Below are 51677 nucleotides of genomic sequence, written 5' to 3' on the forward strand. Positions count from 1 at the left end.
CCAGCATCTCCCCCTCCACCCCCACAACCCCCGCGCCGGGATTTGCCGCGAACGCATCCACCACCGCCTGGGCGCGGGCAAGCGCCTCGGGGGAGGGCGTGAAGGCTTGGTTGATGATGGGCACTTGTGCCGGATGGATCGCCATCTTGGCGACGAAGCCGTCGCGGCGGGCCTCCTGGCACTCGGTGCGCAGGCCGTCATGGTCGCGAAAGTTCGTGTAGACGGAATCGATCGCATCGACGCTCGCTGCCGCCGCGCCCATGAGCGTCAGCGCGCGGGCGAGCCGGTATGGCTCCGCATAGGCGCCGTCCCCGCGGCGGTTGGTTTCCGCGCCGAGATCGGCGGACAGGTCCTCGCCGCCCCAGGCGAGGCCCATCAGCCGGTGGCTTGCGCCCGCGAACGTACCGAGGGCAAACACGCCGGCTGCGTTTTCCGTCGCGATAGCGAGGATGCGCGTGCCGCCATCGGGCAGGCCGAACTCCGCCTCGCGCACGGCAAGCTTCGCGCCCAGATGCGACACGTCCATGCCGCCGACGGTCTTCGGCAGCACCACGCCCTCGGGGCCGGCCGGCATGACGGCGTCGAGGTCGTCCTCGATGAGGCCGGTCGTCAGGCCGTTGACGCGGACATAGAGGCGCGGGCGATCCGATTGCTTCTTCGCGTGGGCAAGAAACGCCGCGGTCACGCGCCGGGCATTGGCCTTGGCGTCGAGCGCGACGGAATCCTCGAGATCAATGAGGAGCGCGTCGGCTCCTGACGTCATCGCCTTCTCGAGCTTGCGCTGGCTGTCGCCGGGAACGAACAGAAGCGACCGCATCACGCAGCACCTTCAGCGGCGGGACGCTTGCGCATGAAGGCCTGCCTCCGGCATTGCGCCACCAGCGTGCCGTCCTGCTTGTAGGCGCGATGGATGAAATCGACGATGCCCGCCTCGGGGCGCGATTTCGACTCGCGCTTGGCGGCGATCTCCGTCGTGACGTTCACGGTGTCGCCTTCGAACAGCGGATTGGGAAACGTCACATCGGTCATGCCGAGATTGGCGATGGTGGTGCCGACCGTGGTGTCGTTGACCGAGATGCCGATCATCAGGCCGAGCGTGAAGAGCGAGTTCATGAGGGGCTTTCCCCACTCGGTCTCGGTCGCGCAGAAATGCGCATCGATATGCAGCGGCTGCGGGTTGAGCGTCATGTTGGAAAACAGCATGTTGTCCATCTGCGTCACGGTCCGCGTCAGCCGGTGCGGCATCGTGGCGCCGACGGTGAAATCCTCGAAATACAAACCGCCGCGGGGATGCCTCCTGGTGTCTTCGATCATCGCTGTTCTCCCCGAAATCAGTGGCCGAACTGCTCGCGCAGGATGCGCTCGTCAAGGCCGTGTCCAGGATCGTGCAGCAACACCAGATCGACGCTGCGATCCATCGCCACGTGAACGCTCGACACATCGCGAAATTCCGTGTGATCGGCCACCGCGCTGACCGGCCGCTCCTTGGGCTCGAGAACCTCGATCTCGATGCGAGCATAATCCGGCAGGAGCGCGCCGCGCCAGTGACGGGGCCGGAAGGCCGAGATCGGCGTCAGCGCCAGCAGCGGCGCGTTCAACGGCAGGATGGGGCCGTTGACCGACAGGTTATAGGCCGTCGATCCCGCGGGCGTGGCGACGAGGATGCCGTCGGCGCTGAGCTCCTTCAGGCGCACCTGCGAGTCGATGCTGATGCGCAGCTTCGCCGCCTGGTAGGTCTGGCGCAGCATCGACACTTCGTTGATGGCCCGCGCGGTGTGCGATTGTCCGCTGAGGTCTCGCGCCACCATCAGGAGCGGGTGCACGACGCTGCGGAGGGAATTCTCGAGCCGCTCAAAAAGATCGTCCTCGCGAAACTCGTTCATGAGGAAGCCGACGGTGCCCTTGTTCATCCCGTAGATCGGCTTTGCGGTGCCCATGAACCGATGCAGGCTCCGCAGCATCAGGCCATCGCCGCCCAAGGCCACGATGACGTCCGCCTCGGTCGGGTCGACGGTCGGGTAGCGCGCCTGCAGCGCCTGCAGGGCGTTTTGCGCCTCTGGGGCGGGACTTGCGACGAACGCCACATGATTGAACCGACGGGCCATGCTTAAGATACCCTCACTCTGGTGATCGAGAGGCATAGCATGAAGAAGGCCCTTCTCGTCTATACGACCTTTCCGGATGCGGACATCGCGCTCTCGGTCGGCGAAAGCCTGGTGCGCGACAGGCTGATCGCCTGCATCAATGTGGTGCCGGGCATGCGCTCGGTCTACGCGTGGAAAGGCGCGGTCGAACGAGGCGAGGAGGCGGTCGCCATCCTCAAGACCCGCACGGACCTGCAAGATGAGGTCCAGGCGGCCCTGAAGTCCCGCCACCCTTATGAGACGCCGATCATCCTCTTCATCACCCCGAGCGAGGCGGATGCGGAGACGCTGGCGTGGATCGTGGCCGAGACGGGTGGGACCGCCTGAGGATGACCGCTGGACTGTTATCCAGCGGTCATGGGGCCGGGACTGCTTCCCGTCAGAGGGCCGGGGTCCACTGGATCGGCACCAGCGCAAATCCGGTGCCGTCCCTGGCGATGAAGCCGGTGGCGGGGAAGGGTGCGTGGTAGAACGCGACCTGCGCCCGTTCGGTGGCCGCCATGTCGAGCATCCGGCGGCGGGTTGCCCGCGCTTGATCGGCATCCATGTCGAAGATGGCCGACCAATCCGGGTTGCGCACGAACAAGGCCGGGTGGTTGGTGAGATCCGACATGATCATCAGCTTGCCGTTGCCGGAAGACAGCATGTAGGCGGTGTGGCCGGGCGTGTGGCCGGGGGCCGCGACCGCTGTCAGCCCGGGCACGATCTCCTTGCCGGCCTCATAGCGCTTCACATCCTTGGCGATCGGCGCGAAGACGCGGCGGACGCCCTGGAAGGCGCCTTTCATGCCCTCGGGGGCCTGCGCCATCTTGCCGTCGTCCATCCAGAAATCCCATTCTGTGGCCGGCACCAGAGCTTCGGCCTTGAGAAAAACGGCAGTGCCGTCCTTGAGGCGGAACCCGTTGATATGGTCGCCGTGAAAATGGCTGAACACCACCGTATCGACTTGCGCCGGGTCGAAGCCCGCGGCCCTGAAATTCGCCATCCAGGTGCCGGCGGTCGGCGCGCCTGAATCGCCATTGCCGGTGTCGATGAGGGTCAGCCGGCCGTTCTGGTTCAGCACCAGCGTGTTGAAGGTGATCGGCAGGGCATCGGACGGCAGAAACGCATCCTTCATCGCCTGTTGCACCAGGGACAATTCGGCGTTCTTGACGAAACCCTCAAGCGGACGCTTGGCAAAGCCGTCATTGATAGCCGTGACTTCGATATCGCCGACCTTGTAGCGGTAGAAGCCCGGCGCCTGTTTCGCGCCGGCGGCGGCGGTGCCCGGGGTCGCGGGCGCTTGGGCGAACGATGGGCCTGCGATCGGTGTCACCGCCAGGGCGGTGCCGGCAAGAATGGCGCGGCGCGTCAGTGTCATGAATGTCTCCCGTCATTGACCGTCAGAACGCTAGTTCGGCGCGGGCCGGAGGCAAGAGCTTGGCCTTTCACGAAAGCGTGGGTGTTTCAGCCCTGCGAGAGGTGATGAAGCGCGATGCCGCTCGTCGTTGCCACGTTGAGGCTGTCAAAGCCGCTTTTCATGGGGATCGAGATGGTCCGCGTGCGGGCAAGCAGCGCCGCCGGCAATCCCGGACCCTCGGCGCCGAGCAAAAGCGCGGTGCGGGGTGCGGGCCTCACCGCGCCGAGCGTTTCCCGACCCGACGGCGAAAGCGACAGCACGTCGAAGCCGGCGGTCTGCAGATCCGCCACCATCTCGCTGGCGGAGGGACTGCGCGTGAATGGCACCATCAGCACGCCGCCGACGGAGACGCGGATCGCCTTGCGATAAAGTGGATCGCAGGAGGTGGCGTCGAGCAGCACGGCGTCGACGCCGAACGCGGCGGCGTTGCGAAAGATGCCGCCCACATTGTCGTGGTTCGCGAGGCCGACAAGACCCAGCACCAACGCGCGCGCGGGCAGGGCGGCGAGAAGCTCCGTGGCCGGCGGCAGGGCCAGGCGCTTGGCGACAGCCAGGATGCCCCGGTGAATCGGGAAGCCGACAATCGCGTCCATGACCGCGCGATTGGCTGAATAAACCGGCACCGCATTAGGCAGACCGTCGACGATATCGCGAAGAGATTCGATGCGGTTCTCGGCAAGCAGAACGGACTCGACCGGAAAGCGTGCCTGCCGCACCAGAACCCGCAGCACGACTTCGCCCTCCACGATGAAACGGCTCTCCCGCCCCAGCAGGTCGCGCTCGCGAACGGCGCGGTACGCGTCGATCCGGGGATCGTCTGGATCGCTGATCGCAATGGGCATGGAAATCTCCGGAGGCAGTTGCAACCCTATGACGGAGGCTGGTCGCGCGGACAACCGTGATTTTGACGGCGTACGCTTGAGCCCGTAGTGTGAAGCTCGATCGGAGATGCCTCATGTTCTCATGCACGTCGGACGATGATGTCGTTTCACCAGGACATGCGGGCTGCCTTTGCCACAGGCCGGAAATCCAGTTTCTGACAAATCGAATCAACGTTGATCTGTCACGACGCGGCTTTGTTGCCGGCATGGCCGCCTCCGTCGCATCGCTCGGCCTCGTGCCTGGACGGGCCAGCGCACAACCGGCCCCCGTCGGGCCCTCCCGCGCCATTCTGTTTACGAATTTTCGGCTGTTCGACGGAAAATCCGTCGCGTTGCGCGACGGGCTCCGCCTGCTGGTCGAGGGCAATCGGATCACCGCCGTGGCGGAGGGAAACCCGGCCGCTCCGGCGGGCGCGCAGGTCATCGATTGCGGCGGGCGGGTCATCATGCCGGGCCTGATCGACGCGCATTGGCACACGATGTTTGCCGCCATCTCGCTCCCGAATCTCCTGAGCGGGGCGATCGGCCCGATCTATCTTGCCGCCGCCGCTGAAGCCGAGCGCACCCTGATGCGGGGCTTCACCACCGTCCGCGACCTTGGCGGACCGGTTTTCGCGTTCAAGCAGGCAATCGACGAAGGGCTCGTGTCCGGTCCGCGCATCTATCCGTCCGGTGCGATGATAACGACCACCGGCGGTCATGCGGACATGCGTCCGTTCTCGGATCTGCCGAGAAGTCCCGGCGGCCCGCTGAGCGCCTTGGAGCAAACCGGCGGCGGCGCCATCGCCGACAGCGCCGACGAGGTCCGGCTGCGCGTGCGCGAGCAGCTGATGCAGGGTGCCTCGCAGATCAAGCTCGTGGGCGGCGGCGGCGTCTCGTCTCCACGTAGCCCGCTCGACATGTCGACTTTCAGCGAAGCGCAGTTGCGCGCCGGAGTCGAAACCGCCGCGGACTGGAACACGTTCGTGACGGTCCACGCCTATGCGCCGACGACGATCCAGCGGGCGATCGCCGCAGGAGCCAAATGCATCGAACACGCGCACCTGATGGATGATGCGACCGCCGGGTTGATGGCAGACAAGGGCGTGTGGCTGAGCATTCAACCCTTCCTCACGGAGGACGACCAACTTCCCCTGAGCGGCCCTAGCCGCGTTTCGCTACTTCAGGTTCTCGCCGGGACCGACAACGCATACAAGCTGGCGCGAAAGCACAAGATCAAAACGGCCTTCGGTTCAGACTTGCTGTTCTCCGCCGCATTGGCGCCGCGTCAGGGCACCATGCTGACCCATCTGACCCGCTGGTATTCCAACGCCGAAATCCTCACGATGGCGACGGCGACCAACGGTGAGCTCCTAAGCCTGTCCGGTCCGCGCAATCCCTATCCGGGAAAACTGGGCGTCATTGAGGACGGCGCGCTCGCCGATCTGCTGCTCGTCGACGGCAATCCGGTCGAAGACATCAGCCTCATTGCCAAGCCCGACAAGAGCCTTCTCATCATCATGAAAGACGGAAAAATCTACAAGGACACACGCATCAGGCCATGAGATCGAAATAATTCTCGTGAAACAGAAGCGGAGGAAGTCATGTCGTTATCCTGCCGATCGGAGCGAAATCTCCTGAACCACGAGGAATTCGAAACCGTTCGTGTGACGCATCATCCGGCCATCTACGACCTTGATGTTGATGCGTTGCAGGACGTGAAAACCCGCCTGCGGCTGATGCGCGATAAGGAGCGCACACTCGGATTCCAGAAAAGGCGCGAAATGCGCGGGAAGGTTGAGCCGCGAGGCAGCAACTTTCCAGGCACGGCCGAAAAGCCGCTGCAAAAGAAGCAGGTGTTTGCGAGCGCGTTGAAGCGGCTGAACAAGGAAGTGGCTCGGATCAAAAACTTCGAGGCCCGGCAGTCGCTGTTGCAATCTGCCCACAAGGCTTTGGCGCTAAAGCAGGCAACCGGACGCGCCGAACACCCATCCGCTGCGGCGACGCCGGGTCAGGGCATGCGTCTGGCGGCGAGCAACAAGAGACGCTCGACGATTCCGGGAAGCCAAATCGGGAGTGTATCGCAAGCGACCAAACAAGCGCAGGCGGTTCGCGACTCGCGAGACTAGGGAGTTCGGCCACCGACTTTCAAGTGTGATGGCCGGTAGAACGAAGCTTTTAACACCGCGATCTCGTTGACGACTTCAGCCTTTTCGCCAGAGTTTTTCTCATCAGCGTGAAAACGGAAAGACCGACGGGGACGCACGGGCTCCGTGGACCCCGGTGATCTTTCCGGCCTCATGACGACAGGTCCTAGTACCAGGGACCCCACGCGCCCCAGTAATTCCACTGGGTGTCCTGCATCATCGTCGCGGTCATCAGCTTCTGATCCGCCAGGCGCTGCTGGAATGCCATCTGCTGATAGGATTGATAGGCCGCCTGATCGCCATAGTAGAGACATTTGCAGATCGTCGGATCCGCATAGAGGTAAACCACCTGTCCGCCCTGGTTCTTCATCTGGAATTTATGGGGCGGAAGCGCGGTCAGTGCGGTGATCTTGTCTTGGGTATCGGCCACTTTGACCTGAAAGCCGGCCGCGGTCAGCATGTTCTCTTTTTCTTCGATTGTGCTGACGCACGCCGAAGTCAGTAAAGCGGTGGCAACCAGCGCCGCCGATGCTAGGTATTTCGACATTTTGCTCAAAACCCTTCCATGGATAGGGCCGGAGCTTCGCGCACTTCTTTCCCTATGGTCAAGCTTCTTTCCCCAAGGTCGGGTTTCGCCTGGGGGCAGGTGAGGGATGTGGGGCGGATGAGGAATAAAAGCTGCGGACGTCGCAAGCCATAAAAAAGGCCCGGGTTTCCCCGGGCCTTTCTGTCTCGGGCGAGACAGGTCTTAGTAGGTGCTGAACTTGTAGTTCAGTTTGGCGCGAGCGACGAAGAATTCGTTGTCGCTGTCCCTATTGTCGGGAACGGTCACAGCTAACACCGCGCCGAAGGGGGTGGTTTCCGTGCCGATGAAGGCGCCGTTATTCTCTCCATTGAGGCTGACCCAGAGGCCTTCGATGCCAGCCGTCAGGTTGTTGGTGAAGGCGTATTCGAAGCCGCCACCGAGGGTCCAGCCGGTGCGTGTGTCTTCGTTGTTATTGACGAAGCCGTTGAACCCGTTGCCCTCGTCGGCTCCCCCGTAGGCGAAACCGCCGGTGGCGTAGATGAGCGCCCGGTCGAAGGCAAAACCGAGACGGGCGCGAACGGTACCGAACCACTCGATGCCGCCGGCAGCGCCGGCCGGTACGAAGCTCGGCGGGAAGCCCAACGGAACGAAGGCCGTGCCGGCTCCGCCACCGAGATCCGCCCATTGGATGTCCGCCTCGGCGCCGACCACGAACGAGCCGATCTGGTAGTTGTAGCCGATCTGACCACCGCCGACGAAACCGTCGCCACTGTCCTGGCCGAAGGTCAACACGCCCGAGGCGAGGGGCGCGGTGACGAACGTGCCCGCAGGCACGAAAATCGAGTTGTCGTTATTCTCATGCCAGCCGTAGCCGGCGTTGACGCCCACATAGAACCCCGTCCAGGTGAAGATCGGCACGGGGGCGATGATGGGCGGCGGAGCCGGGGCCGGAAGGTCAGCGGCATTCACAGCGGAAGCGGTAAGAGCTATCGCCGCAGTACCGGCAAGCATACTCAAAACATACCTTTTCATGGGCGGCATCCTTCATGTGTTAGTCCACGAAGGAAGACTACGAGGATTCCTTTAGGGAATGCTATGGCAGCGATGCAACACAGAGGGAAATTTATACTAAGAAAATTAGCCTACGAGGACCAATGCGGAAGAATAAAAACGGCTTGCCGTAATGGTCGTAAACCCGCCCTCGTAGCGGAGATTGACAGCCTGAAAGAGTCATGCGGTACTGTTTCCCATCGGACGGGTGTCCGAGCGAGAGAAGCACCTGTACCCCCGCCTGCGTGGCGGGGTTTTTTTGAATAGCCCTCTTCGATTACTTTCCGGCCGTCCTTTATTGCTACGCTTGAACCAGCAACGTCGTTTCGGCGGCGAATCGTCAATCCGGCTTCGCGCTTCGCCGGCGTGGCAGCGGAACCACCTCGGCGGATTCCGCGCGCCCATCCTTCAACAGGCGCTCGACGACGACGAGCAGTTGCTCTCTGTTGTAGGGCTTCACGAGGACCTCGTTGTCCCGAAACCCGGGCGGAAGCGCCCGCCGGCCGTAGCCTGTCGCGAAGGCGAATGGAATTCCCTTCTGCCTCAACGCGGCGGCAATTTCGTCGACCGGGTCTCCGGCGAGATTCGCGTCCACGAGCGCCGCGTCAATTTCCATCTCGTGAATCAACCGCTTGGCGCTCTTGATGCTCCCGGCGGGGCCGATGACCTCGCAGCCCTCGGCGGCGAGTTGGGAACTGATCTCCATCGCGACGAGTGGTTCGTCCTCGACGAGCAATATCCGCTTGCCGCTTAGTTGGGCTCCGGTCGGCGGTGGCGCCACGACAATCTGCGGCGGCGCATGCGAGGTTGCGACGCCGCCCGCGAACTGGTGGTCGATATCCGCGAGGGGAAATCTGATCTCGCAGGTGATGCCCTCGGCGTCGTACCGGATGGCCGCATCACCGCCATTGGCTTCGAGCGTCCGTTCGATAAGGGTCGAGCCGAACCCTTGCGTGGTCGGGACGCTCAGGTTCGGGACGCCGCTCTCCTTCCATTCCAGAAAGAGCTCGCGGCCGCCATTTGTTTGCAGATTCCAGCTGATCGACAAGCGACCGTCAGGGACCGACAATCCGCCATATTTCCGGGCGTTCGTGGCCAGTTCATGCACCACCAGCGCGAGCTGCACGGCGGCCCGGGCGTCGAGCATGAGGAACGGTCCCGAGCTCGAGATGCGCAGATCGGTCGAGCCATCGAGCAGAACCTGCTCTCGCAGGATCTCCGATATGGGCGCTCCCTTCATCTTGCCCTGGACGAGAAGATCGTGCGCACGCGCCAACGCCTGGACGCGGCCATTGAAGCTCGAAACGAAGTCGCGCGGACTTGCGGCGCGACGGAGGGACTGGCTGGCGATCGCCTGGATGGTCGCCAGCGTGTTCTTCACGCGATGATTGAGTTCCTCGAAGAGGAGGGTCTGCAATTGCTCGGCCTGCTTCCTGTCGGTGACATCGCGGGCGACCTTTGAGGCGCCGACGATGTTGCCCGCGCCATCGCGCAAGGGCGAAACGGTGAGGGAAATGTTGATGCGCCGGCCGTCCTTCGTCACACGCACCGTGTCGAAATGTTCGATGCGTTCGCCGCGCCTCAACCGGGCGATCAGTTCGCGTTCCTCGTCCTCGAGTTCCGCCGGAATGATGCGCAAGATCGACTGCCCGATCATCTCTTCCGGCTGGTATCCGAAGATTCGAGATGCGCCGCCATTCCAGGAGGTGATTCGACCATCCAGCGTCTTGCTGATGATCGCATCGTCCGAGCCCTCGACGATCGCCGCTAGCTGTGCCGAGTCGATGTGGCGCTTTTTGCGCTCGGCAATGTCAACCAGCAGGTTGATCGCGCCGATCACACGGCCGGATTCGTCCTTCAATGGTGTCGGATAAGGAATGAATGGCACAAAGCTGCCATCGGGCCGTTCGGCGGTGGCCTCGGCCCCACGGATCGGGCGCCCTTCGGTAATCGCGACTGCCATCGGGCATTCGTCGTGGGCCATCGGGCGGCCATCGGGCCAGAAGAGGCGCCAGGAACCACACCACCGGCTGCTTCCCAGCTCCGGCCGATGTCCCCACAGTTCAGCGGCAGCATCGTTGTAAAAGGTGATACGTCCCTCGGCATCCGTCATGTAAACCGCGACAGGCAATGCCTCAAGCACGACGTTACTGCCGATCATGAAATCTTCCTGGGAGTTGTACTGGGCCTGAACCGCACAACGCAGGAATTGCCCGTTGGGTTCCGTTGGGAAATCAAAGAGGCCGGATATCCTGTTGACAAGTCACTGAAATCCCTTTGTGCGGGAGCAGCATACTCGTCGTCGGCGGCAGAGAATTCTCTCAGTATTCAGAAATTGTTCACGCAACGGAAGGCAGCATTTCCTCCAAACGAGAGGAGTGAACATGTTGAAACGATTGCTCTTGGCAGTTTCTCTTTTGGCCGGCGGAGCGGCGATTCACGCATCCACCGCGTCCGCAACCCCGGTGCGCGCGCCGCTAGCTCTTGCGGAAGCGCTCGATACGTCCGTGCAATATGCCCAATACTATTACGGGCCCCGCCGCCGATACGTCCCCCGCCGCTATTACGGGCCACGTTATTACGGCCGCCGTTACGGGCGGCGCTATCCGGTCCGCCCCTACTACGCGCCGCGCCGCTACTATCCCGCCCGGCCGTATTACGGCGTGCGGCCCTATTACCGGCGTCCGGTCTATTACTACTACTAGGACCCCGTGACACGATTGCGCCGCGCCCGACCGAGGCGCGGCGCAATCGCGTCCGGATGACCGACGACAAGGGTGTTGGCGGCGCTGACGCGATCGCCTAAAACCCAGCTCCACGGAGCAGCTACGTGTCTCAGGAAATCTACCGAATCGAAACCGTCGCTCCCGAGGCGGAAGGCGGCGGCCTCATCCGTCGGCGGATGGTCAGGGCGGATTCCTTCGACGCCGCAAAATCCGTGGCGCAGCGGATTTTTGCCCTCGCAAGGAGGCCTCACGCGGCCGGCCCCGAGGTCGCGATGGTGCGGGTCCTGAACGGAGCAGGCTACGAGCTGTTTTCGATTTCGATCGACGACTAGCGTCACAACCGGACAGCTAAGGCCTAGATCCGCCGATCGGGCACGACGACCGGCGCGTCCGCGCCGGCCTCCATCCTCGCCTCTCTCGGTTGCCGCGGCGCGAGCGTCACCGGCACGTTGGTGTTCGCGGGCGTCAGGCGTTTCTCCAGGGCGGCGATCTGACGCGTCAGGGCGTCGATGCTCGCCTTGAGCGCAAGCACATCCGCCGCATCCGGGATGGTCGAGGACGCGGCGACCGCGTGGGTCGACGGGCCCAGAACAGGCTCCCGGCGTGCGCCATCGGGTTCGCGATGAACCGGAATGTCGTCGCGGGCGCGGGCGGGTGACCGGAACAGGCTGCGGATCGCGCGCCAAACGAGCCAGAGAACGCAGGCCGCCACGAACATCATGGCGGCTATCGGCGCAAAATCGGTCATCAGGTCAGTCATGAACATCTCCTTGTGCGCCTGGGCTAGACAGGGAGTGTGGTGACTTTGCGGTAGACCGATCGCGGTTTCACGCGGAGGCGATGCCGAGCGCGCGTTGAAACGGCCGACCTTGGCGGTTGGCCTCGTGCTATCTCCAACGACCTTGCGTTCAAATCCCCACCCGACCACTTCAGGAGAAGGAAGCGAGCGGTTTCACGGACCGCCCGTTATGATCTTGGCCTCAAATGGAACGTGTCGGAGACGGAATGTCGGCTCGGGATCACCATCACCTGGAACGCTTCGTTGCCGCGCAGGAGCCCATCTTCGATGCTGCGATGGCCGAACTGAAGGCCGGCCGCAAACGAACGCACTGGATGTGGTTCGTTTTCCCGCAAATGCGCGGCCTCGGGTCTTCACCCACTTCTCAGTTTTACGGGATTGCCTCCCTCGACGAGGCGCGCGCGTTTTTGAGCCACCCGGTGCTTGGACCCAGGCTCACACTGTGCACCGAGGCGGTGCTGGACCACCGTGAGCGCTCTCTGCGCGAGATCTTCGGTTCACCCGACGACGTGAAATTCGTATCGTCGATGACGTTGTTCGCGCTCGCCGAGCCCGACAAGGCAAGTCCGTTCCGGCTGGCGCTCGAGCACTGGTCGGAAGGTCTCATGGACCCGCGAACGCTGGCGCTTGTGGGAGAGCCTCCATAGACGACGAAAGTCGCTCGTGGGCCTGGACGATGATGCGCCGGGGCTTCCCGCCGGCACCGACCGGCTGATTAAAAGTCAGCTGCTCTTATTCGCCGGGGGAGGAGCCTCAAGGAACTGAGGGGCGGGTCCGCCAATGTGATCCCATGGTGCTTTGGAGCCAACGAAGAGATGCATCTCGATTGCGACGCCCGGATCACCATCGACGCTGCCGAGCGTCACTCCATGCACCGCGTCGCCGGCGACACCACACAATGTGGTCCCACAGGTCTTGCAGAAGCACAAACCCCAACCCGGCATCGTCTCATAAAAGGTGAGATTGTCTTCGCCCCGGAGCCAGGAGAACGAACCTGGCACAACTTCAGCGTAGGCAGAGCCCGCTCCGCTAAAGGTCTTTCTGCAGCGAGAGCAATGGCAACTGCGCCCTGGCCCGAGCGGTGAGGCGATCTGGTACTGCACTGCTCCGCATCCGCAGCCGCCTGTCAAAGTCATGATCGGTCCTGCTCAGTCTCGGCGCCGCGCCTGCATCAGAAAGCTTTCCTGACCCCTCGCAAGCTTGGCCTAATTCGTCAATGCCGTCTCGGGAGAGGCGGGCGGAAAGCTTAGGCCAGCGCCTCCCGTCCTCAATCGCTCCTTGTGCCGAAAAGCGATGCCCGCCGCGGCAGGGACAGGGAACATTCCGCTCAGTCATCGACGGAGAGGATGAACAATGGTGCCGGTTGCGGGACTCGAACTCGCGACCTACCGCTTACAAGGCGGTTGCTCTACCAACTGAGCTAAACCGGCATCCCTCGTCATCAGCCGCTCAGGTAGCAGCGGGCAGAGGCCGGCGCAAGTTCCCCTGCGTCGTAAAAAACATAGTGCGACAACGCACCGAAACGATCTGACCTCCATGGGATTGTCGTTCGAACGACATCCCGGAGTTTGATCATGACAAGGCATGCCCGCGACGTCCCACTCACCTTGGCCGCCATGGCCGTGGCGCTGACGCTCGGAGCCACGCCGAGCTCCGCTGCTGCGGCCGGCAGAACGGGTCAGGAGGAGCGCTCCCGACCGTTTATCCCGTCGACCGCCATGGCGGCTCAGGATGTGGAGACCCATCCGGCGATGGAAATCGACGATGGGAAGAATTGCGGCCAGTCGCGCAAGCGTCTTTTCGTCGAAGGCGAGGGCTGGATCGTCCGGCGCGTCACGACCTGCTATTGAGCCGCGCGCGAACAAGAAAAAGCCCCGCCTTGCCGGCGGGGCTTTTCAGTTTCAGGACGCGACCGCGAAGGCCGCGCCCGGAGGTCTAAAACCTATTCGTCGTAAGTGAAGATATCGCGGTTCCTGGTCTCCGGCAGGAAAAGCAGACCGATCACGAAGGTCATCAACGCGACGATGATCGGGTACCAGAGGCCCGCGAAGATGTTGCCGCTTGCCGCCACGATCGCGAAGGCCGTCGGAGGCAGGAAGCCGCCGAACCAACCGTTGCCGATGTGATAGGGCAGCGACATGCCGGTGTAGCGGATGCGGGTCGGGAACAACTCGACCAGCAGTGCGGCGATCGGCCCGTACACCATCGTCACGAAGAGGACGAGGATGAACAGGAGGCCGATGAGCTTCAGCGTCCGTGCGTCGGTCAACACGCCGCCGACCGTCGGTTGCTTCACGATCGAAGCGTCGCCGGCCTTCGGGTAGCCCGCCGCCTGCGCCGCCGCGACGATCGCCGCACCGGTATTGTCGGTCGTCGGCACATCGACGCCGTTGACCTTGGCGACGAACGGTGAGCCTGCCGGTCCCGCCATGAGCTCGTAGTGGATCGAGCTGTTGGCGAGGGTACGGCGAGCCACGTCGCAAGGCCGTGTGAAGGTTCGCACGCCGACAGGATCGAAGAGTGCGCCGCAATTGGCAGGATCGGACGTGAGTTCGACCTTCACCTGTTCGGTTGCGGCGATGAGCTTCGGATTGGCTTCCTGCGCGATCATCTTGAACAGCGGGAAGTAGGTGATGGCCGCGATCAGGCAGCCGGCAAGGAGAATGCTCTTGCGGCCGATTTTGTCCGAGAGCCAGCCGAACAGGATGAAGAACGGCGTACCGATCAGAAGCCCGAACGCGATTAGCAGGTTGGCGGTCGTCCCGTCCACCTTGAGCGTCTGCGTCAGGAAGAACAGCGCGTAGAACTGCCCCGTATACCAGACCACCGCCTGGCCGGCCGTGCCGCCGAAGAGGGCGATGAGGGCGATCTTGGCGTTGTCCCAGCGACCGAATGCTTCCGTGAGCGGAGCCTTCGAACGGGTTCCCTCTTCCTTCATCTTTACGAAGGCCGGGGATTCGTTGAGCTGCAGACGGATCCAGATCGAGAAGCCCAGGAGGATGATCGACAGCAGGAACGGAATACGCCAGCCCCATTCAGCAAAGGCTTCCGGGGACATGCTGAGGCGCAGGCCCAGGATGACGATCAGCGACAGGAACAGGCCGACCGTCGCGGTGGTCTGGATCCACGAGGTGTAGAACCCACGCCGGCCCTGCGGCGAATGCTCCGCCACGTAGGTCGCGGCACCACCATATTCGCCGCCGAGCGCCAGCCCCTGGAGGAGGCGGCAGATGATGAAGATGGTCGGCGCGGCATAGCCGATCGTGGCATATCCGGGCAGGAGGCCGACCACGAAGGTGGCAAGACCCATGATCGTCATGGTGACGAGAAAGGTGTATTTGCGCCCGATGAGATCGCCCAGGCGTCCGAAGAAGAGCGCGCCGAACGGCCGCACCGCGAAGCCCGCCGCGAAGCCGAACAGGACGAAGATGAACTTGGCGGTCTCGTTGGTGCCGGGAACGAAGTTCTGGCTGATGTTCACCGCGAGCGAGCCCGCGAGATAGAAATCGTACCATTCGAAGACGGTGCCGGCGGAGGAGGCGATAATGACCTTCCTCTCCTCCTTCGTCATCGGACGGGCTTTTTCACCCGATCGAGGTGATGCGGTAGCTGTTGCCATAGCGTTTCCTTCCAATATCCGGTGATGCCCGTATGCCGGGTTCTTGCCGTTGGGCGATTGACCGCCCGGGCTGAAAGTCTTCCCGTTGCCTTGCGACAACTAAAGAATCCCTTGCTGGAAACGCTAACGAGGACTGGCTTTCCTTCAATTCTCAATTGGTAGTTTCGACTTCCGTCTAACAGAGGCCGACCGGACCGATATTTGCTTTCGAAATCAGCTATTTACGTCTCTCGCAATGGCGACGCTCTATTTGCCCGAGACGGCTTTAGTCACAGCAAAAAGCGAAATCGCTGCGGCATTCGACACGTTGAGGCTTTTGATGGCGCCCGGCATGTCGAGGCGGCCGATGGCATCGCAGCAATCGCGGGTGCGCTGGCGCAAGCCCTTGCCCTCGGAGCCGAGAACAAGGACGACGGGCTGGCGCAGGGGGATTTCGTCGAGGGGCAGGTCGCCTGACGAATCGAGCCCGATGCGCTGGAACCCTTCCTTGCCGAGCGCCACCAGGGTGTCGGAGAGATTGCGCACGACCATGAAGGGCACGTGTTCGAGCCCGCCGGATGCCGATTTGGCGAGCACGCCCGTGGCGGCCGGGGAATGGCGCGCGGTCGTGATGATGGCTTCCACCCCGAAGGCTGCGGCGGTGCGCACGATGGCGCCCACATTGTGAGGGTCGGTGATCTGGTCGAGCGCCAGAACGACGCGCGTTCCGCTCAGCGTCTCGGGCGTCGGCGAGGGCAGGGGATCGGCTTCGAGATAGAGGCCCTGGTGGACGGCATCGGGCTCGACCAGGCGGTTGATCTCGTCGGGCCGCACGATCTCGGGCTCGATCGGCAACGGCGCGTCGAGTTCCTCGGCGAGGCGGCGGGCCGAATTCTCCGTCGCGAGCAGGCGCCTGAAGCCGCGCTTGCCGTTTCGCAGGGCCTCCGCCACCGGATGCCAGCCGTAGAGGACGATCACGTCGGGATCGCCGAACTGCCGCCGGGGCTGGTTCTCACGGCGTCCCGGCCGCCCCGTCGAACGCTGGAATCGGGGTTTGCGGGGGGTGGAGGGACGATCGCTCATGGTGGGGTTCTCGTGGTGATGCCGCGGTGCACATAGCACAGGACTCAGGCGTTCACGACCAGAGTGTTTTCATCACGCTTTGGTGTTGACACGGGCGGGCGTGCCAACCATAAGAGCGCCCACTGAAACGGCCTGAAGCGCATAGCCGATGGTTGGGTTCATGGGGGAATGTCCCGAGCGGCAAAGGGGGCGGACTGTAAATCCGCTGGCTACGCCTTCGTAGGTTCGAGTCCTACTTCCCCCACCACCCGAACTCGAAGACTTCCGCGGGTGTAGCTCAATGGTAGAGCAGCAGCCTTCCAAGCTGAATACGAGGGTTCGATTCCCTTCACCCGCTCCAATCCTTTCCCTTTGTCACTCCGCCTTATCCCCTTGCATCTAGCTTGAAACCTCAAGCAGCGCAGTGGCGAGGCGCGTGAAAAGGCGGGCCCCAGTTATACGAATGTCGCTAAAGACGCATGACCTCGCGGTGGCGAGGGCGATGAGGGATGCTCTCGAACAAGCCGATCACGATCTTTGGGCGTCTATGCTGTGCGACGAAGATGAGTCGGCGGCGCTTAAACGCTATACGGCTGCGGCGCGCCGGGCATCGGCATTGGGTTTTGCCTACCGGCCAGCGGCTGAGCTCGAAGCCAAGGCAAGTTGGCAGGAACTGTCCGAGCGAATGGAGGCGATTCTTGATGTGCGCACGCCGCATGCTCGGTGGGGACCGCGAGAAGCGGCACCTGAGATTATGGAGGCCTTCCTCTTCCTGTCTTGCCTCGGCCAGCTCGCGCTCGAGACGCCTCAGGATCGGAGGAAATCCGGCGCCGTCCTTACCGGCGCGGTGGACCACCAGCGCTAGGCGATTAAGATAGATCTCGCACCGTTCAACAACACGAGGAATATAGGACCCGCTTCGCGCTGCTAGGATGCTTGGATTGAGCGGCAAGTCGTCAACGCGCCGCTGAACGTCGACTCTCTTTGCGCTCTCAAACCTTCCTGGGATGGCTAAACTGAGCCTGAGCGGGATGGGAAAATGCATTTCCTATTCACAGCAAGATAACCGAGATTGCCTTTTCGAGCTTGCTCCTTAGTTCCGCTATATGAGCGCACCGGATGATGAGGATTTTTCATCACGCTCGTCTCTGTGGTGACCTCAACTGCGAGATCCATCTCAATCACAACTGATACGGACATGGAAAGACGGAATCCGGAAGCGGCGTTTGTCGCCTGCGGGTTCAGTCGGAGTTCCAATTGAAGCGGACATCGGAAGCGTGAATCCTGAGCACTACCGCTCCGATTGAGAACTCAAAGATTCAAGTCCTTCACAACAAATTTCGAATCCTGCGAGCCGTGCATGTAAAGCTCCTCCCCTCATTGGATCGCTGCGGCAATTTAGCGCGGCGATCAGGGAGGATATCGCTTTCCGCGAAGGTGAAAAATTGGGATCCCGATGGCCTCGCGACGGCATCCCTTGATCTAGACTTCCTGCACAAAGTCGCGGACGGCCAACGGCTCGCATCTTGATACTTACGATCCAGAACGCGTCGTCGGCGTATGCGTCATGTGATGGCCGCGAAGGTGTCTCCCAGATTGAGGGGTCGATGCTAGTGGTCAGGTTTCAGGTATCTAAGGATGGATTTGCTGACTTGATCGATCGCCACGGCTAGAGCCTCGGTGTTCCCGCCGTAGGAGGCACCTCGTTGCATGCAAGTGCGCAGATATGGCTTTATTTCCATGGGCGCGATCAGGGTACCTGTGTCCCAGCGCTGAGCAGTAACTTCGGGCTCTAATATAATATCGAGACCGCAGTTCCTGGCAGTCTGCGCCCGCGGTAGAAATTTCAAGGGTGTTGGTAGATCGAAGCCGTGATGAGCTCCATCAAGGACGTGAAACTCGATCGGCGATCCTTTCTGCTCAAAGAACGCTGCATAGCGCCGGCAATGATCGGCGGGTGTGAAATCATCTTCGCGCCCCAACAGGAAGAGGATTGGAGCTTTGGTGGTTTGCTCCGCCAGGTAAGGGATTGAGCAAGAGGCGTAGAATGCGATGTGAAGCGCGAAGTGAACGTCATCCCTGATCACGGCACGGCGGAAAGGTTCGAGAGTGGTGTAGAGTGCAAGCTGGCCACCCTTGGAGAAGCCCATAATGCCGATTCGATTGGGATCAATCCCAGGGTGCGTCGCGAGCAACTGAAGGGCACTGAGTGCATCTGCAATGCTGGCTGCTAGGGGCAAGCGGCTTTGGTCATCGCCCGTCGCTGAGAACCCTCTTGGTGTAAAGCTGTCGACAACGAAAGTTGCGACCCCCATACGGTTCAGGCGCTCCGCCCAGGCTCCTTCACGCCCGGGAATAATGCCCCCGCTGCCGTGCATGATGATCATTGCAGGAGACGTGGCTTGCGAGTTCTCCGGAAACGTCAGCACACCCGCGATGGTTGCTTCGGGGCTTTGTCTCGCCATGAGCTCCGTCGGGCCAGTGGGCGTGAGGGATTGAAATAGGATTTGACCTCTCTGGCCAGCTCGCAAATCGCGAAGGGGGTCGGCAGGTGCGGTTTGCGAAGAGACCCCTAGACCAATGAGGATCAATAAAGTCTGTAGTGCGTGCTGGCATCTCATCGTCTCTCGTCCTTGCTTTTTCAGACATGACTATCCCTACGGCAATGCAACCTTGTCCAAAAGCAATATCATCACAAGCCTCGGAGGAGCGCAAACGAGGATCTCTTTTCCAGGTCGCGGCATGTGCGATGGAGAAACGCGGGCCGAGCGGAAGACGTCATGGTCTGGTGGAATTCGAGGATCTCGGCACCGCGGTCGAGCCAATCCTGAAGCGTGCTGAGCCCGGCCTGATCGCGGGTCAGGAACATCGTTCCGTTCACATCGAGTCCCGAATAAGCACCGGTCGTAATGAAGCTGCTGGTGATGAAAGCCTGCAGGTCGGCGGGATCACTCCCTTGGTAAGGGAGGGGTCGAGAGTTCAAGAAGCGCTTGCACATTGGTGAACGTGACTGGCTGCAATGGGCGCAGAGGCTGCAGTCCTCGTTTTAAGGTGGCCTTGAAGTTATCCGCCGCTGGAGCGGGAAGTGATATCGTCCACTGCTTTGACCACTTCGCTTGGGCTAGCGTAATGAACCATGTGCCCGGCTTCCGGCACAATCAGAAGGGCACTGTCAGGCACGTTCTCATGCAACCGCCGCGATTGTTGTACGCTGACAATGCGATCCTCTGCCCCAGCGATAATTGCAATAGGCATTGTCAACTCCGAGTACCGTTTTTGAGCGGCGCTGTTGACTGGAAGCATCAAGCCGCTTTCGGCAGCACTCGCTCGTAACTGCGACGGACGCAGCGCCATCGCCACCGGAAATGTTGTTCGGAATTCTGGCGGTTCATCCCTTGGAGCAAACAGCCTCCTAATTATTCTATTTGCAAGGAGGCGCCCGAGTGCGGGAGAGATTGTGTAGCGTAGAGCGTCACCGACTACGGGAAAGGCCGGTGTCGATAGGATTGCTACGTCCAGCCTGACTTCTGGGTAGTAATGCCCGGACAGCAAAACGAGACCTCGCGTTTGGTCTGGGGCTAGCAGCGCCATTTCGATCGCGGGCAGCGTTCCCCAGGAGTGACCAATGATAGTTGTCTCCTCAACGCCAAGCCGTCGAAGAGCCTTCGTCAGAAGCTCGGCTTGAGCGGCAGGTGTCCAAGTGCGGTGCCGCGGGCGCTCGCTGTAGCCGAAGCCTGGACGATCGAAGACAATGACGCGGTACCGTTCCGCCAAGAAGTCGACAAGTCCGCTGCCAACAAAATCTTGAACCATGCTGCCGTTGCCGTGGAGAAGAACAATCGGATCTCCCTTGCCCTGGTCGAGATAATGTAAGCGCACTCCGCCAACGTCGATAAAGCGGCCGATCGGCGGATTGTCACGTTCGGCACGCTTTGCTTTTAGGTGGACGGCAAATCCCCAGGCGACCAGTCCCGCTGCCGTCGCGGCACTGAACAACCCGGCAGCTATCTTCCCTTCGTCAGATGAATGTCTGAGCGTAATCCGTCCAGCGCGGAGGGGTGTTTTTCTGACACGCATAAATACCTCAATTCCAAGCACAATTGCGGTCCTGCGAAGGACCCCGAGTTGGTTCATCCACCAACAAACGCTTGGGTCAGAGATTTGTGCTGTGAGCAGGATGCCGCACGAGCTTCAAGGCTGATGAGATGGGCGATTCCCACTGGCTTGAGAGAACCAGACTGCGACAAGCCAGCTCTTAGTTCGCCTCTCCCTCGCCTAGCGGTACCATTGCGAGGAGTAGCGCTTAGTCAGGCTGGCACGCTATCAGCACCGCGCGCGGGTGGAACCATAAGCGAGCTCTTTGCTTAGATCCCAAACCTCCGCGGCGGATCCACGATGTTTGATTCTGCAGGGCCTCGTTCCACGATCCTCATCGTTGAAGACGAGGCTCTTCTTCTTATGGCGCTTATCGATGAACTCGAGGCCGAAGGCCTGTCGGTACTGGCGGTGACGAATGCCGAGGCCGCTCTAGTCATTCTCGAAACCCGTCACAGCGAAATCGCGATATTGTTTACTGACGTCAACCTGAGCGGCGCTATGGATGGGCTGTCGCTAGCAAGGGTCGTCCATTCCCGGTGGGGCCACATCAGCTTGTGGGTCACGTCAGGGCGGTTCGCCTGGAATGAAGACGATCTGCCGTTCCCGGGACGCTTTATATCGAAACCTTACCTTTTTCCGGAGCTTGCTGCCGATTTTTGCGAGACGCTGCGCGGAACACCACTGTCTTAGACTGCGTCCTCGCGCTCGCCCTTCTCGCCTGTCAATTTTTTCGACCTCAACGCGTACGCAGCAGCATCAAGTTTGGCGCGGTCGTTGCCGTACTCTGCCACGAGCTGCCGCCCCACTTCTGGGGTGATGCCGTGCTTTTGGGCAAAGAAGTTGAGCTCATATCCCTCGCGACCGGCGCCCCGTGATGAGCCAGTTTGCGCAGCGTTATCAGGCATCGTCTCCTCCTGTCTGTTATTCGGAATCAAGAAGCTCTGCCGGTGAAAAGGGTTCCGTCACCAAGCCTGCGCCATTTCGTGCCGATAATGCCACTTGCCTTTGCAACCAAAATGGAAAGTCTGATCTCCCTTTCCGGTCTATTTACCAATGGTGGCTTGAGATGGCTATTATAGACTTATCTTCAATAGAACACGCAAGATATTCTCAGGAACCCTACAAATTTCTGTCGGCAGATCGATTCATTAACACCGAGGCAATCCCCGATCTGCGGGGCGACTTTCCGGACATTACAAGCCAGGTTACTTGACGGTCGATGAGGTCGATCTTCGGGGACGGTTCAAGGCGCTGATCGATGAACTGGAGGGTCCGCAACTGACCGAGGCTCTGTCGCAGCGGTTTGGTCAGGATCTGCACAAGTTTCCGCGTCTGACCACGATTATGAAACGGTCTCAACCCAAGTATGGGAACATCCACACTGATGGTCCCTCTAAAGTCATGACGTTGCTCGTCTACATGAACGACGAGTGGGAGCAAGACGAAGGTGGCCGGCTGCGGGTCCTGTACAACGGCAAAGATTACGAACCCTTCGCGCTTGAAATCCCCCCAACCATGGGCAGCATGTTTGCCTTCCTGCGGTCTGACAATTCCTGGCACGGCCATCTGCCTTTTGCGGGCGAACGCCGGGTCGTCCAGATAGCATGGGTGAAGAGCCAGGCCGACCTTGATCGAAAGAAGAAAACAACAAGGTGGCGCAGTTTTTCAAGGGCATATTCGGGCGCTGAAGAGGAGCTAGGCGGCACGCTGGCTGGGCTCCGCTTGAAGAGCTATCTGCCGGCCACGGTGGAGCGTTATCTGATGCTGGTCGGGTCCGGCGAACAGGAAACGCTGAGACAATCTCCGATGCCGCTGAACCAGGAAATCCCGGAAGCGGCATCGGGGACGGCGATGCTAGACTCGGGTCCACCCGATTATGTCATCTTTCGTCAGGCCCATGCGCGCGGCGAGCTGCCTGCGCGCGCGGTTTACCCGGCTTTTGATGGTTCCGATCGCGCAGTTCATTCTGACCGCAGCGTCCTCATAGGACAGGCCCTCGACTGCGACAGCGACGAGAACGTCCCGCTGTTCCTTCGGCAGAGCTTCGAGCGCCGCGAGCAGTTCCTGGTGAGTCAACTTGTCGTTCTGGTCGGGCGCAAGTGTCAGCCGTTTGGCATACGAACCATCCACGTCCTCGACCTCTCGTTCGCGGCGGCGAACCTGCGTGAAGAAAGCGTTTTTAAGGATCGTGAACAGCCATGCCCGCAGGCAGGTGCCTCTCTCGTATCGCTCGTGCTGTGACAGCGCTCTGAAGATCGTCTCCTGAATCAGATCCTCGGCCCGAACGGGGTCCCTTTCGAGCGACAATGCGTATAGACGAAGTTCGGAAAGGGCTGACATCATTTCAGCGACGAAGCCCTGGTCGATAGGCTCCCGATAAGCACGAATGACCTGAAACGCGCGCCTCAAGAGACCGCGAAGCTCATACGGAAGCTTGTCAGTGACCGGGTCCCCGTAAGCCTTGCGCAACTGGTCGCCCAGACAAGCCAAGGTGTGATCGTCGAGCGCGGGCCGCGAGGGAGCAGTTGCGTGTCTGACGGAAGCACTCGCGCGTTTGGTCATCGCCCGGCTCTCGACGCGACATCAAACCCTTGGGACGCCCTGAGATGACGCACGGCGAAGACTCTGTTGTCTGCTTGCCAGTAACTCGTAGGCAATCACCCCGACAACAGAGCCGATCAAGGCTGCCGTCACAGCAACCTCCATCGGATGCCTGCGGATCGCATCTACCGCTGCGGTCTGTCCCCTCTGAACTCTGCTCTCCAGGCCGGGGGCGTATTCCTGGCTTTTGCCGAGCAGAACTCCGGCCGCGCCCCGTGCTCCTTCCGCGAGAGCGGCTGCGGCTTCTCGGGCTTGCTGGACAACGCCCGGTATAACACCCTCCACGCCAGGCTCTTGTGAGGAAGAACTCGGCGTTTCGCCTTCGCCGCGAGGATCACCGGGAGCATACTTGCTCACTTGGACCGATACCGGATCGCTGCCCGGGAAGGACTCTTTGATTCCATGGTCGAGCCTCTCCTCCTGGCGCTCATCGCTGTTTTCAGCGGCATCGACGTGTTTGGTATTCTGATCGGGGTTCGGCATGGGGAAGCTCCGTTTTGTTGTTTGAGAACGCTCCTTCAAAGCACCCGTTCCTGTCGGGTACGCCTTACCTTCGGCGTTGCGTGTCCCAAGCTGCAGCGTGCTTCGCGCTCAGGTCAGGTCTGGTTTTTTCCTCGCTGGGTAGTCCATCACTGATGAGGCCCACTCCTGATTCATTCCCTTGCACAAAGACAGGAACCGCCTCCACCTGAGGAGGTTAATATCGTCTTGGGTTGGAGAGCCCGCGTCTCCGTTAATCTGAGGATCGCATCATGACCACCGGACCTTCAAACCCACGTGGTGCTACATCATCGGCTAGCCTTATCGAAGGCGCGCCATCGCTTCGCTCCCGCATCTCCTGGGGAGCAATCTTCGCGGGTGCTGCAATCGCACTGATGATCGGTTTGATGCTCAACGTCCTTGGCACGGCCGTGGGAGCGATGTTGGTTGATACGACCGCTCGCGAGACCCCTGCTGCATCGAGCTTCGGAATCGGTGCTGGCCTTTGGCTCCTGGTCTCGAATTTGATCGGCTTAGCGAGTGGTGGCTATGTGGCTGCTAGACTGTCCGGCACCGCAGACGGCACTGACGGGACGCTTCACGGACTGGCCGTCTGGGCCACCAGTTTTCTTGTTTCAGCGGTACTTCTCGGCAACCTCCTGGCGGGCGTTGCCTCAACGGCGACCAGGAGTGCTTCCAGCATTCTTGGAGGTCTGGCCCAGGGCGCGGGGTCGGTTGCTTCCGCGGCGGGGGAACAGATCGCAAATCGCACAAGCACGGAAACTGTTCAGTCGACAACCCAGAGCCTTATAGACCGCGCACAAAATGCACTCAGCGGCGGCGGTGATCCGGCTGCGATGAACTCGGACCAGCGCAAGGCTGAAATTGCCAACTTGGTCCGTCGCCGCATCACCGATGGAAACCTGCCCGCACCGGACAGAGAACGCCTCAACGGGTTGGTCGCGGCCGAGTTCGGCATTCCACCCCAAGAGGCGCAGCAGCGGGTGGACCGACTTGAGCAGCAGACCAAGCAAGCTGCGGAGCAGGCGGAGCTGCGTGCGCGGGAAGCGGCCGACGCTACAGCAAAGGGGGCAGTATGGACCTCCTTCGCAGTGTTCCTGACAATGCTGCTTGGCATGGGTGCAGCGATACTCGGAGCGAGGAGGGGCACGCGGGAGGCGTTCGCGCTCAGGACGACAGCAACGATCCGCTAACCCAGGGCCGCCGGATCCCGGCGAAGGCGGCGAGCGGCCGTTTCTCGGACAGTGTTTCAGCGGCTCAGTGTCCTAGGCCGTGAACTCATAAAAGGCGGGTGGCGCGGTGTTCGAGTGGCAACGGTCCTTTTGCTGGAGACCAAGTTTCGGCTCAGAATGAACTGGTGCGCAGCCGACCCTCGTAATCACGTTTACCGAGCGGCACGCCTCGCGAGCGCAGGATGTTGTATGCAGTGACGGCGTGGAAATGGAAGTTTGGCAGAGAGAAAGAGAGAATGAAGGTCTCCGACGTGAAAGCAAGCCGTCGCGGGCCGATCTGGAGGTCTAGGTGCTTGCCCGCGCAGTCGTTAATCTCTTCGGGGACGAACGCCTCCAGCGCCGTTTCTGCCTTGCCGATCATCGCCTGTAGCTCAGTGAAGGGAACAGGTCCGACCAAGGCGGGAGGGGTGAACGCGCCGGTCTTGAGAGCCTCGACCCCCCACACGGAATGATGCGATGCCGCTTCGATCTGAAAATGAAATGGTGCCATGTCGTCGAAGAGGCGGGTGTTCACGAATTTATCGGGATCGACACCGGTGTCTGAAAAGTGGGTGGCCGCACGGTCGAGAAAGCCTCCGACGGATCGTACGGTTTGCAGGAAGGTCGGCACGCTGAGGTCGTAGAGTGATGTCCGCATTGCCTTCCTCTCTCGAGCAATTTGATTCACAGTGAGCATATGGCGTGATGGCCACAACGGAAAGGCTAGCGCGGTCATAGGCTGGCGGTTTTGCCCATTGGGTGGAACCCTGATTCAGCATTGGTATGAGCCGATACGATCTGACCGACTTCGAGTGGCGCGTTATCGAGCCGCTGCTGCCCAACAAACCGCGAGGCGTGCCGCGCGTCGATGACCCGCCGCGTGCTGAACGGCAAGCGCCTCTACCGATAGCGAGATGCTGCGCAAGCCCGTTTAGCCTTGGCAGCGTCCTCCGTTCGCGGTGCAAACGATCCGCGCTGCAGTGCTCTCACTTGGACAGGCGGCTTTTGTCCATCCGTAGCGTCACAACCAGCCCCTCTGCTGACCAATCGTATGCTAGAGAGCCCGCTAGCTGGCCCGCTATGCTGCGATTTACCAATCTGCTGCCGAAGCCAGCTGGTCCGGTAGGTTCCGAAACCGGTGGACCACCGCGTTCAGTCCAGGCGAGCACCACATCACTCCCGTCGAAGGTACACGAGACATCGAGGGTACCGGTCTCAACGGAGAGGGCCCCGTACTTCAATGAATTGGTGGCGAGTTCGTGGACAACCAACGCAATCGTTGTTGCCGCAGAGTCTCCGACTCCCATTCGCGGTACAGAGACGCGAACGCGACCGGTGAAAGCTCCCAAATCGTCATATGGAGCAAGAAGCACAGAAAGCAGATCCCCTAAAAGGGCAGCCTTCCCTTCCGTCCCTGGCAAGGGGCGGACCAGGTCGTGAGCCCGTCCGAGAGAACTAAGCCGGTTTATCAGGTCATTCGCCATGTCTTCAGCTGTCTTTGCCGACCGGGAGGTCCTCAAAGTCAGAGCAGTTGCTATGGTCAAAAGGTTCTTGACCCGGTGGCTCATTTCTCCAGCAAGCAGCTCATTTCCCTCTTCAGCCTGCTTGCGGCCAGTGACATCAAGGAAAATCCCGAACATGATCCGATTCACAATGCCGGAATCATTGCCTTGGCCGCGTGCGGAGACCCATCGAACCTCCTCATTCACCAGAATCCGAAAGTCGATCTCATAGGCGCCGAGGATTGCGCGCGTTGCTGCAAAGGCGGCCCTCACCCTGTCTCGATCAGCCGGGTGGATGTGTGACGACAAGTCTTCAAAGGTGACGCTTGAGCTGGTGTCGACCCCCCATAGGTCATAGGCTCGCTTGTCCATCACCAGTTCGTCGGTGTCGACGTTCCAGGACCAGAGTGCGACTTCGGCCGCCTCAATTGCGAGACGCAAATGGGTCTCGTCCCATACTCCGGGCTTTCGTTTATCCAATGGCACCGCGTACTGCCCTTTGCAAACCGACCGACTTGTAGCACAGACCTGCTCGCGACCTCACGCAACTTCCTATAACAAAGAGGGTTGCTCCTCGCGCGCTGGCAGGGACGGAAGGCCATCTTCCCGTTCGCCTCGCGCCACAACGACAGACGCGAATGCGGAGGTCGGCGCGAGCCACCCGAAGGCCATGCCGGCGATCCTCACGCATCAAGACGAGTTCGAGGCGTGGCTCGCGGCCCCCAGGGAAGAGGCGCTGATGCTTCAAAGGCAGTTGCCCGACGGCGCCTTGAAGGATGCTCGCCCTCGACAGGGTTCGCCTTGGTCCCCCTCACGCCCGTCCACGGCCGCCAGATACCGGCGAAGGCGGCGAGTGGCCGTTCCTCGGACAGCGCAAACCATGTGGGCGTTTTCCGCGGCTTGGTGTCCTCGTACTCACAGAACGACGTGAACGGCACCAGGCAGCGAAATTCCGGCTTAAGCCACCCGCGCCAGTACGGGCTCTTGGTGTTGCGCACGTTCGTGACCGGGTAGTTGGACAGGTTCGGCGGAGGCGGGAAGCCCCATCGCATCATCTCGAGCACGCGCTCGCCGTCGCGCGAGGTGCGGACAATCGGCGCCACGCAATCCGGAAAGATTCCCGGAAGCGACGGGAGGTTGCCAGTGAGATCGCGCCCAACCCGGGACAGATCACGGATCGCCTGCTGGCCTTTGGTAACGGAGTAGAGGTTGCAGATGTGGACGGCCCGCTTGTCAGGATGGTAGCAGACTTTTGACCAAATCGCTTGCTATCAGATGTCCGGCCTGTTTGCTGGTGGACCGTCCCTTCGGTCGTAAGAACCAGCTCAAAGTTCCTGAACCATCTCCGCAGAGCAAACTGACGGCAAACTCGTGCAATTGGCCCGGTCCGTTGCCTTAAGAACGGTGGAACTGTGTTCGCGCCTGATAATGCAGCAACCTGCTGCAGGCGGCGGGCCTGAGAGCAAATGTCTGCTCATGCGCAACCGTAACCACCGGCGTGGTCGCTTAGGATGGCGGCTTTCAGGAGGCGACAACGTTGACTTCAACGTCCGACATGCGGCGCGAAGCTGCCTTTGAGGGTTGCTTATTGAAGTTCCACTGCTGGCACGTGTCCGAAGTACCGCTTTGGTCAGCGTATAGGCGGCAAGCCGACGTCATTGTAAACTCTCGATGTCGAACTTTGACCCACAGCGGACTTCCCGGTCTGCGCACTCCACTCGGACGTCATGCATCGGCTTGAATATCGGTCCCGGTCTCGATGATGAACAGATCCTTGTTCACCCAGGGGATCAGGGTCTGGATCTCCGGAAGCACGGTATCGAGGAGTACCGAACGACAAATCCGAGCTACCTGTCGTGGCATGTCGCCATGTTCCTCCTTTCGGGCAATGAGATAGAAACAACGCGACGTGCGAGGGCCCGGCAACGGATCCAACCTCGCCTTGCCGACGAAATGGCGTGCATGGAGCAGGCAAAGTGCAGTGGTCAAGGCCCACCCCGGACCCGCGGAGACCATGCTCAGCAGGGTGTCCGACGAGTCCATCTCGAATCGGTCGACAGGCTCGAGACCCAGCCTGCGGAGATGGACATCGACGTGGACGCCAAGCGACGACCGGCGGCTGTACCTGACCAGGGGCAACTGGTGGGCAAGTCCACGCAGCCCATCGATGGAAAGTCCAGAGTATTCAGCCGGGGTCACGAGCAGGAAAGGGTCGCGGAAAAGCTCGTGGCGTTCCAACCCTTCCACGGAGTCGAACGGATCGGTCGTGACGATTAGGTCGAGTTCCCGTCCCAGCAGCGCCTCGCGTATGGTGGCGTTGATCCCGGAGGAGCGGAGGGTGAGTTGCTGAGCGCGGCTTTGCAGGTGCGGCACGATATGGGGCCCGAAGGTGGAGGCGAAGCTGTCGGTGAGGCCCAGACGGATTTTGGGAAACGCGGCTTGGGCGCTCTGGCGAACAGCCGCCGAGATCTTCCGGGCCTCGAGCAGCATGGAGTCGGCATAGACCTGGAACCTGACGCCTGCCGGCGTTACGCGCAGTGGTCGGGCCGTGCGGTCGATCAGTTCGACCCCGACCATCACTTCGATTTGCTTGAGCACCTGGGACACCGCCGATTGCGTCAGGCCAACCTTCTTGGCAGCGGCGGTCAGCGAACGTTCATGAACGATCTCGGCAAAGACGGCGAGAGATGAAAGCTCGACGAATTGTTCCCGGTCAACTCTGACTCTGCCCGGTGTCATCGAAAACACTCCATATCAGTCGCACTGAACCACCAGCATAAATAAGATTGTTGATGATGGGCTTATAGACCCCTTCGCCAGCCAAAAGCACCGAAAAATGAAGGCTGCTGCGAGTCAATCTACCTGAAGACACGACTAAAGGGCGCAAAGAGCAGAAGGGACGGGAATATCGCTCCATTAGAATTGCTAATAGTAGCGATTTTTGCGAGAGCTCAAGCCGACCCCGTGCTAGCAATCTGACCGGTTCAGGAAATGGTCGCGCAACGGCCAGCCGGTGACCAAGGCAGGAAACGTTCAGTCAAGATATCCGACAAACGACCGGACAAGGAGGAGATCGACATGTACAAGACGCGAAGGCAATTACTGGCGTCCGCCGTTGCTCTGACGCTGGCCGTCGGTTCCCCGGGGCTGGCGCTCGGCGCGGAGCTCGAGAAGGCCAAGGTTTCGTACGGCGGGTCTGCCTGGCTCAGCCATTACCCGGTCTGGGTCGGCATGAAGAAAGGCTACTTCACCAATCGGGGACTGACCGTCGATTGGAAGAACTTCAGCACCGGCTCGGCCCGCATGGCATCCCTTGCTGTCGGCGAGATCGAGTTCGGTGGCGCCGGCTCCATCTCGGCCATTGCCCTCATGGCCTCCGGCACGAAGGCCTTCTACGTTCTCGCCGCCCCGGACTCCTACGCCACGGTCGAAGGGATCATCACATCTTCGGACATCAAGACGGTCAAGGACCTCAAGGGCAAGAAGATCGGCGTGCCCTTCGCGACGAGCTCCCATGTGCTTGCGCTTGACGTCCTGGAACAGGCCGGCCTCGATCCGAACAAGGACGTCACCCTGATCAACCTGCCGGCCAGCGACACGCCGAGCGCCCTGCGGGCCAAGCAGGTCGACGCCGTGGCGACCTGGACGCCCGCCTTCAACACGCTCAAGGCGCAGGCCAACACCCACGTGCTGCTCGATGCCAAGGAATTCAGCCTGTACAAGCAGTACAATCTCGGCCCAGGGCCCGACGTCCTGATCGCGAACCGTAGCTTCGTCGACAAGAACCCCAAGACCACGACCGCATTCCTCGATGGGTATTTCGAGGCCGCACGTTTCATTGCCGAGAACCCGAAGGACGCGGCCGCCCTCCTGACGGACCTGACCCAGTTGTCCCCCGAGGAACAACTCGCCGTCCTCAAAGACATTGAGTGGATTGGACGCGGGGAGCAGCAGAAGATCATGACCGCGGGCGGCTCGTTCACCAAGGGACTTCAGTCCCTCGCCGAATTGCTGGTGCGCTACAAGCAAATCGACAAGGCTCCCAAGGTCGACGACTGGGTCAAGACGGGGCTGATGCAATGAAATCGAACGTCGCAGTCACCGACTACGGGGCCCCTGAACGGGCCTCGTCCAAGGGAAAGGCTCAATGGCCAAGGGTTCCCAAGCTGGCCATCAGTCTGATCTCGTGCATAGCCCTCCTCTCCCTTTGGGAGGGTGTGACGAGGTTCGGGTTGGTCGAGCCGCTTTTCCTGCCCGCGCCGTCGCAGATCCTGAACCGGGCCATGCTGATGAACGATCAGGGCATCCTCCTCGGCCATGTCGTGGCATCGACCTGGCGCGTGACGGTTGGCTTCCTGCTCGCCTCGCTGGTCGCGATCCCACTGGGCATCTTCCTCGGCTTCTCCCCCTTGTCCCGGGCCGTGTTCGATCCGGTGCTGTCATTTCTCCGGCCGCTTCCCTCGATGAGTTGGATTCCCCTGTCGCTCCTCTGGTTCGGCATCGGCGAGTCGCAAAAGTACTCGATCGTGTTCATGGGAGCCTTCGCGCCATCGCTCCTGTATGTCATGGAAGCGACGAAAGGCGTCGATCCCCTCCTGATCAAAGCGGCACAGAACCTCGGCGCGAAGTCCAAGGACGTCATGATCGAGGTGATCCTGCCGGCAAGCCTTCCCCAGATCCTCAGCGGACTGAAGGTCATGCTGGGCATCGCCTGGACCTGCGTCATCTCGGCCGAGCTCGTGGCGGCCCGGGAAGGCCTCGGGTTCATGATCATGAACGGCAAGGAGTACTTCCAGACCGATACGGTCGTCCTCGGCATGGTGCTCATCAGCATCACGGTGATGGCCACCGACCTGCTGTTCCGGTTCGTCGAAAAGAGGATCCTGCCATGGAAGGCCTGAACCAGATTCCCGTGATCCAGTTCACGAACGTGTCCAAGAGCTATGGCCCGATGCTGGCCCTGAACGATGTCACCTTGACCGTCGACGAGGGCGAGTTCGTCGTCATCGTCGGAGCCTCGGGCTGCGGCAAGAGCACGATGCTCAACATGATCGCCGGGTTCGACGAGCCGACCAAGGGTCGGATCCAGATCCAGGGCAAGGAGAATACGGGCGTCAATCCGCAATGCGGCATGGTCTTCCAGCAGTACGCCCTGTTTCCCTGGATGTCCGTCGAGGACAACATCGCGTTCGGCCTGAAGATGAAGGGCGAAGGCAGGGCGCAACGCCGCGCGCGGGCCCAGGAATACGTCGACATGGTGGGGCTGCGCGGTTTCGAGAAGTCTTATCCCAAGGCTCTCTCCGGAGGCATGCGCCAGCGCGTGGCAATCGCCCGCGTCCTAGCCAACAATCCCGGCGTCATGCTCTTCGACGAGCCGTTTGCCGCGCTCGATGCCATGACCCGTCAGGTCCTCCAAGAGCAACTGGTCCGGATCTACGAGCAGCAGCGCAAGACGATCCTGTTCATCACGCACTCCATCGACGAGGCACTCCTCCTCTCGTCGCGGATCATCGTGATGTCGGCGCGGCCCGGCCGGATCGTGCAGGACATCCCGAACGACCTGCCTTACCCCAGGAACGCTGATGTCCAGTTGTCGGATCGCTTCGTCGAGCTCAAGCGGCACATCTGGGACTCCGTCCAGGCAGAGGTAGTGCGCAGCATCGAGATCGCTGCATGACCTCGGCCTGAGGCTCCACGAACCAATTCGACTTCCTTTCACCGGAGTGGAACACGGGCTGCCTGCGGCAGCGTCCCGCTGTGGCCGCTCGACCAAAAAAGGTGGGCCGCAAGGTTTCCCGACATGCACATCAAGAAACTTCCACGCGACGACCGCTCCTGCGGCTGGTACCAGCTCCTGCCCGATCCCAAGCCGGCCCGTACCCTATCGGGTCGGCAGTCGGCGGACTGGGTGGTGGTCGGCGCAGGCTTCGTCGGACTCGCGGCCGCCCGCCGCGTGGCGGCCCTGCGCCCGAACGACCGCATCATGCTGATCGAGGCCCTCCGCATCGGTCAGGGTGCCTCCGGCCGCAATTCCGGCTTCGTCATCGATCTCCCGCACAAGCGCGATCTCGAGAACCTGGATGTCGGTTACAAGAGCAAGGTGATGCGCCTCAACGAGGCAGCGATCTCGTCCCTGGAGGATGCGGTCCAACGCCATGGGATCGATTGCCAGTGGTCCCGGGCCGGCCGATATCAGGCGGCGGTCGGGAGCAGGGGACTCGAATACCTGACGACCTACAAGACGCTCTTGGACAACATCGGCCACCCCTATCGCTGGCTCGACCGTTCCTCTCTCGCGAGCGTGCTCGGCACGTCCTACTACGAGGCCGCGATCCACATCCCGACCGGGATCCTCATGCAACCCGCCGCGCTCGTCCGCGGGTTGGGCGAGACGCTTCCGCCGAACGTGGAAGTCTACGAGCAGTCGCCCATCACGAAGATCGACCGCAGCGCCGGAAGGATCGAACTGAGCACATCCCAAGGATCGGTCGTGACGCCCCAACTGCTCCTCGGCACGAACGTGTTCTCGGCCGAGTTCGGATTCCTGCGACAGCGCATGGTGCCCGTGATGACGTTTGCCAGCATCACGCGTCCCCTGACGTCCCCGGAAATGGAGAGTTATGGCGGTGCGGACGACTGGGGACTGACGCCCGCCGACCATGCGGGGACGACGATGCGGTTCACGAGCGACCGCAGGCTGCTCATCCGCAACCAGCATCGCTTCGTGCCCGATTATACGGGAAAGGCGGATGACATCACGATCGTCCGACAGAACCATCGCAAGGGCCTGATCGGCCGTTACCCGTGGGCGAAGGACGTGGAGTTCGAGCACACGTGGGGCGGCATCTGCGGCATGTCGCGAAACTACGCGGCATTTTTTGGGAAGATCGGTGACGGCGTCTACGCGTCGGCCTGCCATCAGGCCGTCGGCGCCGCCCGCGGTACGATTTCCGGGCAACTCCTCGCCGATCTGGCAACAGGGCAGGACTCGCAGCTCCTGTCGGACATGGCCGACGTGTCGGGCATGCCTGCGCTCAATCCACCACAACCGTTCCTCGGTGTCGGTGTCCGCGCACGCATGAAGTACGCGGCCTGGGCAAGCCGCAGCGAGCGGTAGCCCTGCGCCGCACGTACCGGAGAATAAGTTCTTTTGCAAAGGAGGATCGCACAATGGCGACCATAACCCGTCTTCGGAAGTCTCGGAGAATGAGTCAGATCGTGCGGCACGGGAGCACGATCCACCTGGCGGGACAAATTGCCGATGATTGCTCGCAAGCCATCGAGGGTCAGTCGCAGGAGGTCTTCGGCAACATCGACGCCCTGCTTGCGGAGATCGGCCTGACGAAATCATCCATTGTCTTCGCCCAGATGTGGCTGAGCGACCTCGCGGACTTCGCCGGCATGAACTCGGCTTGGGAGGCCTGGGTCGATCCGGAGGATCCACCTGGCCGGGCCACATGCCAGGTCGGTCTAGCCCGGGCGGGGGCCAGAATCGAGATCCTCATCACCGCAGCCGCCGAAGGCTGATCGGATGGAGCACATACCGCCTCAAGCCGGCCGTGAGGCATGTCCATCGCCATGAGACAACCAACGATCGACTCCCGAATACGGAGAATACCCGATGACCCTGAACGATTCCGTCAGCTCCGATGATGTCCGCACCATGTTCTCGCGTGCGATGTCCGACATGTACCGAGCCGAGGTTCCGCAGTACGGCACCCTCATGGAACTGGTGGCGGACGTGAATGCATCCACGTTGGCCGCAGACCCGCAGTTGCGGGAGCGGCTCGCCCGGGCGGACGAGCTGGATCGGCTGGACCTCGAGAGGCATGGGGCGATCCGGCTCGGGACCGCCGGGGAACTCGCCACGATGCGGCGCCTGTTCGCCGTCATGGGGATGGTTCCGGTGGGCTACTACGACCTTTCGGTGGCCGGCGTTCCGGTCCATTCGACGGCTTTCCGCCCGATCGACAATGTCTCGCTCGGAAGGAACCCGTTTCGCGTCTTCACGTCATTGCTGCGCCTGGAACTCATTGAGGATGAGGATCTCCGCACGGAGGCACAGGCCGTCCTGGAGCGGCGCCGGATCTTCACCCCGGGCGCTCTGCGGCTCATCGAGAGGTTCGAGGAGCAGGGCCGCCTGACACGCGCCGAGGCGGAGGAGTTCGTCCGCGAGGCCCTGGAAACCTTCCGATGGCACAGCGAGGCCACCGTCGATGCGGATACGCACGGGAAGCTACTCGGCGCCCATCGTCTCATCGCCGATGTCGTGAGCTTCAAGGGGCCGCACATCAATCACCTGACGCCGCGGACTCTGGACATCGATGCAGTCCAAGTCGGCATGCCCGAGCGCGGCATCACGGCCAAGGCGGTGATCGAGGGGCCGCCGACCCGCGCCTGCCCGATCCTCTTGCGCCAGACCAGCTTCAAGGCGCTGGAAGAGCCGATCCTGTTCACGGGAGAAGGGCAGGCACATGGGGGCACCCATACCGCGCGCTTCGGCGAGATCGAGCAGCGCGGCATCGCGCTGACGCGCAAGGGCCGCACCCTCTATGACGAATTGCTGGCCTCCGTGCGGGATGAGGGCGCCGCCGGCAGCTCTTCCGCGGACTATGCCTCCCGCCTCGCCGAGGCCTTCCTGCGCTTTCCCGACAGCTACGAAGAGATCCGGGCACAGGAGCTTGGATTCTTCCGCTATTCGCTGATGGAAAGCGGGACGGCCGCCGATCTCGAAGGGATGGGCATCGATGGCCTGATTGCGGGCGGGCGCGTCAAGGCGGACCCCATCGTGTATGAGGACTTCCTTCCCGTCAGCGCCGCAGGAATCTTCCAATCCAACCTCGGAGGCACGGAGCAGAGGAGCTATTCGGCCAACGCCAATCGAGATGCCTTCGAGGCGGCCCTTGGTGCTGCCGTCCTCGACGAATTCGACCTCTACGAAGACGCACAGACGCGTTCGCTCGAGGCAGTTCGGGCAGCCCTGCGTGATGGCCGTTGTTCGTCAGACGCCTGAGCCGGGGTATGGATACTGCATCGATCCTGCCTATGGTTACTGGCCCCGGCGCGCAAAACGCCGAGCTCGGCACCGATCATGAAAGGGCGTTGGACCAATTCCTGGGAGCCCTTTCGGCCGACGGATATGCAGGGGATGTCGCACGGGACATGGCTTCCCGCCTGGTAGCAGCGACCGACAACAGCATCTATCAGGTTCTTCCGGCGGCCGTGCTCTATCCCCGAGAGGGGGAGGATATCAACCGGGTCGTGCGCGCGGCGCGGTCAGATCCGGAACGGCCGGTGTCGTTATCCCCGCGCGGTGGCGGGACAGGCACCAACGGGCAATCCCTGACCCGGGGTGTCATCGTTGATGTCTCCCGCCACCTGAACCGGATCGTGTCCTTGGACGTGGCCGGCCGTACCGTCGTGGTCGAGCCCGGCGTCGTCCTCGACCAGCTCAACGATTACCTGAAGCCGCACGGCCTCTTCTTTCCACCGACCGTGTCGACGGCCACGCGGGCGACCATCGGGGGCATGGTCGCAACCGATGCCTCCGGTAAGGGGTCACGCATCTACGGCAAGACGTCCGATTACATCGAGTCCCTCGACGTCGTCCTCTCGGACGGGTCGGACCACCGGGCCCAGAGGCTGACTGCCGCCGAACTGGATGAAATGCTGAAAGGCGAGGGACTCGCGGCCGACATCCACCGTGAGGTGCTGCGCGTTGTCACCCAAAACGCAAGCCTGATCGATGAAATTTTTCCGAGGATGAACCGGGGCCTGACAGGCTACAATCTGAAGAACGTCCGGCGTGATGACGGTGGGTTCGATCTTGCCTATCTCCTGGCTGGATCGGAAGGAACCCTGGCCTTCACCAAGTCCATCACCCTGCGCCTGATCCAGCGTCCGAAGCTGCGTGCCTTGGTGGTTGCCCGTTATGGCAGTTTCGATGCGGCGCTCCGCGACGTCCGTCACCTGCTTGCGGCCGAGCCCTCAGCCATCGAGATCCTGGATGATAAGGTCCTCGCCGTCGCGCGAACGGACGTGATCTGGACCGGAATCGCGGCCGTCCTCGGTCAGGCGGGTTCGCCGGACGGCATGGCGGTCGAGGGCCTCAACTTCATCGAATTCGTATCAGATGATCCGGACGAGTTGCGGCAGCGGACGGATGCGGCCGAGTCCATCCTCCGGACCTCCATGCACCCCGCCTCCGATTGGACCGTCGTCCACGATCCCGGCGTCATCTCTCAACTGTGGATGTTACGGGAGAAATCCGTCGGACTTCTCGGCCGCTTGCCTGGGCGCAGGCAGGGCACGGCCTTCGTCGAGGACACGGCCGTTCCACCTGAACGGCTCGCAGATTACGTCGCCGAGTTCAGAGCGGTGCTCGACCGCCATGGGCTGTCCTACGGCATGTTCGGCCACGCGGATGTCGGCTGTCTGCATGTCCGTCCCGCACTGGACATGACGTTGCCGGAGGACGCCGCCTTGATCCGCCCAGTTTCCGACGAGGTTGCGGCTCTCACGAAGGCCTACGGCGGTCTCCTGTGGGGAGAGCACGGTCGTGGATATCGGGGCGAGTACTCTCCGTTCTTCTTCGGTCCGGTCCTGTACGCCGAACTCTGTCGCATCAAGACGGTGTTCGATCCCCTGAACCTACTGAACCCGGGCAAACTTGCCTCCTCGGACGGGCGGGTTCCCGTGGACCGGATCGATGCAGTGCCCTTGCGGGGCGAGTTCGACCGGGTGCTGGACTTTGAGCATAGGCGGGATTTCGATCGCGCCGTCGCGTGCAATGGGAACGCAGCCTGTCACACGTGGGACGCCTCTGATGCCATGTGTCCGTCCTACAAGGCGACACGTGATCGGGTGCAGTCACCCAAGGGCCGCGCGACACTCCTGAGGACATGGGCGCAACTCAAATCACGCGAAAGTCGAGGGGAGGCGATCGGGGCGGAGTTGGCTGAGATCGAGAGCCAGACCAAACTCTCCCTGGATACGTGCCTGTCGTGCAAGGCTTGCGCGAGCCAATGCCCCGTGAGGGTCGACATCCCGGCCATGAAGTCACGGTTCCTCACGGCCTATTATCGCACGAGGACGCGGCCCGCCCGCGACCGCCTCGTGTCCCATCTCGAAGGAATGATCGGAATCGCCCGCAAGTTACCCCGGGCCTCAAATGCCGTCTTGCGGGCTCCTATCGTGAAGCGGTTGGTCTCGAGGGTATTGGGTCTCGTCGACCTGCCGGAGTTCTCGACCTCCAGCGGGATCCAGGGGCGCATTGCACCCCCTAATGTGATTGCCCGACTACCCGAGGAGATCCGGGCTCGAACCGTCATCGTGCTGCATGACAGCTTTCTGGGAAGCTTCGACACAGACGTAATCGAGGCCGCCTGTCGTCTGTTGGAGCGCTTAGGATACCACGTGCACGTCACGCCGTTTACAGCGAGCGGCAAGGCCCAGGATGTCTTGGGCATAAGCAACCGGTTCGTGGAAACGGCTGAACGGGCGACGCGAATGAGGAAGGCTTATGCGTCCCTCGGCGTGCCGATGGTCAGCCTCGATGCGGCAACCGGCTTGCTGTTCGAGCAGGAATACGCAAGGTGCCTCCCGACAGACGCTGCCCCGAGACCCGTACCGGGAATTGAACGGTTCTTGCTGGATGAGATTGAGGCCGGCCGCATCGGCAGGAAAGATGCCCGAGGCGGGGAGGCGTTCCGGATCCTGCTGCATTGCACAGAGCGGACTGCCCGGCCTGAGACGGCAGCAATCTGGCAACGGGTTTTCGCCCACTTTGGTCTCGAGGCAGCTACCCCGTCCGTCGGCTGCTGCGGCATGGCCGGCCTGTTTGGTCACCAGGTCGAGCACGCCGCGACCTCTAGGCGGTTGTTCGTCATGAGTTGGCGAGAGCGGATCGAAGCTGTGAACCGAGACCGCGTCCTCGCGACCGGGTTCTCCTGCCGCTGTCAGGTGAAGCGCCTTGCTGGCCGCCGCCCTCGCCATCCAATTGAGGCGATTCTTGCCTGTCTCGAAGGCCATGCGTGACCCGAATGTTCAATGAGGACGACACCGAGCGCCTCTTGCCCCGCTGTAGATGCAAACATCCTTGATCACACCTAGGCTGTTGACGGTAGAAGGTCAGCCTTTGGCACATTTCCGAAGTACGATCCTGGTCGGCTTACTGTCGATAAGCAGACGTTCACTGCGAGCTTCGAAGGTCAATCTCTGACCCAAAGTTGCCATTTGACGACTCTGCTGAGAACGTCCGCGACGGGTGGGAAGCTGACTGGCGGCTATTGGCCACTGAAGTGGATAAGAGGACGTTCGGTTTGTCCCCCATAAATACGCATCAAGAACCGGAATATACGCATTAATAAAGGTGGGTGGGCTCTTCACCCTGATATTGAGGGACTAGGTTGGTTGTTCGACGGCAGACTGGTGTGAAGCGTGACCGAAACACAAAAACGACTCCTGCATACTGGGCTTCAGAACTACGACCACGTCGATCTCGACGCAGGTGCCGTGTTCTTTTCCGAAGCACTGCGAGTACACGCTTGTCCTTGTTGCGCGATAGGACTGCTTGTTTTCGAGCACGAGTTGCCTACCACTCCACTCAAACCTGCGCACGCCCAGTTCCGTTGGCTCACTCTCGAAATCTGTCCATCTTGTGGGTGGTGGCATTTCCACCGCGAGCTTGAAACCTCACTTCCGGAGTTTTCCGGCAAAGTGCTTCGGAGCAGTTGGTGGGAATTGACCCATGCCCTCCAATCCGAGATCGACCTCAGAGCGACAACTCTGCCCATCGAAATGCTTCAGCGACATCTGGTTAGACGGTGGGAAGACCGGAAGATGATCTCTGCCCAGCAGGCAGAGGATCTAGTCGCATCCTTGCTTCAGGAACATCATGGGGGGCAGGTCGTCCGGATATCGACAAATGCAAACAGTGCCGATGGGGGGATAGACCTTTATCTCGCTGAGAGTAACGGCATTATCCAGCGAGCAATACAGGTAAAACGTCGCATTTCGGCTGAAACTGAATCTGTGAAGGAAGTACGGAATTTTGTGGGTGCCATGGTCCTTGCAAAAGTGGATCGAGGCATCTTCGTGACTACCGCCTCTCGTTTTACGAAAGTAGCGAAAGACCTACCGAGGCAGGCTCTAGATGCAAAATTCAAGCTAGAGCTCGATCTGGTCGACGGAGGCCTGTTGCTTGAAATGCTTCGCGGGACCAATTCGAGGAAACCAGCTCAGCTACCGCCACAGGTCATGCATGACCAAGAGTGGAAGGATGTGCGAGGTAGGACACTCTTGGCGAGGGACTTGTTTACCGGCGACATCAGGGAATGGCTTTAAATTTCTGCTATGTTGCTGCCTGGTTGCCCAACCGCTACGCCTGGCGACGGCCATCGCCATGTCGAAGAGTACCGCGATGCGCATCGCGAAGGCGGAGATGATCCGTGTCCTTAACGACTGGGGTAACGATCGGCGGCTCCTTAGGAAAGCCCAATCGGTACAAAGGCAAGACGAATGGCCTTCCCTCGAGACGAGCCGTCTGAGAACAACCGCCTGGTAAGCGGTCGGTCGCGACTTCCGAATCCGTTTCACTCGGCTCTCTCGTGTTCCACGCAACACGGCAGCAACACGTTGTGCGGGTTTTGTTCTGACTCGGGGGGGTGGGGAGCCACACGAAGTGAACTCCCAAGGTCACGAGCCCGACAAAAGACCACCGTTGGAATGGCTCGTGACTGACCCGCTGACGCATTCAGCCGCCCACAGCCATCCCCATCAGCGCGGCTAGGACCATTCCAGCCCAACTCGTGAGCTGCACCCTGCGCAAGCCGACTTCGGATTAATTGCGAGCTTGTGGGCTTCTCTCGTCCCGATGCAGGGCGAGATCAATCTCGAAATCGTAGTGGCCCTCCTTTATCTTTCGCTGCGCCGCCTCAAAAAATTTCTCAGGTGGCGTGATGGAGGAGCTGCGAGCGACGTCCATCCTGTCCATCAGCTCAGCAAGGGCCGCCTCGGCCTCGTCCACGTCGCCGAGCGCGGTGATCTTAGCCACCCGACGGAAGCGGTCCTGCAGGGCCTTGAAATCCGCAGCCAGCCGGGCGATCTCGTCCACGCTAGTCTCGATCTTCAATCCGTCGGCGAGCGCCGGGAAGAGGCTGGCGGCGAAGGCCAGCACTGCGATCACGTAATCAGGGACGACGTCCTTGAGGACGGTAACACCGGCTATGCCGCCGAGCACGATAGGTGCTGCCACGAACAATCGCTTCTGCAGGCGCACTTGGCGCAGCCACGTGTACAGCGTCGTGGATGTATAGAGGCAGCTCTCGGACTGCCTCAGGCACTCCTTGATGATCTCGGCGCGGCGCTTTTCAATCAGTCGCTCCGCGGTATCCGCGTCCCGAATATCTTCTGCCATTCGTCACCTGCGTGAATAATCATGTCGGCGTGCTCGTAGGCGCATGCCTGCAGCGCGATGTCCAGTGCTCTCTGGGCCCTCGAGAGCCAGTCGCCCCCCAGCGGAATGACCTCATTCGTGCCCGGAACTATCACTGTTCCCCATGCCTTGGAGACCAGGAAGCGGAAGGCGTCTCGGATGAAGAAATCGTACCAATAGTAGCTGTAGGGACCATATCCATATGAGGCGAAGAATTCGGTCAGCAGGAGCTCCAGAACGAACGACTTGATCGGCACGTTCTGCTCGCGGCTCCACAGCTTCATCATCTTCGTCACAGCACGCAGGTTGCCGTTCGTCTTCTGATTGACTTGGTCAACGAAGTTGATCTGCGCAACAGGATCGACCATCTTCCAGTGCCCGCCATCGTTCGCATCCGGCATCAGGTACTGCCCAGTGCTCAACTGGAAAACCGGTAGGACCTCGATGAGGATGGTGTTGAACTGCACCATGACGACCTGGCCGTCGCCGCGCATGTTGGTCTGTGGGTAGGTGACGCCCAGTGCGCTCTTCACCTCCTGCAGCAGGGCGGACTGCTTGTTGCCGGCGCGCTGCTCGAAACGGGTGTAGACGTCCCAAGGCAGTCTGACGAACAGGTCGACGTCATTTGGCGGGCGTAACTGGGTACTCTTCCCCCAGGATCCAACGAGAAAGCCTGTGGCCTTCTCTGCGGGCTCGCCGTAGTAGGCACGTTCGACGCTGCGACAGACCCCGAGTGCCTTCTTATACCCGTCGTCGATCTGATCGGGTGTCAGGTTGCAGTCCGCATGGAAGCGCCGGAAGCGCTCAAAGACTCCCGCCCACATCGATTAGTTCTTCGACTTCTTGGCGATCTCTTGGAACCGCTTGCTAAAATTCTTCTGATTGATCTCCGCCTGCTTCTGATTCAGCTCTTGGTTGGCCTTGAAGCCGTCGACCAAGCGGGAGATGCGCGGAGTCGTAAGCGGAGGAAGCCAAGTGGCGTCGCAGCCCTCGTCCCTGTTTCGCGTGATCTGCAGGACTTCTTTATTCTTCAGGTTGACGGAGGTCGTGGTGACCCGGCACCTCGCGTCGTCCTCCATGAGCAATTCCGAATTGTCCCACTTGATGATCTTCAAGAACCCGCTGTCGACATTCATCGTGCCGCTTCCGGAGCTCATAATGAGGTTGCCATCCGCTGTGTAGCAGAGCTTCTCGGACTTGAAGCATTTGTAGGTTGTGAAGTTCACCGGATATGCATGCTTGTCGCCCTCGATGACCCAAGTGCCACCGAAAGCTACATAGTCGTTCGTCGGGGACACGTGGACGTCCGTCTTGAACGGGGGGAATATTGGAGTTGCGGTTCGATCGAGTGCCCGCACCCGGGACGCAAGCACTTCCATCTCGGAGAACTTTAGGGCGCCATCCGCCTTGGCTCCGAGGTCGTCCTGAAATTCGCGCACCGCCATTCCGAGGAAGGCCCCAAACGGATAGAGCGGCCGGTCGATGGCGTACATCAGGCGGCTTAGCAAGGTCGCGACGATGGGCTCCATCTTCTCCCGTCCGAAGTTGGGGTCCGTCCGCTCCAGGAACTCAATGACGGGCAGCTGGGTGGCTTGCTCTTTCGGCAACGCATTCAATTGCTCCAGCGTCATGGTTCGCCAGTTCGCCGGCGGCGCGGCGGGCTGCGCGGATGCGGCGGTGAAGGCGAGGAGGGCGAGTGAAAGGACGAGGGCACGCATGGTCTAGATTGCCTAGGTTTTGCCAGCATTGACAAGACACAGCGTACCTCAGTCCAGCGGAGACTTCCGGCAGGTCGAGGGGTCAACGAAGCGGGCACCGCATTTTTGGAAGCGGGCACCGCATTTTTGGTCATGTCCCTCCGCCAGCCGCTTACAAGCTCGCGAACCCCAATCCCCCTAGAACGGCAGCGGCTCCTCACCGCACTTAGTGCACCGTAGTCTCCGCCTGACCAGATCTGCCGGCGCCGCATGGATGACGCCCTTGTGGCCGCACTGGCACTCGATGGTGATGTCGCGCGGGATTGTGCTCGCCGTCGTCGTGACGACGGTCTCCGAGCGGCCGCGAGATAGGGCAGGGCGGGCAGCAGCCTTGCTGACCGGCTTTCGGTAGTCCGCCGTGGCCTTTGCCGCGATCTCGCGAAGTTCCGCCTTGGACGGCCCGCGCGGCCGCTCGCCCCTGGAACTCGTGCGGGACCTCGGGCTTGTGGATCTTCTGCCGGTTGAACCGTTCGTGATTGATCTTCGACATCAGCTATCCGCAGGGCGGTCGAAGTCGCCGGCGTGATCTTCATCGCCGAGAACGGGGAGCGGTCCGGAGGTGAGGTTGAGGAGAGCGCGCCCTGGTGAAAAGTGATGCCGGGCTAGGTCCACCGGCTCAGTCCTGCACCATTCATGGGCTCCCCGATCGTCGGTGTATCCACGACCGCGAGCGTTTCACTTAGAGCGCGAACACCTGTGAGCGCGGAAAAATGCTGTTCCCAGCAACGACCTGAGCGATCACCGCTGCGATCTTCGCTCCACCCTTCGCCGACGGCTCAATCGGATTGGCATAATCGTCAGGCTCATTGAAGACCAGCCGCAGGTCGATCAGCGGCAACCTTCGGGAAAACGCCTCACGGGTGATGCAGTCGTTGAACAAAGTCAGCCCGGTCCGGAGAAGCCGCTGCTCGCGAGGATCTTGAAAGCGTCCGTCGTAGACGGTGCAAAGTGCGACCGGGAGGCGGTGCTCCATGATTGCGCTCACCATTCCGCCGTAGCGGGCGGCGAAGTCTTCGTCCACGTCGGTGAACTTTCCCATGACCTCGGCCACGGAGCGAGCCGCCTCGCGCTGGAGTCCGATATTCTGGAGCGCGTCGTTCCCGCCTGCACTCACGATCAGGTAGTCCGCATCGCCCGGTGGCAAGCTGCCGCTCGACATCGCTGGTGACGGCTCCGTCCACAGCACGCAAAGTGGCCTGCCAGCCTCGGGGAAGCGCGTTCCGAACCTGAGCAACGACGTCAGGCTCGCCGGGCCGCACGTAGGCTGCGTTGTCAAAAATGCTGCCTCCGAGAAGGACAAGGTGGCTCATCGCGTCCCCCATCTGATGTCCAAAGTCTCAGTCCCTTTGCTCGCCTGATTGTTCCGCGGCCCCGCCCTATCCGGGGTGAGAGGAACTTCAAATTGCCCAAGCAGTTGGGTGAGGAACGATGGAGATGGCGCGTGGCTGAAACTCTCCGAGATTTTCTGAAGAGGGTCGAGACCCTTCCTCCTGATACCCTGCTTTGTGTCGCTGAGCTCGACGAGGCATTCGCCGCGAACGTCGCCGAGGTCGAGGTCATCGAGAACGCAAAGGCACAGAGTACAGGGACGGATGGTACCGAAGCGATCGAGCTCGAGAACGGAAACCAGACGGTGATCGTCATCCGCTGGTGAACCGCTGCTGATGGTGCTGTCACAGCTCGACCTCTAAGCGAATATATGGCGGCGCCGACGGCCCGAAACGAGGCTCCTAACTGGGGTGGTCCTCGGTATCCTCGATCTCCGTCGACTGCTCGACCGGTATTTGTTGATTCGGCACCTTAACGCTTTTGTTTGAATCGCGCCGGCCGGTCTCGTGGGCCGGATTGCCGGTCCCGTCCTCCCGCGATTCGGCCGCCCACCAGGCAGTCGCTGGGCTGCCACCCTTGATGGAGCAGATGAAATGACCGAACCGTTTGCGGACCAAGCTGTCAATGCAAGTTCCAAGGTGCAGTCCGGCAAGGCCGTCACCTACAAGGCTCTGGGTGGCTACGATGTCATCGAGATCGTTGATCGCGCCGTCCGGCCACCGGAGGCCGGCGAGGTCCGCATCGCCGTGAAGGCTGCGGCGGTCAATCCGGCCGACGTGGCCCTGCGTGATCCCGGGTACAGCGACCCGCCCATGATCCCCGGCATGGATGCGGCGGGCATCGTCGAAGCCCTCGGTCCCGACGTATCGCGTCTTCGCGTCGGCGACGAGGTGATGGCGGTAGTCGAGCCCGTTCGCCCGGACGGCGGCGCGCAGGCGGCGCACATCGTCGTCCCTGCGGCTTCGGTTGTTCCGATCCCGCAAGGGGTCTCCCTCGCGGAGGCATCGACGCTGCCGATGAACGGGCTGACGGCGCTACGCGCGCTTGAACTCGCCGCGCTGGCGCCCGGGCAGACCCTGGCCGTCAGCGGAGGCGCCGGCCTGTTGGCGCACTATGCGATCGCGGCCGCGAAGCACCAGGGACTGAGGGTCGTCGCGGACGCAAAGCGGGAAGAGACGGAGTTGGTGCGCGGCTACGGCGCAGACGTGGTCGTAGAGCGGGGCGACGATTTTGCCGGCACGGTCCGCCGGGAGGTTCCCGAAGGCGTCGACGCGCTCCTCGACACGGCGCTCCTGCTTGAGAAGGCGTTTCCCGCCATCCGGGACGGCGGCGTTTACATCCCGGTGCGCGGCTGGGGCGACACGCCGAGCGAGCGCGGCATCCAGATTAAGCCAGTATGGGTCGCTGAAGCTCTTGAGCGGACCGACATGCTCGAATTGCTGCGCGATCTGGCCGAGAGCGGCGCCATAAAGCTCCGCGTCACCGGGGAATATGCGCCGGAGCAGGTTGCCGACGCCCAGCGCGTGCTGACGACGGGCGGACTCCGGGGCCGGCCGGTGATCGTGTTCTAATTGGAGCTCACAACTGCCAAGTGGAGCTTCGGCTCTCCGTGCCATCTGCTGCCCTAGCCTGACGTTCCCATTGGGCAACGATTGCGAGATTCGACGAGGACGTTTGGATCAGGAAATACTGTTCCTGTTGGCCGTTAGAGCAAGGTGTTCCACCCAAGCGTCCACTTCACGCTCGGCTTCTTCCTTGGCGATGCCGTAACGCTCCTGAATTCGGCCGATAAGTTGGTCTCGGCTACCTTCAGCTCGGTCAAGGTCATCGTCGGTGAGATCGCCCCATTGCTCCTTGGCCTTTCCCTTGAACTGCATCCATTGGCCTTTAATCTGGTCCCAATTCATCGCACGCTCTCCGGGTGTCGTTGCAAGAAGGAACGGCGGCAGTCTGAATGCAGTTCCGCCTGATTGCGGAAGGCCAGCGGTACTCCGGTAGAATGGCCGGGGAAGCCTGGGAAACGCGGCGCCGTCATTGGTGCGGGGAATAGGACAATGGAAGACGCGCGGTGGTTTGAGACATATTCCGCACGACATTACCGCTTCAGACCGGCAACGGAGGAAGAGACGGCAGCTTTCGTCGCTGGAGACGATGCGGTGCGCGCCGCTCTGACGTTCTACACGGTGGCGAACCGGGAGGGGCTTAGTGCAACCTTCGGGTCCTCCGTGCCGATAGACTGGCAACACGTCAACACCTCTGATGAACTCGTTGCGGCGATGGTCGCGGAATCGGATATCAGCCTCTTGGACGCGGTGGCGGTGCCCGAACGGGATTAGATCATGGGCAACACCACTCGGCAGATTCGTGGGCTCCCGATCTACTGGACGGACAGCCAGTGGGTGACGCATTCGTGCGTGTGCGCCGAAGCGGTGCCGGGAATCTTTCTCGTGTGGACCGACTGCGGCCGGGACGTTCCGGCAAACGCAGCGAAGACCGCCGAACCCGGCGATAGTGTTTCGTGCGCGAAGTGCCTCGGGGCGGCTAATGTCCGCAGGTGACCAAAGGGGACGTCGGCTCACGTCAGAATCTCGGAACCTGGGATCACAGCAAGGAGGGCGTGTATCCACGTTGCGATCAGCTCGTTCGCCACCTTGCGGAACGAAATTGCGATGGGCTCTACTTTCTCTTCGAAATACAGTGATCCCGCCTTTATATTGACAGAGCCGGCAAGTAGCTTGGTTCTGCGAGAATGCTTCAATGCGCTTACGCGAGGCTCGGTGCGGTCGCCCGGCTCGCCCAAGAGCGCTTCAATCAACGACGGCAAAGAACATGCCGGTGCGTTGTTCGCAAAGAAGTGTCCCAAGCCCGAGTAAGTGCAATTAGTGTGAGGGTGGTCGGCCGATCCGACCGCTGCTTGCGGCGTTGGCAAGCACATCGCTGCCAAACTCCAATGGCTCGACCTGCACCCTTTGATGAGTTCAATCAGAGCTTCAAAGGAGAATGCCATGACCGTGGCCATCAAGACGCTTGTCGCTGTCGCCGCTGGAACCATGCTCGCTACGAGCGCCGTCGCCCAGAGCGCAAGGGAGTTCCGCGGCGCTTCACCGTTCGAGACAAGCTGTCCAGATGCTGGCGCAGATTGCCGGATCGAGAACGAACCCGCAGCCAAACTGATTATGGACCCACCGCTTCCCCAGGCGCTGGCCCAAGGCCTATTCCTGTCCCAATACCGGGTGGAGAACGTGCGTATTATACAGGCGTTCGGGCCGGGCGCCCTCAGAGTATCCCCACGCATCGGGCATCTCCACGTCAACGTCAACGACCTGCCCTGGACGTGGGCGGATGCGAGTGACAACGGTACAGTCGACATAGGTGGTTTTCCGCCCGGCCAGCACAAGGTGAAGATCGACTTGGTCGACGCTAACCACGTGGTCTTAAATGGACAATCGGTGACGCATACATTCACCGTGCCTGCCATGACGGCCGAACCAGGGATGGCGCAAGTGCACATGCACAAATAGCCCAGCATCGCTCGCGACAATCTGAGGTGCAGTTTCCTTGCCTGCGCCGACTTAAACGCAGAAACCCGCCCCACTCGGGCGGATTTTTTGTATTTTCATAACTAGGAACACATCCCGATTTGCCTCAGGGTTTGCCCCGACCCTGATAATCAGGTATGGTAGCGCGCGCCTTCCGGGGCTCGCACGTTTTTGCCCGAGGCCACAATCCGGATCAAAGCAGGCACTGGCGTGAGCGGGCCGTCCGCTCCTGGCAAGAAACGGACCTGCCTAATCCTCGCGCACGCCCTTGAATGACGGGTGTCGAAGGCTCCCGTCAGCCGTCCAGCCGCGATATTCGACCTCGACCCGGACCTTGGGCTTCGTCCAGATGACACCCTTGTCCTTCATACCGGTGACGGGTGGCTTGTCGGTGATGAACTGCTTCAGCCGCCGCTCGAGATCGACAGCACTGGTCCGGGTGAAGCCCGTCCCGACCCCGCCCACGGGTATCAGCGTATCCATGTGCGCGAGCCGGATGCTCGCCAGCGTACCGGCGGTCTTCTCATAGCCGATGACCAAAAAAGTATCTGATTGAACGCATTTGGTTTTGCGCCATTCGTCTCGGCGGCCGGATCGGTAGGGCTTGTCCCGGCGCTTCGAGACGATCCCCTCAAGCCCGTGCTCGCAGGCATGGCGGAGGATGGTCGGCCCATCGCCCTCGATCTCAACGGACAGCATGATGGTCTCGCTCGTCGGGTTCAGAACGGCTTCGAGCGCGTCCCGCCTTCCCTCCAGCTTCCACAGCCGCAGGTCGTGACCGTCGAGAAAGAGCAGGTCGAAGGCGTAGAAGACGGCGACATCGGCAGCGAGACGGCCTTTGACGCCAAGGGCCACCTGCAACGCGCCAAAGTCGGGGCGGCCCTCTTCGTCGAGCACCACAGCCTCGCCATCAACCACGGCGCTATGCACCGGCAGGGTGGCCAGCCCCTTCGCGATCGCCGGGAAGCGGGTGGTCCAGTCATGGCCACGCCGGGTCCGGATCGTGACTTCGCCATGCTCGATATAGGCTGAGAGGCGATAGCCATCCCATTTGACCTCGTGCACCCATTCCGGCCCGGTCGGGGCTTTTGGGACGAGCGTTGGCAAACACGGCTCGATCCACCCGGGCAAGGGCTGGTCGAACAGTGCCGCCTGGCGCGGATCGGGTTTCTTCCCGACAAGCGGACGGCTGGTCGCCTTGGGGCTGGCGACATTGCCGCGCTGGATCCGGCGGCGGGGCGGCTTGGCCATGCGTCAAGACTAGATCGTGAACTCATAAAGCACGAGCGGCCTAGCGCTCGTCGCGACCGATCAGTGCTAATGCTTCGTCGAAGGACCCAGCTATCTGCTGGACGCTCTCGGCCAGATCGATATTGGTCATGTCGAACTCCACCAGGGGGTAAGGCTCGCTCGCGCGAAGATCGAACGCAACCGCATCTCCGCCGCCACTCCCGCCAATCACAAACAGGTTCGGGAAAAACTCTCGAAACGTGCCCGCCTGGGCAATTTCGACAACTTCTTCAGCGGGGTAAAGGCAAAACCATAACGGCTGAACCGAGAGCGGCCCCTCGCCGCCGTTGCTAAACGACAAAAAGCGAAAAGTAGCTCTCGGGGAGCGTAACTGGAGCAACCGCGCTAAGCTGGGCAATCGCTGCCGCAGAGGCGCCCCCGACCCGGTTCCATTGTCTACCTTCGAGCACATGATCCCCGCGGCGGCCCGCTGGCAGGCCTTCTGTCACAGATAAAAAGCCCCTCCTGCCGAAGCGAGAGGGGCCTCCAGTTTACGCCGAGCGCAGCAATGTCAGCGCAGGGGGTTGTATCCTCGATTCGAGTTCACCCTCAAGAGGAGCCGAGTTATCGCGAACGTATCGGCTGGTTCTGACCGATGAGCCGGCACTCGGTCCCGCATCTGATGATCCCCGCTATCCACAGCGACGAGAAAATAAATCCGGAGAGCCGGTGCGCGGCTCGATTTTGGAGCCTCAAACGTTCTCTATTGTTCACGGAGGAACGTTCTATGAAAACAGACCGCCGCGCCTACGAGAACGGCAAGGAAATCACTCCGCCGACTGTCGCGACGAAGTTGGCGGCCGGCTACAAAACCGTCATGGCCTCATGCCTGGCCAATGGCTGCCACCACAGCGCCGTGGTGCCCCTCGCCGGTTGGCCACCGGAGACCTTCATTCCGGACATGGCGCTTTGCCTCCGCTGCTCAAAATGCGGGAGCAAAGAGATTCGAATGATGCTGAATGTGGAAGAGCATTACGCCATGTGCTCCGGGATCACGGAGTATCCTGGGTGAACAACCGCGGGGGCATTTGACCATGCGTCAGCGTGCGCTCGCTCCCGTCAATCCGGATTCTTGGGGCTTGAGGCGTTTGCGAGCCCTCGTTCTTTTTGTCCGGTTCCTGACTGGAGAGGAGGGGCAACCATTGCCAAGGGCCTGCAAGCTTGACGGTCAAACTATTCTGCGTTTGGGGTTCACCGTTAATGCGAACTTAATGGCGAACTCGCAACGGTGCAGTCCTGAGTTTTTCAAGAGGCATGCAATGCGCTTCACCAACGGGTTTGGTCTTTCGACCGCCGCGCTCATTCTCGTAACCGGGCCGGTACTCGCGCAAGCGCAGATTCCGGCGGTCGTTGAGCAATCCGATATAGGCTCGACAACCGGAAAGCTAGATCCGATCGGCGCGCTCATCGAAAAGCAGGCGGGATCTAAGCCGCGACCTCCCGCCGACGAACTCATCGCTGCGACGAACAGGCCGGGAAGCTCTGTCATTCCCGGCATTGGCGAACAAAGCGCGATGATCATCAAGTTGCAGGTGCTGCTGGATCGGGCCCATGCCTCGCCGGGAGTGATCGACGGCTACAACGGCGACAATGTCGGAAAGGCTATCGCGGCTGTCGAAGAAATGATGGGGTTGGAAGTCGATGGGATCCCGGACGAATCGGTCTGGTCGACCCTCGAGCAAACCCACCCGACGCCGCCCTTGGTGGAGTACGTGATCAAGGAAGACGATGTCGCAGGGCCGTTCGCCCGCGAAATCCCAACCGATTATGCCGAGATGGCGAAGCTTGACAGGCTCGCCTACCGCAACGCCGTGGAGCTTCTCGCTGAAAAGTTTCACATGGACGAGAACCTGTTGCGACAGATGAATCCGGACGCGGATTTCTCCGCTGCGGGAGCTCGGATCGTCGTGGCGGATGTCGGGCGGCCGGTTACCGCGAAAGTGGCGCGATTGGTCGCGGACAAGGTCCAGAAGCGTCTTCTTGGGTTCGACACTCAAGGGACGTTGGTCCTTTCCTACCCGGCCACTATTGGCAGCATCGATCTCCCATCTCCGGACGGTAGCCACATTGTGAAGAACATCGTCACCGATCCTGAATATTGGTACCGTCCTAAAGTTAATTTCAAACAGGGACAGAACACTCAGGCACTGCGCCTAGCACCCGGGCCGAATAACCCGGTCGGTGCCGTTTGGATCGGCCTCGACAAGCCGACTTATGGCATTCACGGGACGCCCGCTCCGAACAAGATCGACAAGACCAACAGCCACGGCTGCGTCCGCCTGACCAACTGGGACGTGCGCGAACTGGCGAAACTCGTCCAACCCGGTGTTGTGGTGGAATTCGTTGGACCGCCGGCGGCGGCTGAACCGGAGGTGGTCGGAAGCATTCGAAGGTGAGGTTTGATGCTCACAACTTCGCGCTGAACCCATCATAGCAAAGAGGGTTGCTCCTCGCGCAGTGGTAGGGACACAAGGCCATCTTCCCGTTCGCCTCGCGCGACAACGTTCAAGGCGCCATCCGGTAGTGGCCGCTGGAGTGTCAGCGCCTCTTCCATAGGCGCCGCGAGCCACGCGTCGAACTCGTCTTGATGCGTGAGGATCGCCGGCATGGCCTTCGGGTGGATCGCGCCGACTTCGGCATTCGCGTCTGTCGTCAAGAAACTGAACACCAGATGCTCGCGCACGTTCGTGACCGGGTAGTTGGACAGGTTCGGCAGGGGCGGGAAGCCCCAGCGCATCATCTCGAGGATGCGCTCGCCGTCACGCAAGGTCCGGACGATCGGCGCCATGTAGTCGGGAAAGCAGTGGGAGAGTGCCGTTCAGATCGCGCCCGACCCGGAACAGATCGCGGATCGCCTGCTGGCCTTTGGTGATGGAATAAAGGTTGCAGATGTGGACGGCCCCCGCTTGTCAGGATGGTAGCAGACTTTTGACCAAATCGCTTGCTATCAGATGTCCGGCCTGTTTGCGCGAGCAGAGCTCGCTGGCCCAGATGGTGTTCGCTACGCCCGCTCCAAGCACATTCCGGAAGTTGATCGAACTTCTGCCAAAGACTGGTAAGCGGACCTTCGGAGGACGCGCGGTGCTACCGTGTATGACCCTCTC

Annotated in this window: 54 protein-coding genes, 3 tRNA genes and 3 pseudogenes; 28 read left to right on the top strand and 32 right to left on the bottom strand. The window is 61.2% G+C overall.

What is annotated here, in order from left to right:
• The 3 genes from FEZ63_RS19830 to FEZ63_RS19840 form a co-directional block, all read right to left on the bottom strand.
• Positions 1 to 817: HpcH/HpaI aldolase/citrate lyase family protein (locus FEZ63_RS19830; protein ID WP_150947738.1), on the bottom strand; the 817-nt coding region annotated here is incomplete at its 3' end.
• On the bottom strand, positions 817 to 1314 hold the full coding sequence (locus FEZ63_RS19835) for a MaoC family dehydratase (RefSeq protein WP_150947741.1): 498 nt from the start codon (positions 1312 to 1314) through the stop codon (positions 817 to 819). The genes FEZ63_RS19830 and FEZ63_RS19835, both read right to left, overlap by 1 nt.
• 17 nt (positions 1315 to 1331) lie before the next feature.
• A complete protein-coding gene (locus tag FEZ63_RS19840; RefSeq protein ID WP_150947743.1) occupies positions 1332 to 2105 on the bottom strand; it encodes an NAD kinase in 774 nt (257 codons plus the stop codon).
• Positions 2106 to 2144: 39 nt separating this feature from the next.
• Between FEZ63_RS19840 and cutA the strand changes: the two genes are divergently transcribed.
• Positions 2145 to 2471: a divalent-cation tolerance protein CutA gene (gene cutA / locus FEZ63_RS19845; RefSeq protein WP_150947745.1), complete on the top strand. Its 327-nt coding sequence runs from the start codon at positions 2145 to 2147 to the stop codon at positions 2469 to 2471.
• A 52-nt stretch (positions 2472 to 2523) separates the two neighbouring features.
• Here the strand turns inward: cutA and FEZ63_RS19850 are convergent, their stop codons facing one another.
• Together FEZ63_RS19850 and FEZ63_RS19855 are read right to left on the bottom strand one after the other, a co-directional pair.
• Entirely contained in the window at positions 2524 to 3504 is a 981-nt protein-coding gene (locus FEZ63_RS19850) for an MBL fold metallo-hydrolase (RefSeq protein WP_150947747.1), read from the bottom strand.
• Between the two features lie 86 nt (positions 3505 to 3590).
• Positions 3591 to 4385 carry a TrmH family RNA methyltransferase gene (locus tag FEZ63_RS19855; protein ID WP_150947749.1) on the bottom strand — a complete coding sequence of 265 codons (795 nt, stop codon included), beginning with the start codon at positions 4383 to 4385 and terminating at the stop codon, positions 3591 to 3593.
• 113 nt (positions 4386 to 4498) lie between these two features.
• Here FEZ63_RS19855 and FEZ63_RS19860 point away from each other — a divergent pair, with 113 nt between their 5' ends.
• Positions 4499 to 5968 (top strand): metal-dependent hydrolase family protein, encoded by a 1470-nt coding sequence (locus tag FEZ63_RS19860; protein ID WP_150947751.1) that lies wholly within the window; start codon positions 4499 to 4501, stop codon positions 5966 to 5968.
• 102 nt (positions 5969 to 6070) lie between these two features.
• Complete coding sequence (locus FEZ63_RS19865) at positions 6071 to 6532, top strand: hypothetical protein (protein WP_244622902.1); 462 nt, start codon at positions 6071 to 6073, stop codon at positions 6530 to 6532.
• A gap of 184 nt (positions 6533 to 6716) precedes the next feature.
• On the opposite strand, the gene FEZ63_RS19870 is transcribed toward FEZ63_RS19865, so the two are convergent.
• The 3 genes from FEZ63_RS19870 to FEZ63_RS19880 all read right to left on the bottom strand — a co-directional run bounded on the left by FEZ63_RS19870 (position 6717) and on the right by FEZ63_RS19880 (position 10287).
• Positions 6717 to 7010, bottom strand: a complete 294-nt coding sequence (locus FEZ63_RS19870; RefSeq protein WP_201274221.1) for a hypothetical protein — start codon at positions 7008 to 7010, stop codon at positions 6717 to 6719.
• A gap of 288 nt (positions 7011 to 7298) precedes the next feature.
• Positions 7299 to 8108 (bottom strand): outer membrane protein, encoded by an 810-nt coding sequence (locus tag FEZ63_RS19875; RefSeq protein ID WP_150947755.1) that lies wholly within the window; start codon positions 8106 to 8108, stop codon positions 7299 to 7301.
• Between the two features lie 358 nt (positions 8109 to 8466).
• Positions 8467 to 10287, bottom strand: a complete 1821-nt coding sequence (locus FEZ63_RS19880) for a PAS domain S-box protein (RefSeq protein ID WP_150947757.1) — start codon at positions 10285 to 10287, stop codon at positions 8467 to 8469.
• Positions 10288 to 10510: 223 nt separating this feature from the next.
• Between FEZ63_RS19880 and FEZ63_RS19885 the strand changes: the two genes are divergently transcribed.
• A complete protein-coding gene (locus FEZ63_RS19885) occupies positions 10511 to 10831 on the top strand; it encodes a hypothetical protein (RefSeq protein ID WP_150947759.1) in 321 nt (106 codons plus the stop codon).
• Positions 10832 to 10956: 125 nt separating this feature from the next.
• Complete coding sequence (locus tag FEZ63_RS19890) at positions 10957 to 11184, top strand: hypothetical protein (protein ID WP_150947761.1); 228 nt, start codon at positions 10957 to 10959, stop codon at positions 11182 to 11184.
• A gap of 23 nt (positions 11185 to 11207) precedes the next feature.
• On the opposite strand, the gene FEZ63_RS19895 is transcribed toward FEZ63_RS19890, so the two are convergent.
• Positions 11208 to 11612 carry a hypothetical protein gene (locus FEZ63_RS19895; protein WP_150947763.1) on the bottom strand — a complete coding sequence of 135 codons (405 nt, stop codon included), beginning with the start codon at positions 11610 to 11612 and terminating at the stop codon, positions 11208 to 11210.
• Positions 11613 to 11857: 245 nt separating this feature from the next.
• Between FEZ63_RS19895 and FEZ63_RS19900 the strand changes: the two genes are divergently transcribed.
• On the top strand, positions 11858 to 12298 hold the full coding sequence (locus FEZ63_RS19900) for a DUF1810 domain-containing protein (protein ID WP_150947765.1): 441 nt from the start codon (positions 11858 to 11860) through the stop codon (positions 12296 to 12298).
• A 75-nt stretch (positions 12299 to 12373) separates the two neighbouring features.
• On the opposite strand, the gene FEZ63_RS26265 is transcribed toward FEZ63_RS19900, so the two are convergent.
• Both FEZ63_RS26265 and FEZ63_RS19910 read right to left on the bottom strand, forming a co-directional pair.
• Positions 12374 to 12787, bottom strand: a complete 414-nt coding sequence (locus FEZ63_RS26265) for a GFA family protein (RefSeq protein WP_150947767.1) — start codon at positions 12785 to 12787, stop codon at positions 12374 to 12376.
• Positions 12788 to 13005: 218 nt separating this feature from the next.
• Positions 13006 to 13081 (bottom strand) — tRNA-Thr (locus FEZ63_RS19910).
• A 144-nt stretch (positions 13082 to 13225) separates the two neighbouring features.
• Between FEZ63_RS19910 and FEZ63_RS19915 the strand changes: the two genes are divergently transcribed.
• The gene (locus tag FEZ63_RS19915) at positions 13226 to 13501 is read left to right on the top strand and encodes a hypothetical protein (RefSeq protein WP_244622903.1); all 276 of its coding nucleotides are present in this window, start codon (positions 13226 to 13228) and stop codon (positions 13499 to 13501) included.
• A gap of 92 nt (positions 13502 to 13593) precedes the next feature.
• Here the strand turns inward: FEZ63_RS19915 and FEZ63_RS19920 are convergent, their stop codons facing one another.
• Together FEZ63_RS19920 and FEZ63_RS19925 are read right to left on the bottom strand one after the other, a co-directional pair.
• The gene (locus FEZ63_RS19920; protein WP_150947769.1) at positions 13594 to 15270 is read right to left on the bottom strand and encodes an MFS transporter; all 1677 of its coding nucleotides are present in this window, start codon (positions 15268 to 15270) and stop codon (positions 13594 to 13596) included.
• 246 nt (positions 15271 to 15516) lie between these two features.
• A complete protein-coding gene (locus FEZ63_RS19925) occupies positions 15517 to 16332 on the bottom strand; it encodes a TrmH family RNA methyltransferase (RefSeq protein ID WP_150947770.1) in 816 nt (271 codons plus the stop codon).
• Positions 16333 to 16494: 162 nt separating this feature from the next.
• On the opposite strand from FEZ63_RS19925, the gene FEZ63_RS19930 reads away from it, so the two are divergent.
• The 3 genes from FEZ63_RS19930 to FEZ63_RS19940 all read left to right on the top strand — a co-directional run bounded on the left by FEZ63_RS19930 (position 16495) and on the right by FEZ63_RS19940 (position 17176).
• Positions 16495 to 16579: transfer RNA gene (locus FEZ63_RS19930), tRNA-Tyr, on the top strand.
• Positions 16580 to 16598: 19 nt separating this feature from the next.
• Positions 16599 to 16672: transfer RNA gene (locus FEZ63_RS19935), tRNA-Gly, on the top strand.
• Positions 16673 to 16813: 141 nt separating this feature from the next.
• On the top strand, positions 16814 to 17176 hold the full coding sequence (locus FEZ63_RS19940) for a hypothetical protein (RefSeq protein ID WP_201274224.1): 363 nt from the start codon (positions 16814 to 16816) through the stop codon (positions 17174 to 17176).
• 745 nt (positions 17177 to 17921) lie between these two features.
• On the opposite strand, the gene FEZ63_RS19945 is transcribed toward FEZ63_RS19940, so the two are convergent.
• The 3 genes from FEZ63_RS19945 to FEZ63_RS19955 form a co-directional block, all read right to left on the bottom strand.
• Positions 17922 to 18776, bottom strand: coding sequence for a dienelactone hydrolase family protein (locus FEZ63_RS19945; protein WP_162419796.1), 855 nt, complete (start codon positions 18774 to 18776; stop codon positions 17922 to 17924).
• Between the two features lie 227 nt (positions 18777 to 19003).
• Positions 19004 to 19294: a hypothetical protein gene (locus FEZ63_RS19950; protein WP_150947776.1), complete on the bottom strand. Its 291-nt coding sequence runs from the start codon at positions 19292 to 19294 to the stop codon at positions 19004 to 19006.
• Between the two features lie 80 nt (positions 19295 to 19374).
• On the bottom strand, positions 19375 to 20388 hold the full coding sequence (locus tag FEZ63_RS19955; protein WP_162419797.1) for an alpha/beta fold hydrolase: 1014 nt from the start codon (positions 20386 to 20388) through the stop codon (positions 19375 to 19377).
• A gap of 318 nt (positions 20389 to 20706) precedes the next feature.
• Here FEZ63_RS19955 and FEZ63_RS19960 point away from each other — a divergent pair, with 318 nt between their 5' ends.
• Positions 20707 to 21099: a response regulator gene (locus tag FEZ63_RS19960; RefSeq protein WP_150947780.1), complete on the top strand. Its 393-nt coding sequence runs from the start codon at positions 20707 to 20709 to the stop codon at positions 21097 to 21099.
• On the opposite strand, the gene FEZ63_RS19965 is transcribed toward FEZ63_RS19960, so the two are convergent.
• On the bottom strand, positions 21096 to 21314 hold the full coding sequence (locus FEZ63_RS19965; RefSeq protein ID WP_150947781.1) for a DUF3606 domain-containing protein: 219 nt from the start codon (positions 21312 to 21314) through the stop codon (positions 21096 to 21098). The two genes, FEZ63_RS19960 and FEZ63_RS19965, sit on opposite strands and share 4 nt — an antisense overlap.
• A gap of 514 nt (positions 21315 to 21828) precedes the next feature.
• Here FEZ63_RS19965 and FEZ63_RS26270 point away from each other — a divergent pair.
• Positions 21829 to 21960 (top strand): annotated as a pseudogene (locus tag FEZ63_RS26270) (2OG-Fe(II) oxygenase); the annotation flags it as partial.
• Positions 21961 to 22263: 303 nt separating this feature from the next.
• Here the strand turns inward: FEZ63_RS26270 and FEZ63_RS26275 are convergent.
• Together FEZ63_RS26275 and FEZ63_RS19980 are read right to left on the bottom strand one after the other, a co-directional pair.
• Positions 22264 to 22971: a sigma-70 family RNA polymerase sigma factor gene (locus FEZ63_RS26275; RefSeq protein WP_150947783.1), complete on the bottom strand. Its 708-nt coding sequence runs from the start codon at positions 22969 to 22971 to the stop codon at positions 22264 to 22266.
• 21 nt (positions 22972 to 22992) lie between these two features.
• A complete protein-coding gene (locus FEZ63_RS19980) occupies positions 22993 to 23493 on the bottom strand; it encodes a hypothetical protein (RefSeq protein WP_150947785.1) in 501 nt (166 codons plus the stop codon).
• 269 nt (positions 23494 to 23762) lie between these two features.
• Here FEZ63_RS19980 and FEZ63_RS19985 point away from each other — a divergent pair, with 269 nt between their 5' ends.
• Positions 23763 to 24704 carry a hypothetical protein gene (locus tag FEZ63_RS19985; protein WP_201274226.1) on the top strand — a complete coding sequence of 314 codons (942 nt, stop codon included), beginning with the start codon at positions 23763 to 23765 and terminating at the stop codon, positions 24702 to 24704.
• A gap of 151 nt (positions 24705 to 24855) precedes the next feature.
• Here FEZ63_RS19985 and FEZ63_RS19990 read toward each other — a convergent pair whose 3' ends face one another.
• Positions 24856 to 25380 carry a DUF1993 domain-containing protein gene (locus tag FEZ63_RS19990; protein ID WP_150947787.1) on the bottom strand — a complete coding sequence of 175 codons (525 nt, stop codon included), beginning with the start codon at positions 25378 to 25380 and terminating at the stop codon, positions 24856 to 24858.
• A 125-nt stretch (positions 25381 to 25505) separates the two neighbouring features.
• Here FEZ63_RS19990 and FEZ63_RS26280 point away from each other — a divergent pair.
• Positions 25506 to 25614 (top strand): annotated as a pseudogene (locus tag FEZ63_RS26280) (IS5/IS1182 family transposase); the annotation flags it as partial.
• 94 nt (positions 25615 to 25708) lie between these two features.
• On the opposite strand, the gene FEZ63_RS20000 reads toward FEZ63_RS26280, so the two are convergent.
• From FEZ63_RS20000 to FEZ63_RS20010, 3 genes and pseudogenes are all read right to left on the bottom strand, one after another.
• On the bottom strand, positions 25709 to 26665 hold the full coding sequence (locus tag FEZ63_RS20000; RefSeq protein ID WP_244622906.1) for a sensor histidine kinase: 957 nt from the start codon (positions 26663 to 26665) through the stop codon (positions 25709 to 25711).
• A gap of 111 nt (positions 26666 to 26776) precedes the next feature.
• Positions 26777 to 27441 (bottom strand): annotated as a pseudogene (locus FEZ63_RS26285) (SOS response-associated peptidase family protein).
• A 508-nt stretch (positions 27442 to 27949) separates the two neighbouring features.
• Positions 27950 to 28963, bottom strand: coding sequence for a LysR family transcriptional regulator (locus FEZ63_RS20010; RefSeq protein WP_150947791.1), 1014 nt, complete (start codon positions 28961 to 28963; stop codon positions 27950 to 27952).
• A gap of 339 nt (positions 28964 to 29302) precedes the next feature.
• On the opposite strand from FEZ63_RS20010, the gene FEZ63_RS20015 reads away from it, so the two are divergent.
• The 8 genes from FEZ63_RS20015 to FEZ63_RS20050 all read left to right on the top strand — a co-directional run bounded on the left by FEZ63_RS20015 (position 29303) and on the right by FEZ63_RS20050 (position 39568).
• Positions 29303 to 30307 (top strand): ABC transporter substrate-binding protein, encoded by a 1005-nt coding sequence (locus FEZ63_RS20015; protein ID WP_150947793.1) that lies wholly within the window; start codon positions 29303 to 29305, stop codon positions 30305 to 30307.
• Complete coding sequence (locus tag FEZ63_RS20020; protein ID WP_150947795.1) at positions 30304 to 31125, top strand: ABC transporter permease; 822 nt, start codon at positions 30304 to 30306, stop codon at positions 31123 to 31125. Before FEZ63_RS20015 ends, FEZ63_RS20020 begins: the two co-directional genes overlap by 4 nt.
• Positions 31113 to 31901 carry an ABC transporter ATP-binding protein gene (locus FEZ63_RS20025; protein ID WP_150947797.1) on the top strand — a complete coding sequence of 263 codons (789 nt, stop codon included), beginning with the start codon at positions 31113 to 31115 and terminating at the stop codon, positions 31899 to 31901. The genes FEZ63_RS20020 and FEZ63_RS20025 overlap by 13 nt, the downstream gene beginning before the upstream one ends.
• Positions 31902 to 32024: 123 nt before the next feature.
• Positions 32025 to 33341 carry an NAD(P)/FAD-dependent oxidoreductase gene (locus tag FEZ63_RS20030; protein ID WP_201274228.1) on the top strand — a complete coding sequence of 439 codons (1317 nt, stop codon included), beginning with the start codon at positions 32025 to 32027 and terminating at the stop codon, positions 33339 to 33341.
• 53 nt (positions 33342 to 33394) lie between these two features.
• On the top strand, positions 33395 to 33751 hold the full coding sequence (locus FEZ63_RS20035; protein WP_150947799.1) for a RidA family protein: 357 nt from the start codon (positions 33395 to 33397) through the stop codon (positions 33749 to 33751).
• Positions 33752 to 33845: 94 nt separating this feature from the next.
• Entirely contained in the window at positions 33846 to 35237 is a 1392-nt protein-coding gene (hglS, locus tag FEZ63_RS20040) for a 2-oxoadipate dioxygenase/decarboxylase HglS (RefSeq protein ID WP_150947801.1), read from the top strand.
• Between the two features lie 149 nt (positions 35238 to 35386).
• The gene (locus FEZ63_RS20045; RefSeq protein ID WP_162419798.1) at positions 35387 to 38260 is read left to right on the top strand and encodes an FAD-binding and (Fe-S)-binding domain-containing protein; all 2874 of its coding nucleotides are present in this window, start codon (positions 35387 to 35389) and stop codon (positions 38258 to 38260) included.
• A gap of 402 nt (positions 38261 to 38662) precedes the next feature.
• Complete coding sequence (locus FEZ63_RS20050; protein WP_150947805.1) at positions 38663 to 39568, top strand: restriction endonuclease; 906 nt, start codon at positions 38663 to 38665, stop codon at positions 39566 to 39568.
• A gap of 496 nt (positions 39569 to 40064) precedes the next feature.
• On the opposite strand, the gene FEZ63_RS20055 is transcribed toward FEZ63_RS20050, so the two are convergent.
• The 4 genes from FEZ63_RS20055 to FEZ63_RS20075 form a co-directional block, all read right to left on the bottom strand.
• A complete protein-coding gene (locus tag FEZ63_RS20055; RefSeq protein WP_150947807.1) occupies positions 40065 to 40640 on the bottom strand; it encodes a hypothetical protein in 576 nt (191 codons plus the stop codon).
• Positions 40598 to 41482: an SMODS domain-containing nucleotidyltransferase gene (locus FEZ63_RS20060; RefSeq protein ID WP_150947809.1), complete on the bottom strand. Its 885-nt coding sequence runs from the start codon at positions 41480 to 41482 to the stop codon at positions 40598 to 40600. The genes FEZ63_RS20055 and FEZ63_RS20060 overlap by 43 nt, the downstream gene beginning before the upstream one ends.
• A gap of 3 nt (positions 41483 to 41485) precedes the next feature.
• Entirely contained in the window at positions 41486 to 42376 is an 891-nt protein-coding gene (locus tag FEZ63_RS20065) for a hypothetical protein (protein ID WP_150947811.1), read from the bottom strand.
• Positions 42377 to 43094: 718 nt separating this feature from the next.
• The gene (locus FEZ63_RS20075; RefSeq protein ID WP_244622908.1) at positions 43095 to 43574 is read right to left on the bottom strand and encodes an SGNH/GDSL hydrolase family protein; all 480 of its coding nucleotides are present in this window, start codon (positions 43572 to 43574) and stop codon (positions 43095 to 43097) included.
• A 282-nt stretch (positions 43575 to 43856) separates the two neighbouring features.
• Here FEZ63_RS20075 and FEZ63_RS20080 point away from each other — a divergent pair, with 282 nt between their 5' ends.
• On the top strand, positions 43857 to 44069 hold the full coding sequence (locus tag FEZ63_RS20080) for a sugar phosphorylase (protein WP_150947813.1): 213 nt from the start codon (positions 43857 to 43859) through the stop codon (positions 44067 to 44069).
• 268 nt (positions 44070 to 44337) lie between these two features.
• On the top strand, positions 44338 to 45315 hold the full coding sequence (locus FEZ63_RS20085) for a quinone oxidoreductase family protein (protein ID WP_150947815.1): 978 nt from the start codon (positions 44338 to 44340) through the stop codon (positions 45313 to 45315).
• A gap of 108 nt (positions 45316 to 45423) precedes the next feature.
• Here FEZ63_RS20085 and FEZ63_RS20090 read toward each other — a convergent pair whose 3' ends face one another.
• On the bottom strand, positions 45424 to 45651 hold the full coding sequence (locus FEZ63_RS20090) for a CsbD family protein (protein WP_150947817.1): 228 nt from the start codon (positions 45649 to 45651) through the stop codon (positions 45424 to 45426).
• 147 nt (positions 45652 to 45798) lie between these two features.
• On the opposite strand from FEZ63_RS20090, the gene FEZ63_RS20095 reads away from it, so the two are divergent.
• Positions 45799 to 46080: a hypothetical protein gene (locus tag FEZ63_RS20095; RefSeq protein ID WP_150947818.1), complete on the top strand. Its 282-nt coding sequence runs from the start codon at positions 45799 to 45801 to the stop codon at positions 46078 to 46080.
• Positions 46081 to 46319: 239 nt separating this feature from the next.
• On the opposite strand, the gene FEZ63_RS20100 is transcribed toward FEZ63_RS20095, so the two are convergent.
• Entirely contained in the window at positions 46320 to 46763 is a 444-nt protein-coding gene (locus FEZ63_RS20100; protein WP_150947820.1) for a hypothetical protein, read from the bottom strand.
• Between FEZ63_RS20100 and FEZ63_RS20105 the strand changes: the two genes are divergently transcribed.
• Entirely contained in the window at positions 46750 to 47265 is a 516-nt protein-coding gene (locus FEZ63_RS20105; RefSeq protein WP_150947822.1) for a DUF6130 family protein, read from the top strand. The genes FEZ63_RS20100 and FEZ63_RS20105 overlap by 14 nt on opposite strands.
• 267 nt (positions 47266 to 47532) lie before the next feature.
• Here the strand turns inward: FEZ63_RS20105 and ligD are convergent, their stop codons facing one another.
• A complete protein-coding gene (ligD, locus tag FEZ63_RS20110) occupies positions 47533 to 48534 on the bottom strand; it encodes a non-homologous end-joining DNA ligase (protein WP_150947823.1) in 1002 nt (333 codons plus the stop codon).
• A 40-nt stretch (positions 48535 to 48574) separates the two neighbouring features.
• Positions 48575 to 48874 (bottom strand): SMI1/KNR4 family protein, encoded by a 300-nt coding sequence (locus FEZ63_RS20115; protein WP_150947825.1) that lies wholly within the window; start codon positions 48872 to 48874, stop codon positions 48575 to 48577.
• 426 nt (positions 48875 to 49300) lie between these two features.
• Here FEZ63_RS20115 and FEZ63_RS20120 point away from each other — a divergent pair, with 426 nt between their 5' ends.
• Both FEZ63_RS20120 and FEZ63_RS20125 read left to right on the top strand, forming a co-directional pair.
• A complete protein-coding gene (locus FEZ63_RS20120; protein ID WP_150947828.1) occupies positions 49301 to 49585 on the top strand; it encodes a hypothetical protein in 285 nt (94 codons plus the stop codon).
• A gap of 247 nt (positions 49586 to 49832) precedes the next feature.
• A complete protein-coding gene (locus FEZ63_RS20125; protein ID WP_162419799.1) occupies positions 49833 to 50969 on the top strand; it encodes a L,D-transpeptidase family protein in 1137 nt (378 codons plus the stop codon).
• Positions 50970 to 51001: 32 nt separating this feature from the next.
• On the opposite strand, the gene FEZ63_RS20130 is transcribed toward FEZ63_RS20125, so the two are convergent.
• Positions 51002 to 51361, bottom strand: coding sequence for an SOS response-associated peptidase family protein (locus FEZ63_RS20130; protein ID WP_420846308.1), 360 nt, complete (start codon positions 51359 to 51361; stop codon positions 51002 to 51004).
• Positions 51362 to 51677 lie beyond the last annotated feature (316 nt).

The organism is Microvirga brassicacearum (assembly GCF_008757455.1).
Classification (GTDB): domain Bacteria; phylum Pseudomonadota; class Alphaproteobacteria; order Rhizobiales; family Beijerinckiaceae; genus Microvirga; species Microvirga brassicacearum.

Bases quoted from the DNA above. Each gene is read 5' to 3' on its own strand.
- FEZ63_RS19835 (WP_150947741.1), bottom strand. From the start codon at position 1,314: ATGATCGAAGACACCAGGAGGCATCCCCGCGGCGGTTTGTATTTCGAG.
- FEZ63_RS19840 (WP_150947743.1), bottom strand. From the start codon at position 2,105: ATGGCCCGTCGGTTCAATCATGTGGCGTTCGTCGCAAGTCCCGCCCCA.
- cutA (WP_150947745.1), top strand. From the start codon at position 2,145: ATGAAGAAGGCCCTTCTCGTCTATACGACCTTTCCGGATGCGGACATC.
- FEZ63_RS19850 (WP_150947747.1), bottom strand. From the start codon at position 3,504: ATGACACTGACGCGCCGCGCCATTCTTGCCGGCACCGCCCTGGCGGTG.
- FEZ63_RS19855 (WP_150947749.1), bottom strand. From the start codon at position 4,385: ATGCCCATTGCGATCAGCGATCCAGACGATCCCCGGATCGACGCGTAC.
- FEZ63_RS19860 (WP_150947751.1), top strand. From the start codon at position 4,499: ATGTTCTCATGCACGTCGGACGATGATGTCGTTTCACCAGGACATGCG.
- FEZ63_RS19870 (WP_201274221.1), bottom strand. From the start codon at position 7,010: ATGCTGACCGCGGCCGGCTTTCAGGTCAAAGTGGCCGATACCCAAGAC.
- FEZ63_RS19875 (WP_150947755.1), bottom strand. From the start codon at position 8,108: ATGAAAAGGTATGTTTTGAGTATGCTTGCCGGTACTGCGGCGATAGCT.
- FEZ63_RS19880 (WP_150947757.1), bottom strand. From the start codon at position 10,287: ATGATCGGCAGTAACGTCGTGCTTGAGGCATTGCCTGTCGCGGTTTAC.
- FEZ63_RS19885 (WP_150947759.1), top strand. From the start codon at position 10,511: ATGTTGAAACGATTGCTCTTGGCAGTTTCTCTTTTGGCCGGCGGAGCG.
- FEZ63_RS19895 (WP_150947763.1), bottom strand. From the start codon at position 11,612: ATGACTGACCTGATGACCGATTTTGCGCCGATAGCCGCCATGATGTTC.
- FEZ63_RS19900 (WP_150947765.1), top strand. From the start codon at position 11,858: ATGTCGGCTCGGGATCACCATCACCTGGAACGCTTCGTTGCCGCGCAG.
- FEZ63_RS26265 (WP_150947767.1), bottom strand. From the start codon at position 12,787: ATGACTTTGACAGGCGGCTGCGGATGCGGAGCAGTGCAGTACCAGATC.
- FEZ63_RS19915 (WP_244622903.1), top strand. From the start codon at position 13,226: ATGACAAGGCATGCCCGCGACGTCCCACTCACCTTGGCCGCCATGGCC.
- FEZ63_RS19920 (WP_150947769.1), bottom strand. From the start codon at position 15,270: ATGGCAACAGCTACCGCATCACCTCGATCGGGTGAAAAAGCCCGTCCG.
- FEZ63_RS19925 (WP_150947770.1), bottom strand. From the start codon at position 16,332: ATGAGCGATCGTCCCTCCACCCCCCGCAAACCCCGATTCCAGCGTTCG.
- FEZ63_RS19940 (WP_201274224.1), top strand. From the start codon at position 16,814: ATGAGGGATGCTCTCGAACAAGCCGATCACGATCTTTGGGCGTCTATG.
- FEZ63_RS19945 (WP_162419796.1), bottom strand. From the start codon at position 18,776: ATGGCGAGACAAAGCCCCGAAGCAACCATCGCGGGTGTGCTGACGTTT.
- FEZ63_RS19955 (WP_162419797.1), bottom strand. From the start codon at position 20,388: ATGCGTGTCAGAAAAACACCCCTCCGCGCTGGACGGATTACGCTCAGA.
- FEZ63_RS19960 (WP_150947780.1), top strand. From the start codon at position 20,707: ATGTTTGATTCTGCAGGGCCTCGTTCCACGATCCTCATCGTTGAAGAC.
- FEZ63_RS19965 (WP_150947781.1), bottom strand. From the start codon at position 21,314: ATGCCTGATAACGCTGCGCAAACTGGCTCATCACGGGGCGCCGGTCGC.
- FEZ63_RS26275 (WP_150947783.1), bottom strand. From the start codon at position 22,971: ATGACCAAACGCGCGAGTGCTTCCGTCAGACACGCAACTGCTCCCTCG.
- FEZ63_RS19980 (WP_150947785.1), bottom strand. From the start codon at position 23,493: ATGCCGAACCCCGATCAGAATACCAAACACGTCGATGCCGCTGAAAAC.
- FEZ63_RS19985 (WP_201274226.1), top strand. From the start codon at position 23,763: ATGACCACCGGACCTTCAAACCCACGTGGTGCTACATCATCGGCTAGC.
- FEZ63_RS19990 (WP_150947787.1), bottom strand. From the start codon at position 25,380: ATGCGGACATCACTCTACGACCTCAGCGTGCCGACCTTCCTGCAAACC.
- FEZ63_RS20010 (WP_150947791.1), bottom strand. From the start codon at position 28,963: ATGACACCGGGCAGAGTCAGAGTTGACCGGGAACAATTCGTCGAGCTT.
- FEZ63_RS20015 (WP_150947793.1), top strand. From the start codon at position 29,303: ATGTACAAGACGCGAAGGCAATTACTGGCGTCCGCCGTTGCTCTGACG.
- FEZ63_RS20020 (WP_150947795.1), top strand. From the start codon at position 30,304: ATGAAATCGAACGTCGCAGTCACCGACTACGGGGCCCCTGAACGGGCC.
- FEZ63_RS20025 (WP_150947797.1), top strand. From the start codon at position 31,113: ATGGAAGGCCTGAACCAGATTCCCGTGATCCAGTTCACGAACGTGTCC.
- FEZ63_RS20030 (WP_201274228.1), top strand. From the start codon at position 32,025: ATGCACATCAAGAAACTTCCACGCGACGACCGCTCCTGCGGCTGGTAC.
- FEZ63_RS20035 (WP_150947799.1), top strand. From the start codon at position 33,395: ATGGCGACCATAACCCGTCTTCGGAAGTCTCGGAGAATGAGTCAGATC.
- hglS (WP_150947801.1), top strand. From the start codon at position 33,846: ATGACCCTGAACGATTCCGTCAGCTCCGATGATGTCCGCACCATGTTC.
- FEZ63_RS20045 (WP_162419798.1), top strand. From the start codon at position 35,387: ATGGCTTCCCGCCTGGTAGCAGCGACCGACAACAGCATCTATCAGGTT.
- FEZ63_RS20055 (WP_150947807.1), bottom strand. From the start codon at position 40,640: ATGGCAGAAGATATTCGGGACGCGGATACCGCGGAGCGACTGATTGAA.
- FEZ63_RS20060 (WP_150947809.1), bottom strand. From the start codon at position 41,482: ATGTGGGCGGGAGTCTTTGAGCGCTTCCGGCGCTTCCATGCGGACTGC.
- FEZ63_RS20065 (WP_150947811.1), bottom strand. From the start codon at position 42,376: ATGCGTGCCCTCGTCCTTTCACTCGCCCTCCTCGCCTTCACCGCCGCA.
- FEZ63_RS20075 (WP_244622908.1), bottom strand. From the start codon at position 43,574: ATGTCGAGCGGCAGCTTGCCACCGGGCGATGCGGACTACCTGATCGTG.
- FEZ63_RS20085 (WP_150947815.1), top strand. From the start codon at position 44,338: ATGACCGAACCGTTTGCGGACCAAGCTGTCAATGCAAGTTCCAAGGTG.
- FEZ63_RS20090 (WP_150947817.1), bottom strand. From the start codon at position 45,651: ATGAATTGGGACCAGATTAAAGGCCAATGGATGCAGTTCAAGGGAAAG.
- FEZ63_RS20095 (WP_150947818.1), top strand. From the start codon at position 45,799: ATGGAAGACGCGCGGTGGTTTGAGACATATTCCGCACGACATTACCGC.
- FEZ63_RS20105 (WP_150947822.1), top strand. From the start codon at position 46,750: ATGACCGTGGCCATCAAGACGCTTGTCGCTGTCGCCGCTGGAACCATG.
- FEZ63_RS20100 (WP_150947820.1), bottom strand. From the start codon at position 46,763: ATGGCCACGGTCATGGCATTCTCCTTTGAAGCTCTGATTGAACTCATC.
- ligD (WP_150947823.1), bottom strand. From the start codon at position 48,534: ATGGCCAAGCCGCCCCGCCGCCGGATCCAGCGCGGCAATGTCGCCAGC.
- FEZ63_RS20120 (WP_150947828.1), top strand. From the start codon at position 49,301: ATGAAAACAGACCGCCGCGCCTACGAGAACGGCAAGGAAATCACTCCG.
- FEZ63_RS20125 (WP_162419799.1), top strand. From the start codon at position 49,833: ATGCGCTTCACCAACGGGTTTGGTCTTTCGACCGCCGCGCTCATTCTC.
- FEZ63_RS20130 (WP_420846308.1), bottom strand. From the start codon at position 51,361: ATGGCGCCGATCGTCCGGACCTTGCGTGACGGCGAGCGCATCCTCGAG.